We start from the raw sequence: 57,671 nt of genomic DNA on the forward strand, positions 1-57,671 counted from the left end.
TACCTATGTGCGTGAACTGATTTGTAACCCATGTGGGTGAGTCATACCGGCAAGAGCGTTTTGCTTACTTTTGCGCTTTTCAAAAGTGAGCCGCTGTAAAAGCGGAACCCATTGCAGCCGTTACCGCAGAAACGGATATGTACTCGGTCCAATCCAACATCCTGGTCGGCCCTGAGGCCGCCATCGGGGGCAAGCCCCCTCCCACATTTGGACCTCGGAGCGTCAGGTAGATACGCGTTGGCTGTTCGGCCGTCACGAGGGCAAGCCCCCTCACGCCACCATAATAATCTTCGACACCAACTCCACCACCGTCTTGGCCTGCAACTTCCTCATCAACCGCGCCCGATGCACTTCCACCGTGCGGTGGGAAATCCCCAGGCGCAGGGCGATTTCCTTGGATTTGAGCCCGTTCACGATGTGCATGGCAATCTCCCGCTCCCGCGGCGTCAGGTCTCCGGTGCCCTGGTGACAGCGGTCCAGGCGTTCGAAGTGCCAGATCATCAGCTTGAACGGGTCCCTGGGCGTGAGGGTGTAGCCATGGGATTTGGCCCAGAACACCTCGCCGTTGCGATGCTGCATGAAGCGCTCGTCGGAATAAAAACCGTTGTCGCTGTCGAGCAACCAGTCATGGCTGCGCTTGCCGATGGCGTGGTAGTCGGCCTGGGACGGGTAGATCAGCAAGGTCAACTGATTGACCAACGTCTCGCGGGCATAGCCGAACAGTTTCAGGAAGGCGTCGTTGCAGTCGAGTATTACGCGGTTGCTGGTCACCAACTGCGGAGCGGGGGACAGTTTGAACGCCAGGCGTTCGAGGTCTTGCAATGGCTGGGTAAACACGGTCATGGGCATCCTGCCTCGTTGTTCAACTCACTGGCGAATACTTATCCATGTAAAACTACTTATCCATGTAAGTAGTTACACGAATTGGCGTGCGGCCAGAGCTGGGTCATTGTAAGGAAAGTCCGGTTGAAGAACAGAAGAAATTGATTATGCCTGTTGATTGCGTGTCTATCGTTGCCGCTGGTCATTCGCGTTTTGGTCGTCTGGAAGGCACCACGCTGGAGGATCTGATTGTTCAGGTCACGCGTGAGGCCCTCAGCGATGCCGACCTCGAGGCGTCGCAAATCGACGCGCTGTTCCTCGGCCACTTCAATGCCGGGCTGGTGCCCGACGGCTTTGCCGCGTCATTGCTGCTGCAGGCCGACCCCGGGCTGCGCTTCAAGCCGGCCACGCGCTGTGAAAACGCTTGTGCTTCCGGTTCGGCGGCGATTCAGGCCGGGGTCAATGCGATTCTTTCCGGCAGCGCGGAGTTGGTGCTGGTGGTGGGCGCCGAAAAAATGACCCACACCTCCACGGCCGCCGTCACCCAGGCGCTGGCCGGTGCCGGTTACCAGAACGATGCCGCCGAAGCCGGCCTGAGTTTCCCGCAGCTGTTCGGCCGCGCCGCGCGTCAATACGCCGAGCGCTACCACAGCCCGCTGGGCTCGATGGCGGCGATTGCCACCAAGAACCACTCCAATGCCATGGCCAACCCGTTGGCGCAGATGCACCGGGAGATGAATTTCGAGCACTGCAACAACGTGTCCCAGAGCAACCCGTTCGTGGCCGAGTCGCTGCGCCTCACCGACTGCTCGCTGATCAGCGACGGTGCTGCGGCGATCATCCTCGCTTCACCCAAGCGGGCGCGGGCGTTTCGCCGCGATGTGCAGATTCGCGCGATGACCCAGGTCAACGACACCTTGCCCATTGCCCAGCGCGACATCCTTGCGTTTGAAGGCCCGCAGCGGGCGATTCATGCGGCGCTGCGCGGGGCGAATGTGACCCTGGCCGATCTGAGTTTCGCCGAGGTGCATGATTGCTTCACCATCGCCGAACTGCTGATCTACGAAGCCATGGGCCTGGCGCCCAAAGGCGAGGGGCACCGTGTGCTTGACAGCGGTGTGGTGCGTGCGGGCGGGCGCTTGCCGGTGAACCTTTCCGGTGGGCTCAAGGCCAAGGGCCATCCCGTCGGCGCGACCGGTGTCTCGATGCATGCCCTGGCGTTCCGGCAATTGACCGGCGAGCCAATCGGCCTGGCGGTGCCCAATGCGGAGTTCGGGCTGGTGTTCAACATGGGTGGAATGGCGGTGGCCAACTACGCCTCGGTCCTGCACGCGCGCCGGTATTGAGCCATGAACATTGCCAACTGGTTGCACGACACCCAGCGTCGCAACCCGCAACGTCCGGCGTTGTTCGACGGCTCCCGGCAAGTGGCCGACTACGCCACCTTCGCCGCCCATGTGCGCCAGCGCGCCGCGCACCTGGTAGACCAGCACGGTGTGCAGCCAGGGGATGCGGTGGCGGTGCTGATGAAAAACAGCTGCGACTACCTGGAGCTGCTCTATGCCATCTGGTGGATGGGGGCGGTGGCGGTGCCGATCAATGCCAAGCTGCACCCGACCGAGGCGGCGTGGATCGCCGATAACGCCCAGGCCCGCTTGATCTTTACCGATGGCGGCCGGGTGTTTTCGTCGCATGACCTGCCCCTGTGCTGCGCAGAGCTCGATGGCCATGCGCTGGCGCCGGACCGGGGCTGGCCAACCCTGGAGCAACCGGTGCCGCGCCAGGCCGACGACCTCGCCTGGCTGTTCTACACCTCAGGCACCACCGGGCGTTCCAAGGGGGTGATGCTGTCCCATGGCAACCTGATCGCCATGTCGTTGTGTTACGCCACCGATGTCGACCCGGTGAGCGCCGACGATGCGGCGCTGTATGCCGCACCGATGTCGCATGGTGCCGGGCTCTATAACTTTATTCACGTACGCTGCGGCGCGCGGCATGTGGTGCCGGCGTCCAACGGGTTTGACGCCGCCGAGCTGTTTGGCCTGGCGGCCGAGCTGGGCAGTGTTTCGCTGTTTGCCGCGCCGACCATGGTCAAGCGCATGGTCGAGCAGGCGCGGCGCCAGGGTTACAGTGGCGAAGGCATCAAGACCATGGTCTACGGCGGTGGCCCGATGTACCTGGCCGACTTGCGCGACGCCGTCGACACCTTCGGCGCCCGCCTGGTGCAGATCTACGGCCAGGGCGAGAGCCCGATGACCATCAGCGTGCTGCCCCGTGGGCTGATTGCCGACCGCCAGCGCCCCGACTGGGCGACTCTGGCCGCGTCCGTTGGCCATGCGCAAGCCTGCGTGGAAATCCGTATTCTCGATACCGAGCACCAATCGCTGCCCACGGGAACGCGCGGCGAAATTGCCGTACGTGGCGCCACGGTGATGCAGGGCTATTGGCGTAACCCCGAGGCCACGCGCCAGGCCTTGGTCGATGGCTGGTTGCTGACCGGAGATATCGGTTTTCTCGACCCCGCCGGCTACCTGACCCTCACGGATCGCTCCAAGGACGTGATCATCAGCGGCGGCAGCAATGTATACCCGCGCGAAGTCGAGGAAGTGCTGGCCCAGCATCCCGAGGTGTTTGAAGTGTGCGTGGTGGGCGAGCCGGACCCGCAATGGGGCGAGTCGGTGGTGGCATTTGTGGTGACGCGCAGTGGCCAGTCCCTCGACGAAGCCGAACTGACGGCATGGTTCCTGGCGCGCATGGCATCGTTCAAGAAACCAAAAAAATATGTGTGGCGCAGCGAATTGCCCAAAAACAGCTACGGCAAAATCCTCAAGACCGACTTGCGACAATGGCTCAAAGCGGCGAGTATCGCCGCGCTCTAGCACGGATCGATAAACAGACAAGGAGTCCCCTCGATGGGCAATCATGCGCAAGACACTGTCCGCAAACGCCGCCGCGCGTTTCTCGGTGCCACCTCCGGCCACTTGATCGAGTGGTACGACTACGGCGTCTACGGCTTTCTTGCCGTCTATATCGGCCAGGCGTTCTTCGTCTCCGACGACCCTACCACCAGCCTGCTGGCCAGCTTCGCCGCGTTTGCCCTGAGCTTCTTCATCCGGCCCCTGGGCGGGCTGTTCTTCGGCCCGCTGGCGGACAAGATCGGCCGGCGTAAAACCCTGATCATGGCGCTGGTGATGATGACCGGCTCCACGGTGATGCTCGGTTTGCTGCCCACTTACGCGACCCTGGGCATTGTCGCCCCGATTCTGTTGATCCTGGTGCGCTGCGTGCAAGGCTTCTCCGCGGGCGGTGAGATCGGCACGGTTACCAGTTTCATTTCCGAATACGCCGGCCCCGGCCGACGCGGCTTTGCCACCTGCTGGTTGATGGTTACCGCCGTGCTTGGCCTGTTGCTGGGCGGCGCCGTGGCCAACGGCATGACCTGGGTGCTGGGCGCCGACACGATGCAGGAATGGGCCTGGCGCGTGCCGTTCCTGATCGCCGCGCCCCTGGGCTTCATTTCCATGTACATCCGCCTCAAGCTCGAAGACAGCCCCGAGTTCCTTGCCCTGCAACGCGCCGGGCAAACTTCTCGCGCACCCCTGCGCGAAGTCTGGCAATGGAAACGCGCGGTTGCCCTGGTGTTCTTCATCATCACCCTGCACAGCTCGATATTTTATCTGGTGCTGACCTTTGCCTCGACTTACATGGCCAAGATCCTCAAGTTCGACAGCGGCACCACGTTGCTCTATGTGTTCGTCGCCAGTTTTTCTGCGGCGTTCGTCATGCCGTTCGGCGGCGCCTTCACCGACAAATATGGGCGTAAGCCGTTCCTGATGGTGATCGGCACGCTGGCGACCCTCGCGATGTTCTGGCTGTTCAAGATGGCACCGACCGCCACGCCGGCAACCTTCTTCGCGCCGTTGATGGCGGTGGCGATTCTGTTCGGCCTGTATGCCTCGTCCACCTATGCGCTGATGAGCGAACTGCTGCCCACGCGCATCCGCTCCACTGGCATCGCCGTGGCGTACAACGTGCCGGTTGCGGTGTTTGGCGGCAGCGCGCCGTTGATTTCCACCTGGCTGATCAAGGTGACCGGCGACATTACCTCGCCCTGGTACTTTTATGTGGCGACCGGGGTGGTGTCGTTGATTGCGCTGGTGCTGCTGCGCAAAGAAGACTTCGTGGCCAGCGGCAGCCCGGTGACAGCGCCCGCCGGGGCGGCATTGGCCTGATTGGTACGGTGGTCGGGCGTTGCATCGACGCGTTAACTGCGCCAGGCTTGGCAGCCTCATCCCGGCGGAGTGTATTGCGTGCAGGCTACCCGTTTGACCCTGATCTGCCATGCGGCCACGGCGGCGCAGAAACAGGCATGCTTTGCCGATGACGAGTCGCTGCTCATGGACTGGCAAGGCGCGGAACGCTCTTTGGCAGGTCGTTACCCCAAGGATGCGCGCCTGGTGTGCGGGCCGGAGGCGCGTACCCGGCAGACGGCGGCGTTGTTCGGCGCGCAGCCGAACATCGAACAGGCCCTGCGCGACCTGGACCTTGGGCACTGGAAAGGCCAGGCTGTGCGCCACCTGAACAGCGATGAATTCAACGCCTGGCTCACCGACGGCGCCCGTGCACCGCATGGCGGCGAGTCGGTGGATCAGCTGTGCGCGCGGGTCGGGCAATGGATCAAGTCCCTCGAGAGCCAACCCGGTCACGTGCTGGCCATCACCCATCCGTTCGTTATCCGCGCCGCGCTGCTGTACGTCATGCGGTGTCCGTTCTCGATGTTCTATCTGATCGACGTTGAGCCGCTGTCTTGTACCGAGTTGCGCTTCAATGCGCGCTGGCGCCTGCGCCTGGAAACTCACGCCTGAGGCCCAGGTCATGGCAAAATCCACGCCCCGCAATGAGAGCAACCCATGAAACGCATCCTGATCATCGGCATCGGCGCCGGCAACCCCGACTACATCACGATGCAGGCCGTAAAGGCGCTGAACCGCACCGACGTGTTTTTCCTGATGGACAAGGGTCAGAGCAAGGACAAGCTGATCGACCTGCGGCGTGAAATCTGCGAGACCTACATCACCGAGCCCGGCTATCGCTTCGTCGAGGCTCAATGCCCTGAGCGCACGCGCGGTGATATCGATTACACCACCGCCGTGCGGGACCTCAACCGCGACAAGCAGCACACCTTCGAGCGTATGATCAACGAGGAAATGGCCGACGGCGAAGTGGGCGCGTTTCTGGCCTGGGGTGACCCGGCGTTGTACGACAGCACCATTCGCATCCTGCAGGCGATCCTGGCCGACGGCCGCTGTGAGTTTGAGTTCGAGGTGATCCCCGGCATTACCAGCGTGCAGGCCTTGGCGGCACGGCATAAAGTGCCGTTGAACCGGATCGGCAAGTCCGTCGAAATCACCACCGGGCGGCGCCTGGCGGCGGGGCAGGCGAGTGATGCCGACACCCTGGTGGTGATGCTCGATGCCGAAGATTCCTACCGCAGCGTGGCCGATCAGGACCTGGATATCTACTGGGGCGCCTACCTGGGCACGCCGGACGAAATCCTGATCAGCGGCAAAGTGGCTGACGTGGCGCAAGACATCCAACGGGTGCGCAAGGCTGCGCGGCTCGCCAATGGCTGGATCATGGACACCTATTTGTTGCGCAAACCCTGAGGGACCGTTCCTATGCTCAAATTGCTCGCTCTCACCCTGACCTTGCTGGCCGGTGTCGCCCAGGCGGATTCTGAACTGCACACCGACTTGCCGCTGTCGTACCTGGAGCAAACCCAGGGCGATGCACGCAACCAACCGCTGGTGATTTTCCTGCATGGCTTTGGCAGCAACGAGGAAGACCTGTTCGGCATCAAGGATGCGCTGCCTTCCACCTGGACCTACCTGTCGGTGCGTGCGCCGATGCCGGTGGAGCCACGTGGCTATCGCTGGTTCACCAAGACCCCCGGTGACGGGGATTACGATGGAGTGACGGCCGATCTGCACAGCAGCGCCAGGCTGATTGAAGACTTTGTGGTCAAGGCCACCGCCAAGTACCACACCATGAGTGATCGTGTGTTCCTGGTCGGGTTCAGCCAGGGGGCGATCATGTCCTATGAGGTGGGTTTGCGCAGGCCCGAGTTGATGCGTGGCATCGCGGCCCTGAGCGGCAGTGTGTTGCCGGTACTCAAGGCCGAGCTAAAGCCGGATGCGGCGTTGGGCAAGCTGGCCATCTTTATCGGCCATGGCACATTGGACCAGGCACTGCCTTATGCCTCGGGAACGCGGGCGAATGAGGTGCTCGAGGGGTTGGGATTGAAGCCGGAATTTCATGGGTATCCGGGGATGAACCATACGATCAGCGAGGCCGAAGTCCAGGACCTGAAAGCCTGGCTAGAGAAAAGTATGCAGTGAAACGCAGTTGAAAATGTGGGAGGGGGCTTGCCCCCGATGGCGGTATTTCAGTCACGGATGTATCGACTGATTCACCGCTATCGGGGGCAAGCCCCCTCCCACATTGGTGTTGGGTTGCTTGGGAAATTGGCTTACTTGCCGCCGGTAATCTGCTTCACCAGCGCGGCATGCCCCTTCACATCATCCGCCCGCGAAATCGCCTGGATCACCAGCAACTGATTGCCCGAACCGCCGAGAAAGGTGGAGTTCAACGTCTTGCCGCCGCCCTGGGTGGCGGTGCTGTCGACCTGCCGCAGGCCGAGGCCCTTGTAGGTGAGTTTTTTCTCGTTTTGCTTCTTGAAGTCGGGCAGGGCGGCGCTCTGGTTCTTGACGAAGTCGGCCACGGCGCCATCGAGGAACTGCGGGTCGTTATCCTTGATGGCTACCCCATCGTTACGCACGGTTTCGGCGACGATCACCACACTTTTCGTGGTGGCGTTGGCATACAGGGTGCCCTGGGTATCGGCGGTGCCATCATCGGCTTTACCAGCGGGCAGGGCGTCGGCGGTGTAGGCCTTGGGCAGGTTGAAGGTGAACTTGCCGCCCAGGGTGGAGATGGTTTGCGTGGTCGCCTTGGAGGCAGCCCATACGCTGCCAGCGGTAAGCGCGAGGGCCAGCAGCAGTGCGGTCTTGGTGAACGTGGCCATGAAGCGCTCCAGAGATGAACGAAATTGCGGCGTATTCTGTCAGAAAAATCGCAAGATCGTTCACCTGCAGCCTCACACCTTGTCGGACTCTTCTTGCAGCCTGTCCATCTCAAACAGGCGCGCCAGTTCGGTACGCGCTTCCTGGGCGGTCTGCATGACTTTGGCCGCATCGTCGTACACCGCATGCTGTGCGGCGAGGACCTGCTGGTCATGGGCCCTGAAACGGTCGATGCGTGCATCGGCCTGGGCCTGGCTCAAACCGAGGCCCACCAGGGTGCGGCGGCTCATCTCCAGGCTGGAGTAAAAGGTTTCACGCACCGGTGAGGCGTCCAGATCCACCAGGCGGTGTACGTGCTGGCGGTTACGCGCGCGGGCGATGATCTTCATGTGCGGGTAGAGGTTGCGCACCAGTTCGGCGGTCTTGATGTTGATCTCCGGGTCATCCATGGCGATCACGAAGAACTCCGCCTGGTCGACCTTGGCCGCATGCAGGATTTCCGGGCGCTGCGGGTCGCCGTAGAACACCGGCATGCCGCCGAAGCTGCGGGTCAGTTCGATGGTTTCCACCGAGGTGTCCAGGGCGATGAACGAGACGTTCTGCGCACGCAGGATGCGCGCGACGATCTGGCCCATCCGGCCCATGCCGGCAATCACGACGCGCGGTGCATCGCCTTCGATGGCGCGGTATTCCTCGGGTACGTCCACCGGCTTGACCTTGGGCCTGAACAGCTTTGGGCACACCAACAGCAGCAGCGGGGTCACGGCCATGGACAGGGTGATGGTGAGCACCAGCACGTCATACAGGTGCGGCTCGAACAGGCCCTGGTCGCGACCAATCTTGAACACCACGAAGGCAAACTCACCACCGGCCGCCAGCACCACACCCAGGCGCAGGGCGCTTTCACGATTGAGCTCACCCGCCATGCGCCCTACAGCGTACAGCAGCGGCAGTTTCAGCCCGATCAACAGCAAGGTCAGCCCGATCACCACCAGCGGTGTGCTGAGCAGCAGGCTGAGGTTGGCGCCCATGCCCACGCTGATAAAAAACAGACCCAGCAGCAGGCCCTTGAAGGGTTCGATCTGGGATTCCAGTTCGTGACGGTATTCGGAGTCCGCCAGCAGCAGCCCGGCGAGAAAAGCGCCGAGGGCCATCGACACCCCCACCAGCTCCATCAACCAGGCGGTGCCGATCACCACCAGCAGCGCGGTGGCGGTGGACACTTCGCGCAGGCCGGTCTTGGCAACAATGCGAAACACCGGGCGCAACAAGTAGCGCCCGCCGATGATCACCACGGCAATGCTGCCCAGAATCTGCAAGACGTGCTGCACGCCTTGGGCTTCGCTGGCCGGATGATCGCTGCCGGCCAGCAGCGGCACCATGGCGATCAAGGGGATTGCCGCGATGTCCTGGAACAACAGGATCGCAAAGGCCAGGCGCCCATGGGGTTGGTTGAGTTCCTTGCGCTCGGCCAGGCTTTGCAGGCCGAACGCGGTGGAGGACAGTGCCAGGCCCAGACCCAGCACAATCGCGCTGTTCCATGACTGGCCAAACAGCCACAGCGCCACTACGCCCATGACCAGCCCGGTGAGCAGCACCTGGGCCAGGCCGACACCGAATACCGCCTTGCGCATCACCCATAAGCGTTTGGGCGAAAGCTCCAGGCCGATGATGAACAGCAGCAGCACCACGCCCAATTCGGAGAACTGCGCCACGCTTTGCGGGTTGCCGATCAGGCCCAATACCGAGGGGCCGATGATCACGCCGGCGAATAGGTAGCCCAGCACCGCGCCCAGTTGCAGGCGCTTGGCCAATGGCACGGCCAGCACGGCGGCGAACAGGAACACCACGGCTGCTTGTAACAGGTTGCCTTCATGGGGCATTGCGAACTCCATTGTCTACTTGAATCAACTGCTGACGCCTTGATAGGCGAGGGCGCTATTAGAACGCGTTTTTACATTTTGAAACTTGTATTTTTGATGCGAAGGTCAACGTATGCCTGGGCTGCCCGGTTTAACAGGGCGCTGATAACTTCGCGTGCTGAACAAAATCTGCATGGCGATGCACGGTGTTTTCATCTCGGCTTGATGTGCGCTTTGTTACCATGGCCGCCCCTTGCCACCAGGAGTCACCGGCCCATGCAGCACCAGTGGGATGAAATGCACCGCACCCGCAAGCCTACGTTCGTCCTCTGCGGCGAGCCTCAGGGGGATGTGCTCAATCTCTATGTTCACGGTTATTCGGCATTTTTCAGCCAGCAACAGTTGGCTGGCTTCAAGGCGCAACTGGCGGGCATTGAAGGCTCGACCAACCTGATGTTGTTCTGGCCGGCCGGGCACTTTCTGGAAAACCTGTTTGCACCCTTCAGGGAGGTGATCGCCTCGATGCTTGGCGGGGGTGGCCTGGGCGCGGCGACGGTGGGGGTGGGCAAGGCGATTGCTTACTTTCTCGACCATTACAAAAGTGTCGAGGCGCGTGTCGATGAAGTGGCCAGGACCTTGTTGCCCGAGCTGGCGAGGTACCTGCATGCCGAATCGCTGCAGGTGCGGCAAATCAATCTTATCGGTCACTCCCTGGGGGCGCGGATCGTGGTCAAGAGCATGCTGGCCAGCCCTGAAGTCGCGCATGAACTGCCGTTGAACAATCTGTTGCTGATGGGCGGGGCGATCTGTACGTCCAGCCCTTGGGAGGCGGTGACGGCACCGCTCAAGGGGCGGGTGATCAATTGCCATTCCAGTAAGGACTGGGCACTGGCAATGAAGCCGGACACCGAGCGTTGCATCGGCCGCTATGCCATTGCAGTGACGCCGGCCCTGAAAGCCAAGGTCACCAATGTTCACTTGGCCAGCTTCGACCATGCCGCCTACTGGCCGCAATTGAAAACAGTGGTGCAGTACACCGACCTGCTGCAGGAGCGCCGGGGCCTGATCCGCGCCGACCTGCGCAGCCGTGAAGTGCGCTTTGCCGAAGACGACGCGGACTTGTTTCCGATCCTGGCGCAGGCGCGGCCGGATGAGTTGAAGTTTCTCGCGCAGTTGATGGCACAAAAGCACAGCGCCTCGATTGATGCCAGTGTGCGCGAACCGCGCAAGCTCGCCATCGAGTTGCAGCGCATGGGCGGCGACAGTTTTATGAACCTGGGCCGTGGTCACGGCGTGGCCTATCGCCAGATCGCCGAAGCGGTGGCGCAACGCTTGGGCATCAAGTTCGACGATGCCATTGCCAGAGTTGCCCTTGCGGATATCGAAGCGCAGGTTGCGCAAACACTGATCGAGCAGTACCAGGGCAAACTCAACGCCGCCGACCGCCAGGCGTTCGACGCCGAACTCCAGGCCGCGATGCAGAAAGAGAAAGGCCTGTTCACGCGGTTCAACGTTGGCGGTTCGGCCACCGCCGCCTTGAGTGGCACGGCATTGGCCGGGCTTACCGGGTTTATTGTGCGACGCGGTGCCGCCTCGGCAATTCCGGTGGTGGGCCAGGCGGTGGCGGCCGCGATGTTGCTGGTCAGCGGCGTACGGGCATTCTCCGGGCCGGCTTATTCGATCACAACCCTGGCGGTGCTGGTGGTCGGCGTAATTCGCCAGCGTCTGGAACGTGAGGCGTTGAATCAGGAGCTGGACCTGGTGGTGCAAGTGGTTGAAACGTTTGACTTGCCCCGGGAGACGGTGATGCGCACGGTCGCATCGGACTGCTAAGCTGGCGTCCTGACTTGTGTGTTTGCCTGGGATACCGCGTGAAATTCAGCCTGCCGAAAATTGCTACCGCCCCCTTCTGCCCGCCGGAAGTGGCCGGCTCCGTTGCCGTCGACCCCAAGGCGTCGTTTTTCAAGCGCGTGCTGATGTTCGCCGGCCCCGGCCTGTTGATCTCCATCGGCTACATGGACCCCGGCAACTGGGCCACCGCCATCGAAGCCGGGTCGCGCTATGGCTACAGCCTGTTATTTGTAGTGTTGCTGGCGAGCCTGGCGGGGATGGCGGTGCAGTGCCTGTGCTCGCGGCTGGGTATCGCGACCGGCAAGGACCTGGCGCAACTGTGCCGCGAGCGCTACAGCAAGCGCTCGGCGCGCACCCAGTGGGCGTTGGCGGAAATCTCCATCATCGCCACCGACCTCGCCGAAGTGCTCGGCTGCGCCCTGGCGTTTCACCTGCTGCTCGGTGTGTCGCTGACCACCGGTATCGTCATCACCGCCTTTGATACGCTGTTGATCCTGGCCCTGCAGAACCGTGGTTTCCGCCGCCTGGAAGCAATCATGCTGGCGCTGGTTGCAACCATCGGCGTGTGTTTTTTCATCGAACTGGTGTTGATCAAACCCTACTGGCCGGACGTGTTCAGTGGATTCACCCCATCCCTGTCCGCCATCAGCGATGCCGCGCCGCTGTACCTGGCCATCGGCATCCTCGGTGCGACCGTGATGCCGCACAACCTCTACCTGCACACTTCCATTGTGCAGACCCGCCTGATCGGCAAGGACCTGGCCAGCAAACAGGATGCGGTCAAGCTGGCCCGCATCGACACCATTGGCTCGCTGGCCCTGGCCCTGCTGGTCAACGCGGCCATCCTGGTGCTGGCGGCTGCAGCGTTCTACAAGACCGGCCATACCGACGTGGTGGAGATCCAGGACGCCTATCATCTGCTCGACCCGCTGGTGGGCGGCGCGTTTGCCAGCATCCTGTTCGGCATCGCCTTGCTGGCCTCGGGCCAAAGCTCGACCTTTACCGGCACGATCGCCGGGCAGGTGATCATGGAGGGTTACCTGAACCTGCGCATCCCGTGCTGGCAACGTCGCCTGATCACCCGTGGGCTGGCGCTGATCCCGGCATTTCTCGGGGTGTGGCTGATGGGCGACGACGCCATCGGCAAGCTGCTGATTCTGAGCCAGGTGGTCCTCAGCCTGCAGTTGCCCTTCGCGCTATACCCGCTGATCCGCATGACCGGCGACAAGCAACTGATGGGGCCGTTCGTAAACCGCCTGCCCACACGGATGCTGGCGTGGTTTTTATTTGCGGTAATCAGCGGGGCGAATGCGTGGTTGATTGGGCAGTGGGTGTTCTGAGTGACCTGTGTGCTGCTGGGCCATGACCTAGACCAGAATGTCGCCGCGCTCACATAAACATCGGCGGCATTTCATCGCGCCGATTCGCCGCGCTTTGGACTTACCGATGGGAACAAGCTACGCCATTGCGCGCCCGTGCTTTGGCCAAATATAGCCAAAACTACGTGAGCTGTTAAAAACGGCTGAACCACGTGCTGAAGCCGCTCGTTCACTCACCGATCCCAATACGGCACCGTCCCGAAACACTCCACAAAATAATCGATCACCGTCCGCACCTTGAGCGACAGCCTGCGGCTGCCCGGCCATAACGCTGCGATTTGCTGGGGCTCCAGGGTGGTTGCCACCTCGTATTCCGTCAGCACCGCCTGCAAGGTGCCGGCGCGCAGGCCTTCGCCGATCAGCCAGGACGGAAACACCACCAGCCCCAGGCCCTGTTCGGCGGCGTGGGTCAGGGTGTCGGCGTGGTTGCCGGTGATCGGGCCTTTGACGCTGTAGGCGTTCCAGTCGCCCTGGTCGCGACGGAAGAACCAGCGCTCCTGGCCTTTGATGCCCTTGTAGGCCAGGCATTGGTGATTGGCCAGTTCGTCGGGATGACGCGGCGTACCGTGCCGCGCCAGGTAGGCGGGGCTGGCGGCGAGGCGAAAGCGTTGCGGTGCGAAGATCCGCGCCTGCATGCTGGAATCGTTGAGTACGCCGATGCGAAACAGCAGGTCGGTGCCGTCCTGCAGCGGGTCGACGAAGGTGTCGGTTTGCTGGATGTCCAGTTGCAGCTTCGGATAGCGCCGGCACAGTTCTCCCAGCCACGGCGAAAGGTGACGCTGGCCGAACACCATGGGCGCATTGATGCGCACCAGGCCGCTGGGCTCGCTGTCCTGCTCCTGCAGGGCCTGGCTCGCCGTCTCCAGTTGTTCGAGCACCAGCCTGGCGTGGCGCCCGAGCAGGCGTCCGGCTTCGGTGGGGCTGACGGCGCGGGTGTGGCGGTACAGCAACTGCTGGCCGAGGGCATGCTCCATGAGCTGGATCTGCCGGGAGATGGACGAGGGCGCGAGGCCTTCGCGGCGGGCCACCTCAGAAAAGCTGCCATGGTCCAATACCGCGACGAACAGGCGCAGCGCCTTGAAACTCAACTCGTTCAAACCCTGCATCGTGGCTCCATGCTGTGCGTTATTCGCAAAGGTGTTGTCTGCATGCTGCCATTTATCGCACAGCTCGACCACCGGATAATGCGCCCCTGTTTTCTTCTTCAAGCGCGGGTGATGTATGCAGGCAAGTTCCATCGCAGATACGGCACAGTCCAGGCCGAAGCGGAACATTCTTCGGTTGCTATTGCTGCCGTTGGTCATCCTGGCAGGCATGGGCCTGTCGGTGGAGGCCGGTTTGCTCGGGCCGTTGGGGGTGCAGGTCGGGCATTTGTGGGCCACGTTGAGCATCTTTGGCGTCGGTTCGGCGATCCTGTTTCTGCTGTTGCTGTTCAGCGGCCCGCAAAAGGGCCCGGGGTTCACGCAACTGCCGCGCTGGCAGTTGATCGGCGGTTTCCTGGGGCCGATGTACGTGGTGGTGCTGACCCTGGCCACGCCTCATATCGGCGTGGCCATGACGATGATTGCGATCCTGTCCGGACAGGTGGGCAAGAGCGTGCTGATCGACCATTTCGGCTGGTTCGGCACGGCGCGCAAGCGAGTCAATGTGGAACGCTGGATAGCCTTGGCGTTGATTGTGGCGGCACTTGTTCTGATTGCACGAGGGTAAGGCGATGAATCTGATTCTGTTGTTGGTCGTAGTGGTCGCCGCGGGTGCGGTATTGAGTGTGCAGGCTGCCATCAACGGCCGTCTTGGCCAGACCGTCGGGGTGTTGCGCAGCAGCCTGCTGACCTTTGCGGTTGGTGCGCTCACCACTGCGCTGCTGATTTTTTTCTTCGAGCCCGCCCAGGCGGTCAGCCTGCTGGAGGTGCCGAAGTGGCAGTTGACCGGCGCCCTGTTTGGCGTGGTGTACATGATGGTGATGGTCGGTGCGGTGCCTGTGGTCGGTACGGCGGTTGCCACGGTGGCGGTGATCGTGGGGCAATTGGGCATGGGCATGCTGATCGACAATTTCGGCTGGCTGGGCAACCCTGCGATCGAATTGTCCGGCAGCCGGATCGTGGCGATGCTGTGCCTGGCCCTGGCCCTGGTGTTCATGTATCGCAGCAATACACGCCAGGCTGACTGACGGCGCTGAACCTTGGCGCCGCACCTGGAGTCACTGTTTAAGGTGTGGCATTCGCCGCGCCGTGACGACCATGAAGAAGGAGTCTGACCATGCCGGATCAAACCTGTGCCTGCCCACACTGCAAATGCGTACTGGGCGTCGACGCGGTAATGAAGGACGGTAAGGGCTATTGCTGCCAGGGCTGCGCCGAGCATCATGCGCACGGTGAGCCTTGCGCGGCGGCGACGGGTTGCGAATGCGCCAAATCGTCTGCCAACGCCTGAGCTGATTGATCAGCAGGCCCGTGCCCCCCGATAGCGGTGATCAGCCAACCACGTACTGACTGATGCACCGCTATCGGGAGCAAGCCTCCTCCCACATTTTGAGCTGTATCAGGCCTCTGGAACGCCTTTTTCCCAAGCCGACCAGTTGTTCAGGATCGCCTGTACCAGCGGATTCCCCGTGCGGTACAGGTTCTCCAGCGCCGGTACAAACCCACCCTGATCGGCGTACTTGAGCAGGTTGTCCACTTCGCTGTAGCCCGGGTACGGGCGGTCAAAGTCGGAGCCTGCGCGCACCACCGCCAGGCGCTGGATATCCACCAGCCCTTCGCGACTGGCGCGCAACAGCGCTTCGTAGGTGGAGTTGTCTTCCTGCTGCGTGGTGCAGTATTCGCCCTTGTTGTCCGTGAGCAGTTTGGTCCACACCTCGGCGCGTTCGCTCAGGCGGGTGCCGGAGAACCAGGTGTTGCCCGCCAGGGTGTCGCAGCGTGTGACCTGGGGCGGTTGATTGGCCGGGGCGGCGGGGTAGTGCTTGCGCCAGGCGGCGGACTCTTTGCTTTCAGTCAACTCGACCTTGTGCGACAAGGCAAACGCCTTGGCCTGAAGCTTTGGGTTGAGCTCGAAGACTTCGGTCTTGTAGTCCAGCGGCGGTTTTTCATTGGGCCCCTTGGTGTTGATGCCGATATAACCCGTCGGCCAATCCTTGGGCGCATCCCGCGAATCCAGCTCCCATTGTGTCCCGAATTCCACCAGGTAATGCGCCCAGGCGGCCGTGCCGATCGTGCCGTGCCGGGGGCTGATACCGGCAATCCCGGCGATCAGGAAATAACTCTGGCGCAGGTCGAATTTGGGCGACAGGGCCAGGGCCAGGGTGGAGGCGGCGGCGTTGGTCTGGCCCATGCCGGTCACCAGCAGGCACACGTCCTGGGTGTTGCAGCGAATCGCCGGGTACTCGGCGGACAAGCCGGGCACGCGTACCTCCTGTTTGAGTTCCAGGCGATCGATCCAGGTTTGCGCTTCGGGGGCGAACATGGTGATCAGCATCACCTTGGGTTTGATCGGCGCAGCGCTGTCCGCCAGCACCACGTGGGGCAGCAGGGCGAGGCCTGCGGCCATCGAGAGGCGGGTAAAAGTCTTCATCTGCAACTCCTTGATCAGAATTGGTAGCCCACGCCGGCGTAGTAACCCCAGCCGTCGGAACGGGCGCGAAAGTTGCCTTCGCCGAAATTCAACTCGCTGCCGTCCTCCCAGTTGCCGCCGTTGTGAAAGTAACGGCCGACCAGGGTGAAGCGCAGGTGGGTGAATGAGTAGAGCAATACGTTGGTTGCCACCAGGGAATTGGCGGTGCGCGCCGGGTTGTCCTTTTGCAGGTCCGAGCCGAAATCATAGTTGGTGAAGCCGATGTAGGTCAGCGAGGCACCGTTGTCGAACTTGCCGATGGGCACGATGTATTTCATCTGCGCGCGATAGCCGTCCCAGGAATACTCGTTACTGGCGCCGTAGTTTTCCCACTGGTAGCGCCCGTAGAAGTTGGCCGACAGGTTGACCCGCGAGTGGGTGTCGATGTCGGTGCCAAGGCCGCTGTACAGGGTGTTGGCGCGATTCTCTTTGTTGCTGCCGTGGTCGTAGATCCAGTCGAACGCCACATACCATTCCTTGAACGGCCCGATCGCCAGGCTGCGACCGGCCAGGTAGTCGATGGAGATACGTGGCTCGTGTTCCATGAACACGGGCGAGCCATGGTCCCACGCGCCTTTGTCGTTACTGTTACCGATGCCGAGGATCTTTGGCACGTCGATGTAGCCGTACAGCTCGAACGGCCCCTTGCGACCGAAATACTCGTATTCCAGGTAGACGTCGTCCTGGGGCTTGGGGCCGAAGCTGATGTCCTTGCTGCCGATCAGCGTCAGGTCCTGGTTGAACCATTCGGACAGGTAAGCGCCTTTTTTCGCCGGCGGGCTGGCCTCGGGGCTGAGGGTTTCGCCCTGTGCCGAGTCATCCGAAGGTTGGTCGTGCGCCAAAATGGGTGCACTGAGTAGTCCCGTAACGGCGGCCAGTAGCAAGGAAACACCGAAGCAAGCGCGAGGCGTTGAGGTGGGGTGCATTGAAAATCCCTATTCGTACGCGGTTTGAACCCGATTGCTCGGGCGAGGTGAACCTGGTGGCCAAGTTCGTTCCGCAAACGTTTGCACAGGCTGTACCAACTTTAGTCAATCGCCTGAATCGGCTGGAAAAAGGCCGAAATAACCGTCCTTATGATCAGATAATGCCTGGGTGTCATTTATTTGAGGTGGCTGACCAAGTGGCGCCGGTGTCGCGCCGATATTCACTCGGCGTCTGGTTCATCTCGATCCGAAAATGCCGGTTGAAATTGGACAGGTTGGCGTAACCCACTTCAAAACAGATGTCCGCCACCGACCTGTCGCTTTGCAGCAATAACCGGCAGGCGCGCTGTACGCGAAATTTGCGCATCAGCTCGATAAAACCATGGCCGGTATTGCGTTTGAAAAAGCGCGAGAAGCCCGGTTCGCTCATTTCCAGTTGCCGGGCGATGTCCGACAGGCGCACATCGCCGCTCAGTTCACGCATGAGGTAGTCGAAGGCCTGATTGATGCGGTCGGCGCTGCGCGGGTCCAGGGTCGGGGCGTAGCGCGGGCTGGCCAGGACCTTGATCTGTCGGGGCGGGGCGTTCTTGAGGGTGTCGAGCAGTTGCAGGAACAGCACCAGGCGTTGCAGGCCCTGGGCGTTGCCGATGGCTTCCATCAGCCGCGCCGCCTGCGCCGCTGTTTCGTGCTTGAACTCAAGGCCGCGTCGCGCCTGTTCAAACAGCGGCTGCAGGTCGCCGAGTTCCGGCAGGGCCTCGCGCAGGGCAAGAAGGGCGGCGCCGTCAAATTGCAGCACCACGTCACGACCGCGCTGGCACTCGCCGGGTGCCAGGTCGCCAATCCAGTCGTGGGGCAGGTCGGGACCGATCAACGCGACATGCCCGGCACCGAATGCACCAATATAGTCGCCGGCCACCAGCTTGCCGCTGCCGTGGCGGATCAGGTGGATTTCGAATTCGGGGTGGTGATTCCAGCGCGCCAACTCCATCGGATAGTCATGCTCGAACCAGCGAAAGCAGTGCTGCGGCTCTGGCAGGATCACTTCACGTTCGGCGCGGCGTTGCTCGAACAGGGGAGCGCGGAGGGGCATGTGGCTGCGTCTTGTATGTTGGATAACCGCCAAAATACGCGCCTTGGCAGGCTCGGCGCTACCCACGGTGCTATCTGGCACTGATACTTTTTTGCACGCTTGAGGTCGGTTAAAAAAGTACCGGTCGGGCGTGTGCGGTGCGTTTGTGAGAGGTCGGCTCCAACTGCTGTAATCGTCCCGGCAGGAATCCGACATGATTGCAGAGGACATCGCCATGAAACGACTTGAAGGTAAAAGCGCACTGATCACTGGATCGGCGCGCGGCATTGGTCGCGCGTTTGCCCAGGCCTATATCCGGGAAGGCGCGACCGTCGCCATTGCCGATATCAACCTGCAGCGCGCCGAGCAGACGGCTGGCGAACTGGGCCCCCAGGCTTACGCGGTGGCAATGGACGTCACCGACCAGGCCTCCATCGAGGCGGCGATCGGCGCCGTGGTCGCCCGTGCCGGCAAGCTGGATATTCTGATCAATAACGCAGCACTCTTCGACCTGGCACCCATCGTCGACATCACTCGCGACAGCTATGAACGGCTGTTTTCGATCAACGTCGCCGGTACGCTGTTTACCTTGCAGGCCGCCGCGCGGCAGATGATCCGCCAGGGCCACGGCGGCAAGATCATCAACATGGCCAGCCAGGCCGGACGACGCGGCGAGGCGTTGGTGGCGGTGTATTGCGCGACCAAGGCGGCGGTGATCAGCCTGACGCAATCGGCGGGGTTGAACCTGATCAGGCAGGGCATCAATGTCAATGCCATCGCCCCGGGGGTGGTGGACGGTGAGCACTGGGATGGGGTGGATGCACTGTTCGCCAGGCATGAAGGCCTGGCGCCGGGCGAGAAGAAGAAACGGGTAGGGGACGAGGTGCCTTACGGGCGCATGGGCACGGCGGAAGACCTGACCGGCATGGCGATCTTTTTGGCGTCGAAAGAAGCTGACTATGTCGTCGCACAGACCTACAACGTCGATGGCGGCAATTGGATGAACTAGCGGCGTGCACCCATCAACACGGTGGGCGCGGACAAGCAGCCCCACCGTAGATATGCGTTGTTCAGGTCATTCGGCAAAGCTGCGATCAAAGAAGTAGATCTCTCCTGGCTTCAACATGTCCACCGTCGCCTGGGGCCGGCCGCCTTCACCCTGCTTTTTGCGCCCGGTTTCACGCAGATACCCGGCCTCGGTCAGTTTCAGCAAGCGCTGGCGGATACTGGTCTTGAGCACCGGCCGGGCGAGCACCAAAGAAAAAATCGTAGTCGCCTCCGGTGCGCTGAATTCACGCCCCAGGAACATCAACGGCAGGCTGCTGTACAGCGATTTGGAAAACAATCGCTCCTGCACGGCCGCCACAAGGCTGTTGTGATCAAACGGTAACTTGATACTGCCATCGGCTACCGCATTCAACGAATACCAGGCCTGATGGCCGCCCAGCGCGACTTCTTCGGCCACGATCCCCAAGTAGTAAGTGGACGATGACCAGCAGCGCGGGTCGCGAAATGCATCGCCCACGGTGCCCACCTGTTCGTTCCAGACCAGATCGAGGCCGACCTTGTCACTGGAGCGAAGCCGCTCCACCGCATCCTGCAGGCTCAGGTCCTGCACATCGCCATTGACCACCACACCCGGCAATGCCCAGTGTCCGGCAAAGGGCTCGGCATCGCGCTTGTTGAGCAACAGCTTCAATTCCCCGCAGGCTCGGGAGTAACACACGACGCACAAGTCGACGGTGTGCAGGTAGGGGCTCAATGGCATGTGACGTCCTTCTTACAACGTAGGCACCTAGTCTAACGCTTCGGACAGATATGTCATGTACTCGAACTGAGGCAGTCGTGAAAATACTTGTTGTCATGAAAGTACATGACGTGTACTTTTGTTTCCAGGCCACCGGAGAATCACCATGACCCTCGCGAAAACCGCCATTGCTTCATTCGATGTGGATGCCCAGAAGAGTTTCACGCCGTTGTGCCCCGACGAATTGCCCGTCGCCGGCGGCCATCTGATCGGCACCGAACTCAACTACATGGCCAGCCTCGCCGAGCGACGCATCGGCAGCAAGGACGCCCACACGCCGCAGGCGCCCTGGGTGGTCGCGCAGCACAGCCAGATGCTGCAACCCACCGGCCTGGCTCACGCCGATGTCACCTGGGTCAGCCACTGCGTGCCGGGAACCGAGGGCTTCACCTTGCTGGCTGAACTGCCCAGCCCCTATGACTACGACTACTTCGTCTGGAAGGGCGTCGAGCCCGACCTGCACCCCTACGGCGCCTGCTACCACGATCTGCACGACAAACTGTCGACCGGCGTCATTGAATACCTCAAGGCCCAGGGTATCGTCCGCGTGCTTGTCGGTGGCCTGGCCCTGGACTATTGCGTCAAGACCACCGCCTTGCAACTGCTCAAGGCCGGGCTGCAGGTGGTGCTGCACCTGCCGGCGTGTCGAGGCATCACTGAGGAGGGCGGTGCACAGGCCGTCAATGAGTTGCTCAAGGCCGGTGCTGCCATCAGCCGCACCCGCGAAGAACTGGCCGCGATGGCCACGCGTTAAGGAGATCCACCATGGAAAGCGCCTATGACAACGAGTCCCCGGTGATCCAGGGCTTGCTCGACACCGATTACTACACCTTCACCATGATGCAGGCGGTGCTGCACCAGCACCCGAATGTGGATGTGGAATACAACTTCATCGTCCGCTCCAGGGAAAAACTCGGCCATCTGATCCCGTCGTTGCGAGCCGAGCTGGAAAAGCTTGCCGGCCTGCAGATGCGTGAAGGCGAGCTGCGCTTCCTGTTCAACCCGCGTTTTCGCGAATACCTCACGCCGGATTACGAGCGCTTCCTCGGGCTGTTTCGCTTCAACCTGCGTTATATCCACGTCAGTGAAGTGGACGGGCAATTGAACATCCGGGTGATCGGCCCGATGCTGCACTGCATCATGTTCGAGCAACCGGTACTGGCGCTGGTCAGCGAGCTGCGCAACCGCGACAAGTACCCCGACGTCACCCTCGAAGACGTCACCCGCAAGCTCTACCAGAAGTTCGACTGGCTGGAGAAAAACCTCAGCCGTGATGAGCTCGCCGACCTGCGCGTCTCCGACTTTTCCACGCGCCGGCGCCTGTCATTCAAGGCCCAGCGCGAAGTGGTGGACATCATGCGCCGCGACTTCCCCGGCCAGTTCCTCGGTACCAGCAACGCACACCTGGCCTATGAATTCGACTTGCCGCTGATCGGCACCATGGCCCACCAATGGCTGATGGTGCACCAGCAACTGGGGCGTTTGCGCGAAAGCCAGAACGCCGCACTGGAAAACTGGGTGCGTGAGTACCGTGGCCGGCTCGGTATGGCCCTGACCGATTGCATCAGCACCGATTTCTTCCTCAAGGATTTCGACCTGTACTTCGCCAAGCTCTACGACGGTCTGCGCCAGGACTCCGGCGACCCCATCGTGTGGGCCGACAAGGTCCTGGCCAGATATAAGGAACTCGGTATCGACCCCATGACCAAAGACCTTATGTTCTCCGATGGTCTGAATTTCGAAAAATGCCTGCCGATCCTGCGGCATATCCGCGGCAAGGCCCGGTTCGGCTTTGGCATGGGCACCAGCCTTGCCTGTGATGTGGACGGTGTGGAGCCACTGAGCATCGTGATGAAGCTGGTGCGGGTACACGGTGAGCCGGTCGTGAAATTTTCCGATGACCCGGTCAAGAACGTCTGCGAAGACCCGTCGTTTTTGCATTACGCGGCACAGGTATTCAACGTTGGTAGCGTGGAGGTATGACATGCACACTCAAGAACGGATCGCCCGTGAGCTGAACGTCGACCGCTCGCTGGTCACAGGTGGCGAGCCTCGGGAAATTCAACGGCGCATCGATTTTATCAAGCGTTCGTTGCGCGCTTCTGGCTGCAAGGCGCTGGTGCTGGGTATCAGCGGCGGTGTCGACTCCTTGCTCGCAGGCCGCCTGTGCCAGCTGGCGGTGCAGCAACTGCGCGACGAAGGCTACGCCGCACGCTTTATCGCCATGCGCCTGCCCTATAAAACCCAGGGCGACGAACAGGATGCCCAGGCCTCCCTGGATTTTATCCTGCCGGACCATATCGACACATTGGACATTGCCGCCAGTGTCGACGGCCTGATGGCCAGCCTGGCCGCGCCACGAGCCAGTGCCGCACAACGCGATTTCATCAAGGGCAATGTCAAGGCCCGCGCGCGCATGGTCGCGCAGTATGCGCTTGCCAACCTGCACAATGGCCTGGTGGTCGGCACCGACCAGGCGGCCGAAGCGCTGATGGGTTTCTTCACTAAATTCGGCGACGGCGCCTGCGACCTGGCACCGTTGTCCGGCCTGACCAAATCCCAGGTGCGCTTGCTTGCCAGTGCCCTCGGCGCGCCGGCGAACCTGGTGCAAAAACCGCCGACTGCGGATCTTGAAGAACTGGCACCGGGGAAACTCGATGAAGATGCCTATGGATGCTCGTACGCAGAGATCGACGCGTACCTGATGGGCGAGCCGGTGAGCGAGCGGGTGAGGGCGATTATCGAGGCGGCGTACGGCCAGACAGCGCATAAACGCGCGCTGCCGATTGCCCCGCAGTAGGCGCGGGCTGGAAGCCATATCAGGAAGTGTCCCGCCGTGAAATGGAATTTTCCCTACATTCCTTAAGGATAGGGATTCTTTACGCTCTGAACTTTCATTGAGTTCAGGATCAAGGGAATGGCTTCCAGCGTACTGAAAGCGCGTGATTCAATCGCCAGCGTGTTGCGCCGCTACCTGGCAGTGGTTGTCGGCACAACGGCCATGGCGATTGTGTCAGGCATCCTGGTGACGGTATTGGATGATTCGACCTGTCTGCGCAGGCTCGACCCGTCGCTCAAAGCGCAGATGTCAGGGTGGAGTCTGGCCGCGTTGGCGACTGTTGCAGTGTTTTCCAATGTCATGATGGTATGCGGGCGGCATTGGGCGGGCATTGTCCTGGCAGGCTATTTTGTGATGTGTCTGATGCTGGTGGTACCGACCCTTCAGTACCATCCCCATACCTTGGCCTATTCGCTGGGTATCGTATGTCCGCTGTGCGGATTGCTTCTGCTCAATACCGAACGCCACCGCGAGATGCGCCAGACGCTGTTAGAGCTGCGTGTTCAGCGCAACGGCGGTGGCGATCGGGCCGCAGATCAATCCGTTTGATCCTGCACGTCGCCGGCCCTAGCAGGGGGGGATGAGTAGTCCAATTCTGATGCGAGAAAACCCTATGTCTGTTTGGAACTGCACTGTTTTCAGTTGCCACCAAAAGGCAGCTGAACCGAGCGCTTGTTGGTTTGGTCAGGCCGTTGTCACGTCCAAGACATGAGGTGTTGCCATGATGAATACTTACTTGAACCAACCGTTCTATTCGCCTCCGCCCGCGCAGAACTACGATTTCTCGTCAGCGGGGAATGGGCGCAATGCGATGGAGAACATGCCCGGCGCAATGACCAGCAATTTTTCCCATTCGGCCGTTGCAGATTTGCTGCGTCAAAACTTCGAGTATTTCACATCGCCTGGAACTTCTTTCGCGTCGCGAGACTCGCTGGCTGATGTGGCCAATCGTCCATTGGGAAACGGCGGTTATGATGACCAGATGACGTTGCTTGCCAGGGATATATTGGGTCGGCCCGGTCTCGCAAGCCTGTTTGATGGTGTTCAAAATGGCGCTCAGGAAGATGGCCTGATTAACCGCGAGGATATGCAGCTCGCTATCGGTCAGTTGTCTCAGCAAGAGGCAAGTGGGTATTCCCCAATGTCAGGCAATCGGTTCGCTGTGGGGAATAACGGCGCGATGCAACAGCCGGGCAACGGGTTTTCAGGGAATTACAACGGCGCGATGCAACAGCCCGGCAATGGGTTTTCAGGGCGTTACAACGGCGCAATGCAACAGCAAAGAATAAATCAGCAATTTTCTCCCCAGTTTAACGCGCAACCTGCATCCGGTGGGCCGCGAGGCATGGAAGGCTGGCAGTCGCAGCAGCCCCAGATGCGCGCGTATGCATCGCAACCGCCGTCTTATATGGGCGCGCAAGGTAACCAGCAATGGAGCCCGTTGATGGCCGGTGGTCGACCCTATGCCAATGACAGTGACGAATCGTTCTCGGCCAAGGTGCTTTCTCATTTCGGCGCCCTGCAAGACCCCGTGTCGGGGGGAATCACTGACGCGTCACTGAGCGCTGCGGCTTCGGGGTATACCCAGGGCGGGCGGCCTGTCAGTCAGGCGGATATGTTGGTTGCTCAGGAGTTGATGGAACGAGGTGATTTGTTCAAGACCCTGGACCAGGGGCGCAGTGGCAAGCTCGACGGCGCTATCTCTCGGCAGGATCTGGGTGATGCATCGAGTCAGTACCGCACTGTCAGCGACGAAGGACTTCTTCAGGCGGTGAAGGACAATTTCAGACAGTTTACCGCCGGTGGGGATGACAATTACAGTAACGTCAACGAGCTCAAAGAGGCGGCAGGTCTCGTCCCGTCCGACCGAACATTCAGCCCGCAAGCACGTGAAGTGGCGTTTGAGTTGCTCAACCGCCCGGGACTGCTGCGAGAGCTGGATATCGGCACCAACAGTAAAGGGGGCGTCGGTTACGAAGACCAGCGTTTTGATATGGCTAATATCGACTATATGCTCCAGAAAAAGTCGTTCGTGTGATTCAATTCTTGCGCTGACGCGTTTGCTGGTAATCTTTGCGCCTCTGCGGGCGAGTAGCGTCGACTGATCGCTGAAGGCTGTTTCCTGTCAGTCAGGAGGCAGCCATCGGCGCCGGCGCCAATACACTCAAGCAGTTGACGAAAACTACCGGCATTCAAGGCCCCGGATCATCATGCAAGTCACCCAGCAACGACCGTTGTGGCAGGTTTATTTATTCTTTCTGGCACCGATGGTGCTCTCCAACTTCCTGCAAAGCTTCTCCGGTACGCTCAACGGCATCTACGTTGGGCAGATGCTCGGTACCCACGCGCTGGCGGCGGTGTCGGGCATGTTCCCCGTCGTGTTTTTCTTCATTGCCCTGGTGATTGGCTTGGGTGCCGGCGCCTCGGTGTTGATCGGCCAGGCCTGGGGCGCCCGGGAGACGGGACTGGTCAAGGTGATCACCGGCGCCACGCTGACCCTTGGCGCACTGATAGGCGTGCTCGCGGCCGTACTGGGGGGGCTGTTTGCGCGCCCTGCGTTGCAGGCCTTGGGAACCCCCGTCGATGTGCTGGACGATGCGGTGGATTATGCCCAGGTGATGATGCTGATCATGCCGCTGCTGCTGGTGTTTATCCTTTATACCCAGCTGCTGCGCGGCGTCAGCGACACGGTTTCGCCGTTGTTGGCGCTGATGGTGTCGACGCTGGTGGGCTTGTTGCTGACGCCGGCGCTGATCCGCGGTTGGATCGGCCTGCCGCCCATGGGCATCCAGAGTGCGGCGTACGCCGGGCTGGCGGGGAATGCCCTGGCGATGCTGTTCCTGATGCTGCGCCTGCGCCACAAGCACCACGTGATGGCGCCGGATCGCGACATGCTCGCGGCCCTGCGCCTGGACCGGGCGATCCTTGGCAAGGTCCTGCGCATCGGTTTGCCTACCGGCTTGCAGATGGTGGTGCTGTCGTTGTCCGAATTGGTCATCCTGGCGCTGGTCAACGGCCATGGTTCCCAGGCAACGGCGGCGTACGGCGCGGTGACGCAGATCGTCAATTACGTGCAGTTTCCGGCGCTGTCGATTGCCATCACCGCCTCGATCCTGGGGGCGCAGGCCATTGGTGCCGGGCGCCTGGAGCGCATCGGGCCGATCCTGCGCACCGGGCTGTTGATCAACACCGTTCTCACCGGTGGCCTGATCGTGCTCGGCTATGGGTTGTCGCATTGGCTGCTGGGTCTGTTCATCACCGACGCCGCCGCGCGCGTCAACGCCGAGCACCTGTTGCACATCATGCTGTGGAGCATCCTGGTGTTTGGCTTCCAGGCCGTGATCGGCGGCATCATGCGCGCCAGCGGCGTGGTGTTGATGCCGGTCGCCATCTCGATTTTCTGTGTGCTGTGCGTGGAATTGCCGGTGGCGTACCTGTTCAATGCGCACTTTGGCCTGGAAGGGGTGTGGATGGCGTTTCCGGTGACTTACCTGGCGATGCTGGTGTTGCAGACGGCCTATTACCGGTTGGTATGGCGGCATAAGCAGATCAAGCGGCTGGTGTGATACAAGGTTGCCCCACCCAAGGAGAGAAGGCGCTTCATCAATGGCAAATCCCTACGCCGCATTGTTCCAGGTGCCTGGCGCTCGCGCGTTTGTGCTGGCGGGCATGCTGGCACGCATGCCGATCTCCATGACGGGTATCGGCCTGATCACCATGCTCTCGCAGGTGCATGGCGGTTATGGCCTGGCGGGCGCGGTGGCGGCGGTATTCGCGTTGGCCACGGCACTTTGTGCACCGCAGGTATCACGTCTGGTGGATCGATACGGTCAGGGCAGGGTGCTGCCCATCGCCGCGCTGATCGGTGGTGGCGCGTTGTTGATGGTACTGCTGTGCACGCGTTTGCAGGCGCCGAACTGGACGTTGTTCCTGTTCGCCGCGCTGGCCGGCTGCATGCCCAACATGTCGGCCATGGTGCGGGCGCGCTGGACCGAGTTGTACCGCGGTCAGCCCAGGCTGCAAACCGCTTTCGCCCTGGAGTCGGTGCTCGATGAGGTGTGCTTTATCATCGGCCCGCCCATTTCGGTCGGTCTGAGCGTGGTGCTGTTTGCCGAGGCCGGGCCTTTGGTGGCGGCGCTGTTGCTGGCGGTGGGCGTGACCACTTTCGTGCTGCAGCGCGAGACCGAACCGCCGGTGCATCCACACCACGACCACCATGGGCGCTGGCTGATTGCCTCGCCTTCGGTGCTGATCCTGATGACCCTGTTGCTGGCCATGGGGGTGATTGTCGGTGTGGTGGATGTGGTCAGCGTTGCCTTTGCCCAGCATCAGGGCCAACCCGCAGCGGCGAGTATCGTGCTATCGGTGTACGCCATCGGCTCCTGTCTGGCCGGCCTGGCTTTCGGCACGCTCAAGCTCAAGGCCTCGTTGCCCCGACAGTTTCTGTTCTGCGGCGTGGCCACGGCGTTGACGACATTGCCGTTGCTGTGGGTGACCGATATTCCGGGTCTGGCCGTAGCGATCTTTATCTCCGGTCTGTTCTTCGCCCCAACCCTGATCGTGTCCATGGCGCTGGTGGAGCAGGTGGTCCCACCGAGCCGCCTCACCGAAGGCATGACCTGGCTGATCACCGGTCTGAGCATTGGCGTGGCCATTGGCGCCGCAAGCTCGGGCTGGATGATTGACCACGCTGGCGCCGCCAGCGGGTTCTGGGTGGCGCTGGCGGCGGGGCTGGTGGTGTTGGCTTCGGCTGTGCTGGGGTATCGGCGGTTGGGTAGTCAGCCAATCGCCGGGCAATGATGTTGTAGAAACTCATTCAGCGCTTGGCGTGTCAGGTCGTTCAACGTCACTTTCTTACGGTTCGCCGCCAAGGCTGCAGCCAAGTGCAGGTCATGGCCGACGCGTACGTTGAAGGAGCCCTTGCAAGGCTTTTCCGGTGTTTGCCCCAGGGCCTGGCAGGTTGCGAGGTAATCGTCCACCGCCTCTCTGAAGGCTGCGTCCAATTCGGCGACGGTTTTGCCTTCGTAGCTCACCAATGCCTTGATGAACAGGATTTTGCCGAACAGGCAGTTGTCTTCGAGGCTGGCTTCGATGGAGCCGATGTAGCCTTTGTGTTTCAGCTGGTTGTTCACTGAATCAGTTCTCCTGATTTCAATTGTTCGATGATTTGGCGCCGAATGTAGTGTTTCAGTTCGTTGCCGGGGTGAGGCTTGTGCAGGGTGATCAGTGCACTGGGGTCGCCGATATCGAATTTGACCCGGCTTCCAGCCCCTTCAATCTGTGTGTAGCCCAGTCGGCGTAACAGCGTTACGAGTTCAGACCAGGTGAATGCCATGTGCTCGTTGAGCAGTTTGGCCAGCAGCTTTTCATTTTTGGACACGGCGTTCCCTGCGTGTAACTAAATGTAGTTGCAAAAAGTGGTGTGCGTCAATGCTAGCTCGGTCTGGTGGGTCTTTCTTGAGATTGATGTAACCCTTGATGACACCTCGCCTTCAGCCCCTCACTCCTCGCTAATTTTTCCCTTTGCGGTTCGTTTTATAGGGACGACGTGCCTTTGTGCTTCCTGCCTATTGCTCCGGACTCCAACAAATGAATGCTGAAGACTCCTTGAAACTTGCTCGCCGGTTTATCGGGTTGCCCCTGGAAAAACGCCAAGTGTTCCTGCAGGCCCTGCAGAAAGAAGGCGTGGATTTTTCCCGGTTTCCGATTCCGGCGGGGGTGGAGGCAGAGGATCGCCAGGCGCTGTCCTATGCGCAGCAACGCATGTGGTTTCTCTGGCAGTTGGACCCGCAAAGCGGCGCCTATAACTTGCCCGGCGCCGTACGCTTGAAGGGGGCGCTGAGCCTGGACGCCCTGGATCAGGCGTTCGCCAGCCTGGTGGCGCGCCACGAAACCTTGCGCACGGTGTTTCAGCGGCAGGCGGATGAGCGTCTGGTCCAGGTCTCCATCGAACCGTCACGGGTAGTGGAGCACCTGGACCTCAGCACCTTGGCACCTGGTGACCGTGAGCAGGCAGTCAACGCGGCAGCAACGCGTCAGTCGCTGTTGCCGTTCGACCTGGAACACGGCCCGCTGCTGCGCGTGCAGCTACTCAGGCTCGATGCACACGAGCACGTGTTGCTGCTGACCTTGCACCACATCGTCTCCGACGGCTGGTCGATGAATGTGTTGATTGACGAGTTCATCCGTTTTTACGATGCCCATGAACGCAACGAGGCGCCGCAACTGCCTGCACTGGCGATCCAGTACAGCGACTACGCCCTCTGGCAGCGCCGCTGGCTGGAAGCCGGCGAGCAGGCGCGCCAGCTGCAATACTGGCAGGCGCGCCTGGGCGATGAACACCCGGTGCTGGAGCTGCCGACTGACCGTCCACGACCGGCCATGCCCAGTTATCAGGGCGCGCGACACACTTTCGAGGTCGACCCGGCGCTGGCCACGCAACTGCGCACGTGCGCGCAAAAGCACAACGTCACCTTGTTCATGCTGCTGCTCGGCGCGTTCAATGTGCTGCTGCATCGCTACACGGGGCAGGGCGATATTCGCGTCGGCGTGCCCATCGCCAACCGCAATCGCACTGAAGTCGAAGGGCTGATCGGTTTCTTCGTCAATACCCAGGTGCTGCGCACCGAGCTGACCGGGCAAACCCGTGTCGCCGAACTGCTGGAAGGCATCAAGGAACACGCCCTAGGTGCCCAGGCTCATCAGGAGTTGCCCTTCGAGCGCTTGGTGGAAGCCTTGAAAGTCGAGCGTAGCCTGAGCCATACGCCGCTGTTCCAGGTGATGTACAACCATCAGCCGCTGGTGGCGGATATCGCCTCCGTCAGCACCGCCTCCGGCCTGGAACTGGCCCTGGTGGAATGGCAAGGTCGCACCACGCAGTTCGACCTTACCCTCGACACCTATGAAAAATCAGGCACCTTGCATGCCGCGCTGACGTACGCCAACGACCTGTTCGACGCGCCTTCCATCCAGCGCATGGCCCGCCACTGGATCAGCTTGTTGCAGGCGATGGTGGCGGACGGTGAACAGCGCATCGGCGAGCTGCCGATGCTGGGCGCTCAAGAGCAGCAGGGGCTGGTCAAGGCCTGGAACCAGACATCCCGGCCGTACACAACCGAACGCGCGATCCATCACCTGATTGAAGACCAGGCCCAACGCACGCCGGATGCGCCAGCGCTGGTATTCGGTGAGGTCGCCCTGACCTATGCCCAGCTTGACGCGCGCGCCAACCAATTGGCCCATGCATTACGCGAGCGAGGCGTCGGCCCGGACGGGCTGGTGGGTATCTGTGCCGAGCGTTCCATCGACATGGTCGTGGGCCTGTTGGCCATCCTCAAGGCAGGCGGCGCCTACGTCCCGCTGGACCCGGAATACCCTGGGGAACGCCTGGCCTACATGATCGACGACAGCGGCATCACGCTGCTGCTCAGCCAGCAAAACCTGTTGGCGCGACTGCCGACCGCAGGGATCCAGATGATTGCCCTGGATCAGCCGGCCGACTGGCTCGACGCCTACAGCACCGCGTCCCCGAACGTCACCCTCCATGGGTTGAACCTGGCCTATGTGATCTACACCTCCGGCTCCACCGGCAAGCCCAAGGGCGCCGGTAACAGCCATCGTGCGCTGGTCAACCGTCTGTGCTGGATGCAGCAGGCCTATGCACTCGATGGCAGCGACGCGGTGCTGCAGAAAACGCCGTTCAGCTTCGACGTTTCGGTGTGGGAGTTTTTCTGGCCGCTGATGACCGGCGCGCGCCTGGTGGTCGCCGCGCCGGGGGAGCACCGTGAGCCGGCACGTCTGATCGAGACCATCGAGCGGCACGCCATCACCACCGTGCACTTCGTGCCGTCCATGTTGCAGGCGTTCATCCATGAGCCAGGCGTAGACGCTTGCGCCAGCCTCAAGCGCATTGTCTGCAGCGGCGAAGCGTTGCCGTTGGACGCGCAGCGCCAGGTGTTCGCCAAGCTGGCGAATGCGGCCTTGTACAACCTCTACGGCCCGACCGAAGCCGCCATCGATGTGACCCACTGGACCTGCATCGACGAGGGCGCCGACAGCGTGCCCATTGGCCGGCCGATTGCCAACCTCGGCACCTACGTGCTCGATGCCCAGCTCAATCCGGTACCGGCCGGTGTCTCGGGCGAGCTGTACCTGGGCGGCACCGGGCTGGCGCGCAGTTACCATCGCCGCCCGGCGCTGACCGCCGAGCGCTTCGTGCCGAGCCCATTCGTGGCCGGCGAGCGCCTGTACCGGACCGGTGACCGTGTGCGTCAGCGCGCCGACGGGGTGATCGAATACCTCGGCCGCCTCGACCACCAGGTCAAGCTGCGCGGTTTGCGCATCGAACTGGGCGAGATCGAAACGCGCCTGATGCAGCACCCGCAGGTGCGCGAAGCCGTCGTCCTGGTACACGGCGGCAAGCAGTTGGTGGCTTATCTGGTCCTTGAAGGCGATGCCCCTGGCGACCTCAAGGCATGGCTGCTCGGCAGCCTGCCGGAATACATGGTGCCGACCCATTTCATCACGCTGGCCAAGCTGCCGGTGACCGCCAACGGCAAGCTCGACCGCAAGGCGCTGCCGCTGCCGGACGCTGCGCCGCAGCAGGCGTTCGCCGCTCCGCAAAACGCCCTGCAACAAGCCTTGGCCGCGATCTGGAGCAGCGTGTTAGGCACCGAGGCCGTCGGCCTGGATGACAACTTTTTCGAACTGGGCGGCGATTCGATCATTTCCATCCAGGTGGTCAGCCGTGCCCGCCAGGCCGGTATCCGCCTCAGCCCGCGCGACCTGTTCCAGTACCAGAGCATCCGCAGCCTGGCGATGGTGGCGAGCTTCGATCAACTGAGCGCTATCGATCAAGGCCCGGTCAGCGGTGAGGTCATCCTGACGCCGGTGCAGCAGGGCTTTTTCGCTCAGGCGATCCCGGCGCGCCAGCATTGGAACCAGTCATTGCTATTGACCCCGCGTGACACCCTGGAGTCCGCCCGGCTCGACGCGGCGGTGATGCAATTGATCCAGCATCACGATGCCCTGCGCCTGCGCTTCGTGGCGCAGGCCGAGGGTTGGCAGCAGCATCACGCCGCGCAGGTCGGCGCATCAGTGTTGTGGCAGGCGCATGCCGGCAGCGACGCCGACTTGGCCGCGCTGTGCGATGAGGCCCAGCGCAGCCTCGATCTGGAGCAGGGCCCGCTGCTGCGCGCGGTTCTGGTCGACATGGCCGACGGTACCCAGCGTTTGCTGTTGGTGGTGCACCATCTGGTGGTGGACGGGGTGTCCTGGCGCATCCTGCTGGAAGACCTGCAACAGGCTTATCGCGAACAGACGTTGCCGGCAAAGACCAGTGCCTACCAGCACTGGGCGCAGCGGCTGCAAGCCCATGCGCAGGCCCTCGATCACCAACTGTCGTACTGGCAGGCGCAATCGATCGATGCCGAGTTGCCGTGCGATCACCCGGAGGGCGGCCTGCAAAATCGCCTGGGGGCCAAGCTGGAAACGCGCCTCGATGCCGAGCACACGCGCCAGTTGCTGCAAGAGGCGCCGGCGGCCTATCGCACCCAGGTCAACGACCTGTTGCTCACCGCCCTGGCGCGGGTGGTCAGTCGTTGGAGCGGTCAACCCGCCGCGCTGATCGAATTGGAGGGGCATGGTCGCGAAGACCTGTTCGATGGCATCGACCTGACCCGCACCGTCGGCTGGTTCACCAGCCTGTTTCCGCTGCGCCTGCAAGCCGATGGCGAGCTGTCCGGCGCAATCAAGGCGGTCAAGGAGCAACTGCGCGCCGTCCCCGACAAGGGCCTGGGCTATGGCCTGCTGCGCTACCTCGGCGCGCCGCAAGTCCGCGAATCCCTGGCCGGGCTGGCCGCACCACGCATTACCTTCAATTACCTGGGCCAGTTCGACCGCCAGTTCGATGAGTCGGCGCTGTTCGTGCCGGCCGGCGAGGGCAGTGGCCAGGCTCAGGACCCTGATGCGCCGCTGGCCAACTGGCTGACGGTGGAAGGGCAGGTGTATGGCGGTGAGTTGGCCTTGCAGTGGGGCTTCAGTCGCGAAATGTTCGACACCTCGACCATCCAGCGCCTGGCGGATGAATACACCGCTGAACTCAAGGCCCTGATCGAACATTGCTGTGCCACGCCGGCCGGGCAGGTCACGCCAGCGGATTTCCCCCTGGCACGCGTCACCCAAGCGCAACTGGATGCATTGCCGGTGGCCGGGCCGGCCATCGCGGATGTTTACCCGCTGTCGCCGATGCAGCAGGGCATGCTGTTCCACACGCTCTTGGAGCCCGAGGCCCAGGCCTATATCAACCAGCTGCGGCTGGACATCGACGGTCTCGATCTGCTCGCGTTCGGGCGCGCCTGGCAGGCCGCGCTGGACCGCCACGACATCCTGCGCAGCAGCTTCCATTGGCTGGGCCTGGACAGCGCGCATCAGGTGATCCAGCGCCAGGTCGACCTGCAACTGCAAGTGATTGAAGACCCCCATGCCGATTTCGATGCCCTGGCCAACGCCGAGCGTGAGCGCGGCTTCGAACTCAACGCCGCGCCGCTGTTTCGCTTGAGGCTGGTGCGTGGTGCGGGAACGACCTGGCACCTGATTTTCACCAGCCACCACATCCTCATGGATGGCTGGAGCAACGCTCAATTGCTCGGCGAAGTGCTTGCTCATTATGCGGGCCAGACCGTGCCTGCACCGCTCGGGCAATTTCGCGATTACCTGGGCTGGCTGCAACAGCAAGGCAACGGCGAAGCATTCTGGAAAGCCGAGCTGGCGCCATTGCAGGCGCCGACGCGATTGGCCCAAGCGCTGCGCGCGCCGGTTGAAGGTTCGGGTACTGCGGAGCATCACGTCGTGTTGGGCAGTCACTTCACCCATAACCTCGGTGAGTTCGCCCGCCAGCACAAGGTGACCCTCAATACCCTGTTGCAGGGTGCCTGGAGCCTGCTGCTGCAACGCTACACCGGGCAGGCTTGCGTGGCCTTCGGCGCCACCGTGGCCGGGCGTTCCGCGCCGTTGCCGGGGATCGAGCAGCAGTTGGGCCTGTTCATCAATACCTTGCCGATCATCAGCGCCGCCTCGCCGGCGCAGTCGGCCGCCAGTTGGCTCAGCCAGTTGCAGGCGCAGAACCTCAGCCTGCGTGATCACGAGCATGTGCCGCTCTACGACATCCAAGGCTGGGCCGGCCAGCAAGGCGCCGCGCTGTTCGATACCCTGCTGGTGTTTGAAAACTTCCCGGTGGCCGAAGCCCTGAAACAAGGCGCGCCGGCCGGCCTGACCTTCGGGCCGCTGCATAACCATGAGCGCACCCATTACCCATTGACCCTTGGTATCGAACTGGGCACCGGCCTGCGCCTGGAGTTCAGCTACGACCGTGCGCAGTTCAGCGCGTCTCAGGTCACGCGGCTGGGGGACAACCTGCAGCATCTGCTGGCGCAACTGCTGGCCGACGCTCACATCCCCCTGGGCAATCTGCGCCTGCTTGATGCCACCGCACAGCGCGATGTGCTTGCCCTCAGCCAGTTGCCCGCCACCGCCCGACGTGATCAACACGCCCATGAGCGCATTGCTGCCCAGGCCCAGGCCACGCCGGACGCCCTGGCAGTGCAGGCCGGCAGCGAACGCTTGAGCTACGGCCAACTCAACGCACGAGCCAACCGCCTGGCCCACCGCCTGCTGGAACTGGGCGTCGGCCCCGGCCAGCGCGTGGGCCTGGCGTCGCGGCGCGGTCCGCAACTGATCGTCAGCCTGCTGGCGGTGCTCAAGAGCGGCGCGGCCTATGTGCCGCTGGACCCGAAATACCCGACCGAGCGCCTGGCCTACATGCTCGCGGACAGTCGCCTGGACCTGCTGCTCAGCGAAACCGGCTTGCTGACCGATGTGCCGTTGCCGGCCGGGCTGACCCGTGTCGACTTCAGCGCCACAGGTGTTGAGTTGGCCGACTGCCCGGCAACCAATCCGCCCAATCACGCGGCGGCTGCGGACCTGGCGTACGTGATCTACACCTCCGGCTCCACTGGCCAGCCCAAAGGCGTGGCCATCGACCATGCCGCCCTCGGCCAGTTCTGCGACAGCGCCGTGGTGTACAGCCAGTTGAGCGCACAGGACCGCGTGCTGCAGTTCGCGACCTTCAGCTTCGACGGCTTTGTCGAACAGTGCTACCCGCCGCTGTGCGTGGGCGCGGCGCTGATCATGCGTGGCGATGACCTGTGGGACGCCGGGCAACTGGCGCGGGAGATCGTCGAACAGGGCGTGACCCTGGCCGACTTGCCCGCCGCTTACTGGTACCTGCTGGCCAAGGAATGCGCCATGGACCGTCGCGCCCTGGGCCAGTTGCGCCAGGTGCATGTGGGCGGTGAAGCGATGTCCGTCGAAGGCCTGCGCGCCTGGCATGCCGCCGGATTGGGCGCTGTGCGGCTGGTCAACACGTATGGGCCGACCGAGGCAACAGTGGTGTCCAGCGTGCACGCGTGCCAACTGGATGATGCCAGCGACGCGTTCGGTGTGCCGATCGGGCAGGCGATTGAAGGGCGTTCGCTCTACGTGCTCGACAGCAGTTTCCAATTGCTGGCGACCGATGGCGTGGGCGAATTGTGCATCGGCGCCGAAGCCGGCCTGGCCCAGCGCTATTTCGACCGCCCGGCGCTGACCGCCGAGCGCTTCCTGCCCGACCCGTTTTCCGCCGTCCCCGGTGCGCGGCTCTACCGCAGTGGCGACCTGGCCCGTTACAACGAGGCGGGGGCGCTGGAGTACGTCGGGCGTATCGACCATCAGGTGAAGATTCGCGGCTTGCGTATCGAAATCGGCGAAATCGAGGCCGGCCTGCAAGCCTTGCCGCAGGTGCGTGAAGCGGCAGTATTGGCGCTGCCGAGCGCAACGGGTACGCAGTTGGTGGCGTACGTGGTGCCCGCTGAGGGCATCGCCTTGGACACACAGGCCCTGGCGGCCCGTTTGCGTCAGTCGCTGCCGGAGTACATGGTGCCCGGGCAGTGGGTGGTGCTCGATGCCTTGCCGTTGAACAACAACGGCAAGCTTGACCGCCGCGCACTGCCGGCGCCGGACCTGAACCCGTACACCCAGGCCTACGTGGCGCCACAAACCGCGCTGCAGAGCCAGTTGGCGGCGATCTGGCAGGCGGTGTTGCAGGTTGAGCAGGTCGGCCTGGAGGATCACTTCTTCGAGCGCGGCGGCCACTCGTTGCTGGCCACCCAGGTGATCTCCCGGGTACGGCATGCGCTCAACCTGGAAGTGCCATTGCGTACGCTGTTCGAACAGCCGACCCTGCACGCGTTTGCCGACGCCTGTGCGGCGTTGCAGATGAGCACGGCGCAGCCGTTGGTGGCTATTGAACGCGGCGGGCCGCTGGCGTTGTCCTTCGCCCAGGAACGCCAATGGTTCCTCTGGCAACTGGACCCCGCCAGCGCGGCCTATCACGTTCCCACCGCCCTGCACCTGCGCGGTCAGCTGGACATCGCCGCGCTGGAGCACGCGTTCCAGGCCCTGGTACACCGCCATGAGCCGCTGCGCACCACCTTTGTGGAACAGGGCGAGCAGACCTTGCAAGTCATCCATCCCGCCCTGGCAGTGACCATCGAGCGCCAGCGCGTCGAGGTGGCGGCGATTGAACAGGCGGTGGCCGAGGAAATCCAGCGCCCCTTCGATCTGCGCAGTGGCCCGCTGATGCGCGTCAAATTGCTGGAAGTTGCGGCGCAGCATCATGTGCTGGTGGTCACTCAGCATCACATCATCTCCGACGGTTGGTCGATGCAGGTGATGGTCGATGAGCTGGTGGCGCTCTACCAGGGCGACAGTCCATTGCCGGCGTTGCCGATCCAGTACGCCGACTATGCCCAATGGCAGCGTGACTGGATGGCGGCCGGGGAAAAACAGCGCCAGCTCGATTACTGGTGCGCGCGCCTGGGCAGCGCACACCCGGTGCTGGAGTTGCCACTGGACCATCCGCGCCCGGCAGTGCAAAGCCATCGGGGCGCGCGTCGGCAGATCCATCTGGACAGCCCGCTGGTGGCCGAACTCAAGGCGTTGGCCCAGCGTCAGGACGTGACCTTGTTCATGCTGTTGCTGGCCTCGTTCCAGACCTTGCTGCATCGCTACAGCGGTCAGTCCGAGATCCGTGTCGGCGTGCCGATCGCCAACCGCACGCGCCTGGAAACCGAACGGCTGGTGGGTTTCTTCGTCAATACCCAGGTCATGCAGGCCGAGCTGCACGGGCAAATGCCCTTTGCGCAGTTGCTGGCCCAGGTCAAGCAGCGCGCCCTCGAGGCCCAGGCGCATCAGGACTTGCCATTCGAGCAACTGGTGGAAGCCTTGCAGCCCGAGCGCAGCCTGAGCCATAACCCGCTGTTCCAGGTGATGTTCAACCATCAGGACAGCCTGCGCGCTGGCCCCGTGCACGTGCAGGGCCTGGCATTGCAGGCGCTGGATTGGGCCGCCCACACCACTCAGTTCGACCTGAACCTGGAAACCGAAGAGTCCGAAGATGGCCTGTGGGCGTCGCTGACGTACGCCACCGACCTGTTCGAGCCGGCGACCGTGGAACGCCTGGCCGGGCATTGGCATAACCTGCTGCGCGCCGTGGTGCGCGATGAGTCACAGGCGCTCGACGAGCTGGCGATGCTCAGTGCGCCGCAGTGGCAGCAGATGGTGGAGGCGTGGAACCACACGCCAGCCGATTACCCGCGCGAACAGTGCGTGCACCAGGTGTTCGAGGCGCAAGCGCTCGCCCGCCCGGATGCCATCGCACTGCGCTTCAATGACGTCAGCCTGAGCTACGCCGAACTCAACCGCCGGGCCAATCGCCTGGCGCACCGGTTGATCGCGGCGGGCGTCGGCCCCGATGTGCTGGTGGCGGTGCATGTGGAGCGCTCCCTGGACATGGTGGTCGGCCTGCTGGCGACCCTCAAGGCCGGCGGCGCCTATGTGCCGCTTGATCCGCAGTTCCCGGCGGACCGCCTGGCGTTCATGCTCGAAGACAGCGATGCCCGGGTGCTGCTGACCCAGGCGCATCTGCGCGATCGTCTCCTGCAGCCCCAAGACCTGCAGGTGTTGCTGACCGACGACTGCGACGGTGACGCACACAATCCGCAGGTAGACATTACGCCGCAGCACCTGGCCTACGTCATCTACACCTCCGGCTCCACCGGCACGCCCAAAGGCGTGATGGTGCGGCACCAGGCGTTGTGCAGCTTTACCTGCGGCATGGCCGATACCTTGTCCATTGGCGGCGATGCGCGCCTGTTGTCGTTGACCACGTTCTCATTCGACATCTTCGCCCTGGAGCTTTATGTGCCGCTGAGTGTCGGCGCGACGGTGCTGTTGAGCGAGCAGGCCATGGCCTCCGACCCGGAAGCCATCCTCGACCTCGCCCACGGCCAGGCGGCCAGCGTGCTGCAGGCCACGCCGTCGACCTGGCGCATGCTGCTCGACAGCCCGCGTGCGCACCTGCTGCGCGGTATCCAGTGCCTGTGCGGCGGCGAAGCGCTGCCGGCTGACCTGGCCCAGCGCCTGCTCGATCTGCAAGGCCCGGTGTGGAACCTCTACGGGCCGACGGAAACCACCATCTGGTCGGCGGCCCATCGCTTGCACGAGGCGCAGCCTTTTGTCGGACGGCCCATCGCCAATACCTCGCTGTTCATCCTCAATGCCGGGCTTACCCCCTGCCCGCAGGGCGCGGCCGGCGAGCTGCTGATCGGCGGGGTCGGCCTGGCGCGTGGTTATCACGCGCGGCCGGCGCTCACCGCCGAGCGTTTTGTACCGGACCCGTTTGGCGCGCCTGGCGCACGCCTGTACCGCACCGGCGACCTGGCGCGTTACCGCGCAGACGGCGTGGTCGAGTACATCGGCCGCGTCGACCATCAGGTCAAGGTGCGCGGCTTCCGTATCGAGCTGGGTGAAATCGAAGCCTGCCTGCGTGAGTACGCAGGTGTGCGTGAAGCCGTGGTGCTGGCGGACAACGACCGCTTGATCGCCTACCTGGTGACCACCACGACGGTGGATTCACAGGCCTGCAAAGCCGCGCTGCGCGAGCGGCTGCCGGATTACATGGTGCCGTCGCACTTGCTGGTCCTCGAGCGCCTGCCGCTGACTCCCAACGGCAAGCTTGACCGCAAGGCCTTGCCCAAGGTCGATGCCGGGCAGTTGCACGAGGGGCATCTGGCGCCCGTGACCGCGCGCGAACAACAGGTCGCGGCGATCTGGGCCGAGGTGCTGGAGGTGCCGCAGGTCGGCCTCGACGATCATTTCTTCGAGCTGGGTGGGCACTCCCTGCTGGCCACGCGGGTGGTGTCGCGGGTGCGTCAGGCGCTGGCGCTGGAAGTCGCGCTCAAGACCCTGTTCGAGCAGCCCTTGCTCGGCGATTTTGTGCGCGCTCTGGGCGAGGAGGGCAGCACCGCACCGGCGCTGCTCAAGGCTGACCGTACGCACCCCTTGCCGTTGTCCTATGCCCAGGAGCGTCAATGGTTCCTCTGGCAACTGGACCCGCACAGCGCCGCTTACCACATCCCCAGTGCCTTGCGTTTACACGGCCCACTGGACCAGGTCGCACTGCAGCGCAGTTTCGACACCTTGTTGGCCCGCCATGAAAGCCTGCGCACTCACCTGCGCCAGGAGGCCACGGGCGCGGTGCAGGTCATCGAAGCGGTCGGCCGGATCGAGATCGACCGGGGCGCCTGCGAGTATGCCGACCTCAAGGCCACCGTCGCCGCCGAGGTCGCACGCCCCTTCGATTTACTGCGCGGGCCGCTGTTGCGGGTCACGTTGTTGCGCCTGGCCGAGGACGACCACGTGCTGGTGCTGGTGCAGCACCACATCGTCTCCGATGGCTGGTCGATGCAATTGATGGTCGAAGAACTGGTGCAGCTGTACGCCGCGTTCAGCCAGGGTCACACCCCCGATCTGCCGGCGTTGCCGATCCAGTACGCCGACTATGCCGTATGGCAGCGCAACTGGATGGAGGCCGGCGAGCAAACGCGTCAACTGGCCTATTGGCGTGAACAGTTGGGCGGCGAGCAGCCGGTGCTGGAGCTGCCGTTCGACTTCCCGCGCCCGGCGTTGCCAAGCCATCGCGGTGCGCGCCTGGGCATCGACTTGGCGCCAGGTCTGCTGGAAGGCCTGCGCACCCTGGCCCGCAACGCCGGCGTCACCTTGCCGATGGTGTTGTTGGCGTCCTACCAGGCGCTGTTGCATCGCTACAGTGGCCAGGAAGACGTGCGCGTCGGCGTGCCGGTTGCCAACCGCAACCGCCTGGAAACCGAGGGTCTGATTGGTTTCTTCGTCAACACCCAAGTGCTCAAGGCCGACCTTCACGGGCAGATGAGCGTCGAGCAACTGCTGCGCCAGGTGCGCCAGCGCTCCCTGGACGCCCAGGCCCATCAGGACCTGCCGTTCGAACAGTTGGTGCAAGCGCTGCATCCGGAACGCAGCCTCAGCCTGAGCCCGTTGTTCCAGGTGCTGTTCAACCACCGCGTAACGTCCGCCGAGCGTCAGTTGCAGCAACTGACCGACCTGCACATCGAGGTCCTGGGCTGGGATGACGGCGTGGCCCAGTTCGACCTGGCGCTGGACGTGGAGGAAAGCCCGACGGCGCTGCATGCCTCCCTGAGCTATGCCACCGACCTGTTTGCGCCCGCCACCATCGCGCGCATGGCCGGGCATTGGCAGAACCTGTTGCAGGCGATGGTGGCCGATCAGACTCAAGCCATCGGCCAGTTGCGCGTGTTGGATCAGGACGAGCAGCAGCACATCCTGCAACTGTGGAACTGTACCGATGCCGGCTACCCGTCCCAACGGCTGGTGCATGAGTTGGTCGCCGACCGTGCCCGGGAGACTCCGGATGCGGTGGCGGTGAAGTTCGATGCGCAAACCCTCAGTTACGCTGAGCTCGACACCCAGGCCAACCGCCTGGCCCACGCACTGATTGCCCGTGGCGTCGGCCCGGAAGTGCGCGTGGCGATTGCCATGCCGCGCAGTGCCGAGATCATGGTGGCGTTCCTCGCGGTGCTGAAGGCCGGTGGCGTGTACGTGCCGCTGGACATTGAATACCCGCGTGATCGCCTGCTGTACATGATGCAGGACAGCCGAGCGCAACTGCTGCTCAGCCATACCCGCGCCCTGGCGCAACTGCCGGTTCCCGATGGGCTGGAGACCCTGGCCATTGATCGTACCGAGCAATGGGCGCACTTGAGCAACAGCGCGCCGAACGTCGCGCTGGACGGTGACAACCTCGCCTACGTGATCTACACCTCCGGTTCCACCGGCATGCCCAAGGGCGTGGCGGTGTCCCACGGGCCACTGGTGGCGCACATCATCGCCACCGGCGAGCGCTATGAAACNGCTCACGAAGGCTGGATGCACCCGTTGATAAACGGCGCCAGCGTACTGATCCGTGACGACAGCCTGTGGCTGCCCGAATACACCTATGAGCAAATGCACCGCCACAACGTGACCATGGCGGTGTTCCCGCCGGTGTACCTGCAACAACTGGCCGAACACGCCGAGCGCGACGGCAACCCTCCGGCGGTGCGCGTGTACTGCTTCGGCGGTGATGCGGTGGCCCAGGCCAGCTATGACCTGGCCTGGCGTGCGCTGAAACCGACCTACCTGTTCAACGGCTACGGCCCGACGGAAACCGTGGTCACACCGTTGCTGTGGAAGGCGCGCAAAGGCGACCCGTGCGGCGCCGTCTACGCGCCCATCGGCACCTTGCTCGGCAACCGCAGCGGCTATGTGCTGGACGCGCAGCTCAACCTGCAACCCATCGGCGTGGCCGGCGAGTTGTACCTGGGCGGCGAGGGCGTGGCGCGGGGTTACCTGGAGCGTCCGGCGTTGACCGCCGAACGCTTTGTGCCGGACCCGTTCGGCAAACCCGGCAGCCGCCTGTATCGCAGCGGCGACCTGACCCGTGGGCGTCCGGATGGTGTGGTGGATTACCTGGGGCGCGTCGACCATCAAGTGAAAATCCGTGGCTTCCGTATCGAGCTGGGCGAAATCGAAGCGCGCCTGCGTGAACAGGACAGCGTCGGCGAAACCGTGGTGGTGGCCCAGGAAGGCCCGACCGGCAAGCAGTTGGTGGCCTACGTGGTGCCGGCCGATGCGACCCTGGCCGACCAGGCCGAATTCCGTGACACCCTGCGTCGCGCCCTGAAAAGCGGCCTGCCGGACTACATGGTGCCGGCGCATTTCGTGTTCCTCGCGCACATGCCGCTGACCCCCAACGGCAAGCTCGACCGCAAGGGCCTGCCGTTGCCGGATGCCAGCCAGATGCAGCAGCAGTACGTGGCGCCGCAAACCGAACTGGAGCAGCAGATCGCCGCGATCTGGGCCGACGTGCTGCACCTGGCGCAAGTGGGCCTGAACGACAACTTCTTCGAAGTGGGCGGGCATTCCCTGCTGGCCATCCAGATCACCTCGCGGGTGCAGGCCGAGCTGGGCCTGGACGTACCGCTGATGGAACTGTTCCAGACCGAATCACTGCGTGCCTACGTGCAGGCCGCAGCCACTTTCCGCGCCGGCAGCGTGGAAGATTTTGATGATCTTCGTGACTTTTTGAGCGAACTAGAGGCGATTTGAACCATGCTTTCCAACCCTAACATCGACCTGGTGTCGCGCTTTCTTCGCTTGCCTCTGGAACAGCGCCAGCAGTTTTATCAGCGTCTGCAAAGCCGGGGCATGAGTTTCGCTCAACTGCCGATTGCTTCAATCCGTGAGGACGGCCAACGCCTGCCGCTGTCCTACGCCCAGGAGCGCCAGTGGTTTCTCTGGCAACTGGACCCCGGCAGCGCCACTTACCACATCCCCGGCGCCTTGCGTTTGCACGGGCGCTTGGACCTGGCGGCATTGCAGCGCAGCTTCGACAGCCTGCTGGCCCGTCACGAGAGTTTGCGCACCCATCTGGTCGAGGAGGGCGAGCACTTGTGGCAGGCTGTGCTGCCCCAGGCACGGGTCGAGATTCAGCGGGCGCAGATCGATGAAGCGCAGTTGATGGCGCGAGTGGAAGCGGAGGTGGCGCAGCCGTTCGATTTGCACCAGGCGCCGCTGCTGCGCGTGACCTTGCTGCAACTGGCTGAAGATGACCATGTGCTGGTGATGGTGCAGCACCACATCGTCTCCGACGGCTGGTCAATGCAGGTGATGGTTCAGGAACTGGTGCAGCTGTATGCCGCCGGCAGCCAGGGCCAGGACCTGCAACTGCCGCAGTTGCCGATCCAGTACGCCGACTACGCCCTGTGGCAGCGCGGCTGGATGGAAGCGGGGGAGCGGGCGCGGCAACTGGCCTATTGGCAGGCGCTGCTGGGCGGTGAACAGCCGGTGCTGGAACTGCCGCTGGACCGTCCGCGCCCGGCGCAGCAAAGTCATCGCGGCGCGAGCTTGCAGGTGCACCTGCAGCCCGAACTGGTCGCCGGCCTCAAGCGCCTGGCGCAACAAGAGGGCGTCACCGCGTTCATGCTGCTGCTCGCGTCCTTCCAGACCTTGTTGTACCGCTACAGCGGGCAATCGGATATCCGCATCGGCGTGCCGATTGCCAACCGCAACCGCGTCGAAACCGAGGGGCTGATCGGGTTTTTCGTCAACACCCAAGTGCTCAAGGCTGACCTGGACGGGCAGATGAGCTTTGTCGAGTTGCTGCAACAGACCAAGCGCCGCGCCCTGGAAGCCCAGGCCCACCAGGACCTGCCGTTCGAGCAACTGGTGATGGCGCTTTCGCCTGAACGCAGCCTGAGCCACAACCCGTTGTTCCAAGTGATGTTCAACCATCAGACCGATGCCCAGGGCGGGCGCGACGGCCAGCAATTGCCGGGCCTGCGCGTGGTGGAGCTGGATTGGGACAGCCAGACCACGCATTTCGACCTGAGCCTGGATACCCACGAGTCGGCCGAAGGGCTTTGGGCGGCGTTGAACTACGCCACCGATTTGTTCGACGCAGCGACCATCGAACGCCTGGCGCAGCACTGGCAGCAGTTGCTGCAGGCGGTCGTCAGCGCCCCGCGCAGCCGTCTGGCCGAGCTTTCGCTGCTGGATGCCGCCGAGCAGCAACGCATGCTCCAGGACTGGAACGCCCCGGCCTGCGCCCGTCAATTGCACGGCGTGCACCGACTGTTCGAAGACCAGGCCGCCGCGCAGCCCGAACGCCAGGCGCTGGCCCTGGACGATCAGGCCCTCAGCTACGGTGAACTGAACCGCCAGGCCAACCGCCTGGCGCACTACCTGATCGCCCGAGGCATCGGCCCGCAAGCCTTGGTCGGGATCGCCGTGGAGCGCTCCTTTGCCATGGTGGTCAGCTTGCTGGCGGTGCTCAAGACCGGCGCGGCCTATGTGCCGTTGGACCCGGAGTACCCTCGCGAGCGTCTGGTGCACATGCTCGAGGACAGCGATGTGCGCCTGGTGCTGACCCAGTCGCACCTGCGCGATCGCCTGCCATTGCCGGCGCACGTGGCAGCCGTGGAAATCGACCTCGCCCAGGCGCAGTTGGCGGTGTGTGATGAACACAATCCACCAGCGGTTTTCGAACCGCACAGCCTGGCCTATGTGATCTACACCTCGGGCTCCACCGGCAAACCCAAGGGCGTTGCCATCAGCCATGGTGCGCTGAGTGAGTTCGCCGGGATTGCCGCCGACTATTCGCAACTGGTCGCGCAAGACCGGGTACTGCAGTTCGCCACCCTGAATTTTGACGGCTTCGTCGAGCAGTTGTACCCGGCCCTGACCCTCGGTGCCACGGTGGTGCTGCGTGGCCCGCAACTGTGGGACGGTGCCGAGCTGTATCGGCAGATCATCGAGCAGGGCATCACCCTGGCCGACTTGCCGACCGCCTACTGGAAGCTGTTTTTGCAGGATTGCCTGGCGGCGGGCGCACGGCCTTACGGGGCTTTGCGCCAGATGCATATTGGCGGCGAAGCCATGCCCCTCGACGGTCCGTTGTCGTGGCAACGGGCCGGCCTGGGCCATGTGCGGCTGCTCAATACCTACGGGCCGACCGAGGCCACCGTGGTCTCCAGCGTGCTGGACTGCACGGACCCCGACGTGATCAGCGGCGTCACCGCCAGCCCCATCGGCCGCGCGCTGCCCGGACGTGGGTTGTATGTGCTGGATCGCGACCTGAACCTGCTACCCGCCGGTGCCGTGGGCGAACTCTACATCGCCAGCGCCAGCGGCCTGGCCAGCGCTTATCTGCGGCGCCCGAGCCTGACCGCCGAGCGCTTTGTCGCCAACCCGTTCAGTGCCTGCGGCGAGCGGCTTTATCGCAGCGGCGACCTGGCGCGTTATCGCGCCGATGGGGTGGTGGAGTATGTCGGCCGGGTCGACCATCAAGTGAAGGTGCGCGGTTTCCGCATCGAACTGGGCGAGATCGAAACCGTGCTGCTGGCCCAGGATGGCGTGCGTGAAGCGCTGGTGCTGGCTGTCGACAACCAGCTGCTGGCCTACCTGGTGCCCGCGCAACCGTCGAGTGAAGCCGAACGGTTGATGAGCACCCTGCGCGAACAGCTGCCGGACTACATGGTGCCGGCGCACCTGATCTTCCTCGAGCGCATGCCGCTCAACCCCAACGGCAAGCTGGACCGCCAGGCACTGCCCAAACCGGACGCCAGCACGGTACATCAGGACTGGCAGGCACCGGTGACTGCGTTGCAACAGCAGATCGCCGCGATCTGGGCCGATATTCTCGGCGCCGACAACGTCGGTTTGAACCAGCACTTCTTTGAACTGGGCGGGCATTCGCTGCTGGCGATGCAAGTGGTGTCGCGCATTCGCCAGACGCTGCAGCGCGAGGTGCCGCTCAAGGCGTTGTTCGAACACCCGCGGCTGGATGCATTTGTCGCGGCGATGCAGGCCCAGGACAGCCTGGCGCCCAGCGCACCGCCGTTGCTGCCGGTCGGGCGCGAGCAGGCCTTGGCGCTGTCCTATGCCCAGGAGCGCCAGTGGTTTCTCTGGCAATTGGAGCCGCACAGCGCCGCCTACCACATCCCCAGTGCGTTGCGCTTGAAAGGGCAACTGGACCTGGACGCGTTGCAGCGCAGTTTCGATGCGTTGCTGGCCCGGCATGAAAGCCTGCGCACCTGCCTGCGCCAGGAGCATGCACGTGCAGTGCAAGTGATCGCGCCGTCGGTATCGCTGCAGATCGCCCACGCCGATGTCGACGAAGCTGAACTCCAGGCGCAGGTCGAGGCGCAGATCGCGCAGCCGTTCAACCTGGAACACGGCCCGTTGCTGCGTGTGTCGCTGCTGCGCCTGGCTGAGGACGAGCATGTGCTGGTGCTGGTGCAGCACCACATCGTCTCCGATGGCTGGTCGATGCAGGTGATGGTCGAAGAACTGGTGCAGCTCTATGCGGGCTACAGCCAGGGCGAGGAAGTGCAACTGCCGGCGTTGCCGATCCAGTACGCCGACTATGCCGTGTGGCAGCGCAATTGGATGGAAGCGGGTGAGAAGGCCCGTCAGCTGGCGTACTGGCGCGAAATGCTCGGTGGCGAGCAAAGTGTGCTGGAGTTGCCGTTCGACCACCCGCGTCCTGCCGTGCAAAGCCATCGCGGCGCACGCCTGGCCTTCGAGCTCGACCCCGAACTGAGCCAACAGCTCAAGGCCCTGGCCCGGCAACAGGGCGTGACCCTGTTCATGTTGCTGCTGGCGTCGTTCCAGACCCTGCTGCATCGCTACAGCGGCCAGGAAGAAATCCGCGTCGGCGTGCCCATTGCCAACCGCAACCGCAGCGAAACCGAGCGGTTGATCGGCTTCTTCGTCAATACCCAGGTGCTCAAGGCGGACCTGCATGGCCAGATGAGCGTCGAGCAGTTGCTGCAACAAACGAGGCAACGCGCGCTCGAGGCTCAGGCCCATCAGGACCTGCCGTTCGAACAGTTGGTGGAAGCCCTGCAACCGCAACGCAGCCTGAGCCACAACCCGTTGTTCCAGGTGATGTTCAACCACCAGACCGACGTCGGCCAGGCCCAGGTCCAGCAGCACCTGCCGCACCTTCTGGTCCAAGGGCTGGAATGGCAAAGCAAGACCGCGCATTTCGACCTGGACCTGGACATCCAGGAGTCCACCGAAGGTATCTGGGCCACCCTGGGTTATGCCCAGGACCTGTTCGAAGCCGACACCGTGCAACGCATGGCGCGCCACTGGCAGAACCTGTTGCAGGGCATGGTCGCCAACCCTCGGCAACCGCTCGGCCAGTTGAACCTGCTGGACGCTGCCGAGCAGCAGCACATCCTGCAGCTGTGGAACTGCGCCGATGCCGGCTACCCGTCCCAGCGGCTGGTGCATGAGTTGGTCGCCGACCGCGCCCGGGAAACCCCGGATGCGGTGGCGGTAAAGTTCGCCGACGAGCAACTCACTTACGGCCAGCTGGATCGCCAGGCCAACCGCCTGGCCCACGCGCTGATCGCCCGTGGCGTCGGCCCGGAAGTGCGCGTGGCGATTGCCATGCCGCGCAGTGCCGAGATCATGGTGGCGTTCCTCGCGGTGCTGAAGGCCGGTGGCGTGTACGTGCCGCTGGACATCGAATACCCGCGTGATCGCCTGCTGTACATGATGCAGGACAGCCGCTCGCGGTTGCTGCTGACCCACTCGACGGTGCAACAGCGCCTGCCGATTCCGCAAGGCCTGCAAGCCCTGGCAGTGGATCAGCTACAGGACTGGTCCGATGACAACTACACGGCGCCGAACGTCGCCCTCGACGGCAACAACCTCGCCTACGTGATCTACACCTCCGGTTCCACCGGCATGCCCAAGGGCGTGGCGGTGTCCCACGGGCCACTGGTGGCGCACATCATCGCCACCGGCGAGCGCTATGAAACCCGCCCGGCCGATTGCGAACTGCACTTCATGTCGTTCGCCTTCGACGGTTCCCACGAAGGCTGGATGCACCCGTTGATCAATGGCGCCAGCGTACTGATCCGTGACGACAGCCTGTGGCTGCCCGAATACACCTATGAACAGATGCACCGGCACAACGTGACCATGGCGGTGTTCCCGCCGGTGTACCTGCAGCAACTGGCCGAACACGCCGAACGCGACGGCAACCCTCCAGCGGTGCGCGTGTATTGCTTTGGCGGGGATGCCGTGGCGCAGGCCAGCTATGACCTGGCCTGGCGCGCGCTGAAACCGACCTACCTGTTCAACGGTTACGGCCCGACGGAAACCGTGGTCACGCCGCTGCTGTGGAAGGCGCGCAAAGGCGACCCGTGCGGCGCCGTCTACGCGCCCATCGGCACCTTGCTCGGCAACCGTAGCGGCTACGTGCTGGACGCGCAACTCAACCTGCAACCCATCGGCGTGGCCGGCGAGTTGTACCTGGGTGGCGAGGGCGTGGCGCGGGGTTACCTGGAGCGTCCGGCGTTGACTGCCGAACGCTTTGTGCCGGACCCGTTCGGCAAACCCGGCAGCCGCGTGTATCGCAGCGGCGACCTGACCCGTGGGCGTCCGGACGGCGTGGTGGATTACCTGGGGCGCGTTGACCATCAGGTCAAGATCCGTGGCTTCCGTATCGAGCTGGGCGAAATCGAAGCGCGCCTGCGTGAACAGGACAGCGTCGGCGAAACCGTGGTGGTGGCCCAGGAAGGCCCGACCGGCAAGCAGTTGGTGGCCTACGTGGTGCCGCTTGACCCGGCCCTGCTCGACGATGGCGTCGCCCAGGCCAACGGCCGCGAAACCCTGCGCCGCGCCCTGAAAACCCGTTTGCCGGACTACATGGTGCCCACGCACCTGATGTTCCTCGAACGCATGCCGCTGACCCCCAACGGCAAGCTCGACCGCAAGGGCCTGCCGTTGCCGGATGTGAGCCTGATGCAGCAGGTGTATGTGGCGCCGCACAGCGAACTGGAGCGCAAGATCGCCGCGATCTGGTCCGACGTGCTGCGCCTGCCGCAAGTGGGCTTGCATGACAACTTCTTTGAGCTGGGCGGCGACTCGATCATGTCGATCCAGGTGGTCAGCCGCGCGCGTCAGGTCGGCGTGCGGTTTTCGCCCAAGGACTTGTTCCAGCACCAGACTGTGCAGAGCCTGGCGGCCGTCGCCCGGGAAGGCGAGGGCGCGGTGCTGCTGGATCAGTCGGCACTGAGCGGCGAGCTGCTGCTGTTGCCGGTGCAACAGGCGTTCTTTGCCGATGACATCCCCCAGCGCCACCACTGGAACCAATCGGTGGTGTTGCAACCGCACGAGCCATTACTGGTGCCGTTGCTGGTGGCCGCACTTGAAGCGCTGATCGTGCACCACGATGCCTTGCGCAGCACATTTGTGCAGGGGGCGGCGGGTTGGAGCGCGGCCTACCGTGGGCCGCACCTGCACCAGGCCGACCAGGTGCTGTGGCAGACCACCTTGAATACGGTCGAGGAACTTGAAGCCCTGGGCGAAGAAGCCCAGCGCAGCCTCGACCTGAATGCGGGGCCCTTGTTGCGCGCAGTGCTGGCGCAACTGGCCGACGGGTCGCAGCGTTTGTTGCTGGTCATCCATCACCTGGTGGTCGACGGCGTGTCCTGGCGCATCCTGCTCGAAGACCTGCAGAGCACCTACCAGCAACTGGCCCAGGGCGCCGCCGTGCAACTGCCGGCCAAGACCAGCGCCACCCGCGCCTGGGCTGAACGCCTGCAGACGTATGCACGCAGTGAGGCCCTGCAACACGAACTGGCCTGGTGGCAGGCGCAACTGCACGACAGTCCATCCGGCTTGCCCGGCGCTGACCCGCAGGCCAGCCTGAGCAACCACCTGGCGCTGAGTGTGAGTACGCATCTGGACCCGGTCTACACCCGTCGCTTGCTGCAGGACGCGCCGAGTGCCTATCGCACCCAGATCAATGACCTGTTGCTGACCGCCCTGGCCCGTGTGATCACGCGCTGGACCGGTGACGAGGCGATGTTGATCAGGCTCGAAGGCCACGGCCGCGAAGACCTGTTCGACGAGATCGACCTGACCCGCACCGTCGGTTGGTTCACCAGCCTTTACCCGTTGAAATTGCTGCCGGCCGTCACCCTGGCCGGCTCCCTCAAACAGATCAAGGAACAACTGCGCGCCGTCCCCGACAAAGGCCTGGGCTTTGGCGCATTGCGTTACCTGGGCGATGCCGAGGCCCAACAGGCATTGGCCGCGTTGCCACGCCCGCGCATCACGTTCAACTACCTGGGGCAGTTCGACGCCAGCTTCGACAGCGCCGAGCAGCCAGGGCTGTTTGCGCCTTCCGGCGACGCCAGCGGTGCCGAGCAAAGCCCGGAGGCGCCCTTGGGTAACTGGCTGGAAATCAACGGCCAGGTGTATGGCGGCGAGCTGAAGCTCAATTGGAGTTTCAGCCAGGCGATGTTCGCGCAAGCGACTGTCCAGCAACTGGCCGATGAGTACGCCGAGGAACTCAAGGCGCTGATCGACCATTGCTGTGAACCCGCCAACCGGGGCGTGACGCCCTCCGACTTCCCCCTGGCGAACCTGACCCAGCAGCAGCTTGATGACCTGGCGCTGGACGCCGCCGAGGTCGAAGACCTGTATCCGCTGTCGCCCATGCAGCAGGGCATGCTGTTCCAGTCGCTGTATGGCGAAGGCTCGGGTGACTACATCAACCAGATGCGCATTGACGTGCACGGCCTGGATGTACCGCGCTTCCACCAGGCGTGGCAGGCGGCGGTCGAGCGTCACGAGATCCTGCGCAGCGGTTTTGTCTGGCAGGCCGAGCTGGAGCAGCCCTTGCAGGTGGTCTACAAGCAGGTGCGCCTGCCGTTTGTCGAGCTGGATTGGCAGGCCCGCAGCGATGCCATCCAACGCCTCGACAGCCTGGCCGAATCGACACGAGCCCAGGGCTTTGTGCTGGAACAGGCGCCGCTGTTGAGCCTGACGGTGGTGCGCACCGGTGCGTCGAGCCATCACGTGATCTACACCAATCACCATATCCTGATGGACGGCTGGAGTGGTTCGCAGTTGTTTGGCGAAGTCCTGCAACACTATGCAGGCGAACCGTTGCCGGCGCCGACCGGGCGTTATCGCGATTACATCGCGTGGCTGCACGCCCAGGACAAGGCACTCAGCCAGGCGTTCTGGAAAGACCAGCTGATCAACTTGCAGGAACCCACGCGCCTGGCGCGTGGCGCACAGGTCCAGGACGACACGGCCCTGGCGGTTAACGGTGAGCATCGCCTGAGTCTTGACGCGCCGCAGACCGAGCGCCTCAAAGCGTTCGCCCAGCGCAACAAAGTCACCCTCAACACCTTGGTGCAAAGCGCCTGGCTGTTGCTGCTGCAGCACCATACCGGGCACGCCACCGTGGCGTTCGGTGCCACGGTGGCAGGGCGCCCGGCGCAATTGCGCGGGATTGAACAGCAGGTCGGCCTGTTCATCAACACCTTGCCGGTGGTGGCGACCCCGGATGCACAGATGTCGGTCAGTCAGTGGCTGCAGCAGGTCCAGCAGCAGAACCTGAGCTTGCGTGAGCAGGAACACACGCCGTTGTTCGAGATCCAGCGCTGGGCCGGGCTGGGCGGCGAAGCACTGTTCGACAGTATCCTGGTCTTCGAAAACTACCCGGTGTCCGAGGCCCTGGAGCAAGGCGCGCCGTCGGGGCTGCGCTTTGGCGCGGTGCAAAGCCTGGAGCAGACCCACTACCCATTGACGGTCCTGCTGGCGATAGGCGACAGCCTGGGCGTGGAGTTCAACTACGACCGCGAGGCCTTCAGCGCAGCGCACATCCAGCGCCTGGCCGAGCACTTCCAGCACTTACTCATGGCATTGGCAGACGATGCTGCCCAATGCCTCGGCGCATTGCCAAGCCTGGCCGCCGCCGAGCGCGCGACGCTGGTGCAGACATGGAACGCCACTGCCGTGGAATATCCGCTGGATCAAGCGGTGCATCAGTTGATCGAGGCGCAGGTGCAGCGCACGCCGCAGGCCCCGGCGCTGATGTTTGCCGGGCACACCTTGAGCTACGCCGAATTGAACGCCCGGGCCAACCGCCTGGCCCATCGCCTGATCGCTGCCGGCGTCGGCCCGGACGTACTGGTGGGGCTGGCGCTGGAGCGCTCGATCGAAATGGTCGTGGGCTTGTTGGCGGTGCTCAAGGCGGGCGGTGCCTATGTGCCGCTGGACCCGGAATACCCGCGTGAGCGACTGGCCTACATGCTGCAGGACAGCGCTGTGCAATTGTTGTTGACCCAGGCCCACCTGCAGGCGCAACTGCCGGTGCCAGCCGGCGTGCAATGCCTGGTGCTGCAAAGCGGCGACGCCTCGCCGGACGCCTTCAGCGCCCACAACCCGAACGTCGCCGTGCAGGGCGAAAACCTCGCCTATGTGATCTACACCTCCGGCTCCACCGGCCAGCCCAAGGGCGCCGGCAACCGCCATCGTGCGCTGACCAACCGGCTGTGCTGGATGCAGCAGGCGTATGGCCTCGAGGCCCGTGACAGCGTGCTGCAGAAAACGCCGTTCAGCTTTGACGTGTCGGTGTGGGAGTTCTTCTGGCCATTGATGACCGGCGCACGCTTGGTGGTGGCCGCTCCGGGCGACCATCGTGACCCGGCGCGGCTGGTCAGCCTGATCAACGCGCAACGCATCACCACGCTGCATTTTGTGCCGTCCATGCTGCAAGCCTTCCTGCAAGACGCAGATGTGGCCTCGTGCCAGAGCCTGCAACGCATTGTCTGCAGCGGCGAAGCGCTGCCCGCCGACGCCCAGCAGCAGGTCTTCGCCAAGCTGCCCGGCGCCGGGTTGTACAACTTGTATGGCCCGACCGAAGCGGCTATCGACGTGACCCACTGGACCTGCGTCGAAGAAGGCCGCGACGCCGTGCCGATTGGCCGGCCGATCGCCAACCTTACGTGCTATGTGCTGGACGCCAACCTGGAACCGGCGCCGGTCGGCGTGTTGGGTGAGTTGTATCTGGGCGGGATCGGGCTGGCGCGGGGTTATCACCGTCGCCCCGCGCTGACCGCCGAGCGCTTTGTCACCGATCCGTTCGGCAGCGGCGCGCGCTTGTATCGCACCGGCGACCTGGCACGTTATCGCGACGATGGCGTGATTGAATACGCCGGGCGCATCGACCACCAGGTCAAACTGCGCGGGCTGCGCATCGAACTGGGTGAGATCGAAGCGCGCCTGCTGGAACACAGCAGCATCCGTGAAGCGGCAGTGCTCGCGGTTGACGGCACCCACCTGGTGGGCTACCTGGTGCTGCAACAGCCGCAGGACGATTGGAAAGCCGCGCTGGTTGCGCACCTGGCCGCACAGTTGCCGGACTATATGGTGCCGGCGCAGTGGGTGGTAGTGGAGCAGATGCCGCTGAGTCCGAACGGCAAGCTGGATCGCAAGGCATTGCCCAAGCCGCACGCCCACGGCACCGGGCAGTACCAGGCACCCCGCAGCGAAATCGAGCAGCAGGTCGCGGCGATCTGGAGCGAGGTGCTCGACGTGGAACGCGTGGGGCTGCACGACAATTTCTTCGAACTGGGTGGCCATTCGTTGCGGGTACTGATGCTCAAGGAGCGCATCCGCAAGGTCAGCGGCGTGAACTTGTCGGTCAGCCAGCTGATGCTCAACCCGACCGTGGCGGGGCAGGTCCGCTGCTTGCAGGGCGATAACCGAGCGTCGTTGATCGTCAGGCTCAACCAGCAGACCGAAGGCACGCCGTTGTTCCTGTTCCACCCAAGCTTTGGCTCGGTGCATTGCTACACCGCGATTGCCCTGGCCCTGCGCGAGCAGCGCCCGGTATTGGGGGTGATGTGCCGAGCATTGGCCGAGGAGGGCGCGGCAGTGCCGCAGTGGCAAGTGATGGTCGAGGATTACACCGCACAATTGCTCATGGCCCAGCCCCAGGGGGCGTTCCGCCTGGCAGGTTGGTCGTTGGGCGGCAACCTGGCGATGGAAGTGGCGCACGGCCTGGAGCAGGCGGGGCGTGAGGTGGAGTGTGTGGGATGGATCGACGCCGCGCCGCCGCAGTGGGTCACGCCCTACTGGGATGCGGTGGACGTGGGGGAAGATCGTGAGGTTTCGGCCAACGAGCGCCGCGCCGCGTTATTGGGCGTGATGTTCCCTGAGTTCGCCGAGGCGATACAGCGTGCCTGGGAGCAATGCCAGCGCGATGCCGAGGATGAAATGGGTCAATGGCAAGGGTTCGTGAGCTGGGCTGAGCAGGCATTGGGCGAAACCTTTACGGCCATCAAGGAGCAACTGCTGCACGGCAACGAAGCGCAGATTGCCTGGGACGTCGACCGCGCGTTGAGCGAACGGATGGTCGCGGCCGACTTCAAGCCGATCAAGGCGCCAGTCAGTTGCTGGTGGGCGTCCATGAGCCGGGCAGGGCGCTTCAAGGCACTGATCGAGCAGCAGATGGCGAGCGTGATCGGCCAGGGGCGCATCGAGCGTTCGGTGATGATCGAGACTGACCACGACGGCATTATCGACAGTGCCGTGTTCATCAGCAGCCTGGAGGAGGCGATGCGCTGACGGGCAAGCCGACAGGCCTGCGGGAGAGGCGAGCCCCTCCCGCATTGCCGGTCAGCTCAGTCGGGCCTGGATGGAATCCGCCAGTCGCGTGAGTATCAGGCAGCACGACACGGCCCCCGCATCCAGGACCCCCAGCGAACGCTCACCCAGACGACTGGCCCGGCCGATCTTCGCTACCAGGTCCCTGGTCGAGTCGCGCCCCTGCGAAGCAGCGCTTTTCATTGCTTGCAGTGCATGGCTGAACGAAGCTCCATCAGCATGCGCCCGCTCGAAGGCCTCCACCGCCGGAATCAGCGTGTCCATCAGACACTTGTCACCCACTCCTGCCTCAGTGATGTCCTGCAACGAGGTCAGGCCACCGCGCAGCAGGCGGGCGAAGGTGGCGGCGTCGATGTCTTCACTGGCGCGTACCTCATCGGCCATGCCGATAAACAGGCTGCCATACAACGGCCCCATCGAACCGCCAATGCCTTCCATCAGGCTCAGGGTCAATTCATCCAGGGCTTCGGCCAGGGTCAGTTGGCGACCTTCGAGCGCCCGCCCGCAGTGGGCGAAGCCTTTGGCCATGTTGATGCCGTGATCGCCGTCGCCAATCGCGCCGTCGATTTCGCTGAGGTATTCACGGTTGGCCACGATCACGCTGACCAGGTCGGCGACGAGGGCGCCGCCGTCGTGGGTGGAAAAATGCTCGCTCATGGTTCACTCCGCCTGGGTCATGCCGATGGAACGGCAGGGTTGGTCGATCAGTGTTGTCAACTCGGCATCCAGGCCGAGCAGGGTCAGGGTCACACCCATCATTTCCAGGGAGGTGAAGTAGTTGCCGACATAGCAACGGTGAATCTTCAAGCCCTTGGCTTCGAGCTGGCGTTGCACCTCGGCGTAGAACACGTACAGCTCCATCACCGGCGTGGCGCCGAGGCCTGAGACCAGCACCACCACGCTGTCATCCTGGCTGAAATCGCGATCTTCGAGGATGGGGGCGAGCATGCGTTCGGCCATGGCTTGAGCGGACTCGATGGGAATCACTTCGATGCCCGGTTCGCCATGGTGGCCGATACCCAGCTCCATCTGGCCGTCGGGGATCTGAAAGTTCGGCTTGCCCACGGCGGCGATGGTGCACGGCGTGAGGCCGATGCCAATCGAGCGGCAGTTGTCGACGGCTTTCTGCGCGACGCGAATCACCCCGTCCAGGTCGTAATGCCGGGCCGCTGCGGCGCCGCCGATCTTCCACATGAAGATTTCCCCGGCCACGCCGCGCCGCTTGGCGATGTCTGCCCGGGGGGCGGAGGCGACGTCGTCATTGGCGACCACGGTGCGGACACGCATGTCTTTGCTGGCGGCCATTTTCATCGCCAGCTTCACATTCATGTTGTCGCCCGCATAGTTGCCGTACAGGCAGGCCACGCCCGCGCCATGGTCGGCGGCGCGCAAGGCGTCGAAAAAACTCTTGGCGGTGGGCGAGGAAAAAATCTCGCCGACCGCCACCGCATCCACCAGCCCCGGGCCGACGTAACCGAGGAAGGCCGGTTCATGGCCTGAGCCGCCGCCGGTGACGATCCCGACCCGGCCCTGCGCCGAGGGCTTGGCCTTGACGATGACCCGTGGGTTGGTTTCGTACTGACGCAGCTCGGGGTGCGCGACCAGGATGCCGCGCAGCATGTCTTCGACCACTTGGTCCGGATCGTTGATGACTCGATTCATAACGCGGGTTCCTGTTTTTTTATTGGTTCACCACACATCTAATGTGGGAGGGGGCAAGCCCCAATGGCCACTCATTCAAGGCTTTTTGGTAGGAGCGAGCTTGCTCGCGAAAAACGTCAACGATAACGCGTGCTTCCTGAATGAACGCGGTGCCTGTGAGTTTTTCGCGAGCAAGCTCGCTCCTACAATCAGGGCAAGCCCCTCGCGAATTTAAGGTTGCAGTACCACTTTGAGCGATTTATCACCGCGCTCCATCACCGCAAACGCTTCCTTGAAGTCAGCCAGGGCAAATGTATGGGTCACCACATCGCGCATGTCGATCTTGCGGTTGCCGATAAAGTCGATGGCGCGCGGGTACATGTACGGCCCCAGGTGCGAGCCGAGAATGTCGAGTTCCTTGCGGTCGCCGATGATCGACCAGTCCACCGTGGCTTCATCATTGAACACACTGAACTCAACGAAACGCCCCAATTTGCGCAGCATCGCCAGGCCCTGGTTCACCGCCTTGTGGTGCCCGGTGGCTTCGATATAGATGTCGCAGCCGTAGCCATCGGTGATCTCGCGGATGTTCGCCAGCACGTCGACCTCGCCCGGGTTCCACACTTCGTCGGCGCCCATGCGCAAGGCCAGGGCGGCGCGCTCGGGCTTCATGTCCAGCACGATGAGCTTTTTCGGGTTGCGCAACCGAACCGCGCCGATGATGCCCAGGCCCAGGGTGCCGGCGCCGGCGACTACCACAATGTCGTCGTGGTCGACATCGGCGCGTTCTGCCGCGTGCAGCGAGCACGCCAGGGGTTCGATCAGGATCGCTTCATCCGGTGCGATGGATTCCGGCACTTTATGGATGATGCCTTCCTTGGTGAAGATCATGTACTGGGCCATGGCACCCTGCACATTGTTCTGGAAACCATAGAGGTCGTGCTTCTGGCACATCCAGTATTGTCCGTGGTTACAGAACCGGCAGCCCCAGCACGGCACGATCTGCTCGGAAATCACCCGGTCACCGACCGCCACGCCGCGTTTTTCCGCGCCGGGGCCCAGGGCAACTACGCGGCACACGAACTCATGCCCGGGAATCATCGGCGGTTTCACGTAGCGCGGTTGCTCGGCATCGCCCCAGAACGACGGCGCGCCGCGATAGGTCTTGATGTCGCCCATGCAGATGCCGCACAGCTCGACCTTGGTGAGAATTTCATCCGGCCCCGGTGTGGGAACGTCGACGGTTTCCAGGCGATAGTCTTCCGGGCCATGGCACACCACGGCCTGCATGGTTTTCGGAATGACCGGGGCATGGTGTTCGGGGCT

The 57,671-nt window shown here is 63.2% G+C and carries 34 protein-coding genes and 1 pseudogene (1 of these 35 running past the window's edge); 22 read left to right on the forward strand and 13 right to left on the reverse strand.

Annotated features, from left to right (window positions below; all coding sequences use genetic code 11):
• Nucleotides 1-270: 270 nt before the first annotated feature.
• A complete protein-coding gene (locus PspCFBP13528_RS19845; protein ID WP_065950977.1) occupies nucleotides 271-843 on the reverse strand; it encodes a LuxR C-terminal-related transcriptional regulator in 573 nt (190 codons plus the stop codon).
• Nucleotides 844-989: 146 nt separating this feature from the next.
• Between PspCFBP13528_RS19845 and PspCFBP13528_RS19850 the strand changes: the two genes are divergently transcribed.
• The 6 genes from PspCFBP13528_RS19850 (at nucleotide 990) to PspCFBP13528_RS19875 (ending at nucleotide 7,220) form a co-directional block, all read left to right on the forward strand.
• A complete protein-coding gene (locus tag PspCFBP13528_RS19850; protein WP_065950976.1) occupies nucleotides 990-2,168 on the forward strand; it encodes an acetyl-CoA acetyltransferase in 1,179 nt (392 codons plus the stop codon).
• 3 nt (nucleotides 2,169-2,171) lie between these two features.
• On the forward strand, nucleotides 2,172-3,701 hold the full coding sequence (locus tag PspCFBP13528_RS19855) for an AMP-binding protein (RefSeq protein ID WP_137201296.1): 1,530 nt from the start codon (nucleotides 2,172-2,174) through the stop codon (nucleotides 3,699-3,701).
• Between the two features lie 33 nt (nucleotides 3,702-3,734).
• On the forward strand, nucleotides 3,735-5,054 hold the full coding sequence (locus PspCFBP13528_RS19860; protein WP_065950974.1) for an MFS transporter: 1,320 nt from the start codon (nucleotides 3,735-3,737) through the stop codon (nucleotides 5,052-5,054).
• A gap of 78 nt (nucleotides 5,055-5,132) precedes the next feature.
• A complete protein-coding gene (locus PspCFBP13528_RS19865) occupies nucleotides 5,133-5,687 on the forward strand; it encodes a histidine phosphatase family protein (RefSeq protein WP_137201297.1) in 555 nt (184 codons plus the stop codon).
• 45 nt (nucleotides 5,688-5,732) lie between these two features.
• Nucleotides 5,733-6,488: a precorrin-6A synthase (deacetylating) gene (gene cobF, locus PspCFBP13528_RS19870; protein ID WP_101221272.1), complete on the forward strand. Its 756-nt coding sequence runs from the start codon at nucleotides 5,733-5,735 to the stop codon at nucleotides 6,486-6,488.
• 12 nt (nucleotides 6,489-6,500) lie between these two features.
• On the forward strand, nucleotides 6,501-7,220 hold the full coding sequence (locus PspCFBP13528_RS19875) for a dienelactone hydrolase family protein (protein ID WP_137201299.1): 720 nt from the start codon (nucleotides 6,501-6,503) through the stop codon (nucleotides 7,218-7,220).
• Nucleotides 7,221-7,351: 131 nt separating this feature from the next.
• Here PspCFBP13528_RS19875 and PspCFBP13528_RS19880 read toward each other — a convergent pair whose 3' ends face one another.
• A complete protein-coding gene (locus tag PspCFBP13528_RS19880; RefSeq protein WP_065950970.1) occupies nucleotides 7,352-7,906 on the reverse strand; it encodes a hypothetical protein in 555 nt (184 codons plus the stop codon).
• 72 nt (nucleotides 7,907-7,978) lie between these two features.
• Nucleotides 7,979-9,787 carry a monovalent cation:proton antiporter-2 (CPA2) family protein gene (locus PspCFBP13528_RS19885; protein WP_065950969.1) on the reverse strand — a complete coding sequence of 603 codons (1,809 nt, stop codon included), beginning with the start codon at nucleotides 9,785-9,787 and terminating at the stop codon, nucleotides 7,979-7,981.
• A gap of 255 nt (nucleotides 9,788-10,042) precedes the next feature.
• Here PspCFBP13528_RS19885 and PspCFBP13528_RS19890 point away from each other — a divergent pair, with 255 nt between their 5' ends.
• Nucleotides 10,043-11,599 (forward strand): DUF726 domain-containing protein, encoded by a 1,557-nt coding sequence (locus PspCFBP13528_RS19890; protein ID WP_137201301.1) that lies wholly within the window; start codon nucleotides 10,043-10,045, stop codon nucleotides 11,597-11,599.
• Between the two features lie 38 nt (nucleotides 11,600-11,637).
• Complete coding sequence (locus PspCFBP13528_RS19895) at nucleotides 11,638-12,957, forward strand: Nramp family divalent metal transporter (protein WP_101221268.1); 1,320 nt, start codon at nucleotides 11,638-11,640, stop codon at nucleotides 12,955-12,957.
• 212 nt (nucleotides 12,958-13,169) lie between these two features.
• Here PspCFBP13528_RS19895 and PspCFBP13528_RS19900 read toward each other — a convergent pair whose 3' ends face one another.
• Nucleotides 13,170-14,102, reverse strand: coding sequence for a LysR family transcriptional regulator (locus PspCFBP13528_RS19900; protein WP_065950966.1), 933 nt, complete (start codon nucleotides 14,100-14,102; stop codon nucleotides 13,170-13,172).
• Between the two features lie 115 nt (nucleotides 14,103-14,217).
• Between PspCFBP13528_RS19900 and PspCFBP13528_RS19905 the strand changes: the two genes are divergently transcribed.
• From PspCFBP13528_RS19905 to PspCFBP13528_RS19915, 3 genes are all read left to right on the forward strand, one after another.
• Complete coding sequence (locus tag PspCFBP13528_RS19905) at nucleotides 14,218-14,706, forward strand: DMT family transporter (protein ID WP_065950965.1); 489 nt, start codon at nucleotides 14,218-14,220, stop codon at nucleotides 14,704-14,706.
• 4 nt (nucleotides 14,707-14,710) lie between these two features.
• The gene (locus tag PspCFBP13528_RS19910) at nucleotides 14,711-15,166 is read left to right on the forward strand and encodes a DMT family transporter (protein ID WP_065950964.1); all 456 of its coding nucleotides are present in this window, start codon (nucleotides 14,711-14,713) and stop codon (nucleotides 15,164-15,166) included.
• 89 nt (nucleotides 15,167-15,255) lie between these two features.
• The gene (locus PspCFBP13528_RS19915) at nucleotides 15,256-15,429 is read left to right on the forward strand and encodes a metallothionein (RefSeq protein WP_083217968.1); all 174 of its coding nucleotides are present in this window, start codon (nucleotides 15,256-15,258) and stop codon (nucleotides 15,427-15,429) included.
• Nucleotides 15,430-15,537: 108 nt separating this feature from the next.
• Here PspCFBP13528_RS19915 and PspCFBP13528_RS19920 read toward each other — a convergent pair whose 3' ends face one another.
• The 3 genes from PspCFBP13528_RS19920 to PspCFBP13528_RS19930 all read right to left on the reverse strand — a co-directional run bounded on the left by PspCFBP13528_RS19920 (nucleotide 15,538) and on the right by PspCFBP13528_RS19930 (nucleotide 18,621).
• On the reverse strand, nucleotides 15,538-16,566 hold the full coding sequence (locus tag PspCFBP13528_RS19920; RefSeq protein WP_065950963.1) for a purine nucleoside permease: 1,029 nt from the start codon (nucleotides 16,564-16,566) through the stop codon (nucleotides 15,538-15,540).
• 14 nt (nucleotides 16,567-16,580) lie between these two features.
• Nucleotides 16,581-17,531 carry a nucleoside-specific channel-forming protein Tsx gene (locus PspCFBP13528_RS19925; RefSeq protein WP_137201302.1) on the reverse strand — a complete coding sequence of 317 codons (951 nt, stop codon included), beginning with the start codon at nucleotides 17,529-17,531 and terminating at the stop codon, nucleotides 16,581-16,583.
• Between the two features lie 172 nt (nucleotides 17,532-17,703).
• Complete coding sequence (locus tag PspCFBP13528_RS19930) at nucleotides 17,704-18,621, reverse strand: AraC family transcriptional regulator (RefSeq protein WP_137201303.1); 918 nt, start codon at nucleotides 18,619-18,621, stop codon at nucleotides 17,704-17,706.
• A gap of 214 nt (nucleotides 18,622-18,835) precedes the next feature.
• Here PspCFBP13528_RS19930 and PspCFBP13528_RS19935 point away from each other — a divergent pair, with 214 nt between their 5' ends.
• Nucleotides 18,836-19,609, forward strand: a complete 774-nt coding sequence (locus tag PspCFBP13528_RS19935; RefSeq protein WP_065951029.1) for an L-iditol 2-dehydrogenase — start codon at nucleotides 18,836-18,838, stop codon at nucleotides 19,607-19,609.
• Between the two features lie 66 nt (nucleotides 19,610-19,675).
• Here PspCFBP13528_RS19935 and PspCFBP13528_RS19940 read toward each other — a convergent pair whose 3' ends face one another.
• Nucleotides 19,676-20,368, reverse strand: coding sequence for an NUDIX hydrolase (locus PspCFBP13528_RS19940; RefSeq protein ID WP_065950960.1), 693 nt, complete (start codon nucleotides 20,366-20,368; stop codon nucleotides 19,676-19,678).
• Nucleotides 20,369-20,513: 145 nt separating this feature from the next.
• On the opposite strand from PspCFBP13528_RS19940, the gene PspCFBP13528_RS19945 reads away from it, so the two are divergent.
• The 7 genes from PspCFBP13528_RS19945 to PspCFBP13528_RS19975 all read left to right on the forward strand — a co-directional run bounded on the left by PspCFBP13528_RS19945 (nucleotide 20,514) and on the right by PspCFBP13528_RS19975 (nucleotide 28,046).
• The gene (locus PspCFBP13528_RS19945) at nucleotides 20,514-21,161 is read left to right on the forward strand and encodes an isochorismatase family protein (protein WP_137201305.1); all 648 of its coding nucleotides are present in this window, start codon (nucleotides 20,514-20,516) and stop codon (nucleotides 21,159-21,161) included.
• A gap of 11 nt (nucleotides 21,162-21,172) precedes the next feature.
• Nucleotides 21,173-22,390 (forward strand): nicotinate phosphoribosyltransferase, encoded by a 1,218-nt coding sequence (gene pncB / locus PspCFBP13528_RS19950; RefSeq protein WP_137201307.1) that lies wholly within the window; start codon nucleotides 21,173-21,175, stop codon nucleotides 22,388-22,390.
• Nucleotide 22,391: 1 nt separating this feature from the next.
• Nucleotides 22,392-23,207, forward strand: coding sequence for an ammonia-dependent NAD(+) synthetase (nadE, locus tag PspCFBP13528_RS19955; RefSeq protein ID WP_137201309.1), 816 nt, complete (start codon nucleotides 22,392-22,394; stop codon nucleotides 23,205-23,207).
• A 117-nt stretch (nucleotides 23,208-23,324) separates the two neighbouring features.
• Nucleotides 23,325-23,795: a hypothetical protein gene (locus PspCFBP13528_RS19960; protein WP_137201310.1), complete on the forward strand. Its 471-nt coding sequence runs from the start codon at nucleotides 23,325-23,327 to the stop codon at nucleotides 23,793-23,795.
• Nucleotides 23,796-23,967: 172 nt separating this feature from the next.
• On the forward strand, nucleotides 23,968-25,284 hold the full coding sequence (locus PspCFBP13528_RS27650; protein ID WP_178084446.1) for a hypothetical protein: 1,317 nt from the start codon (nucleotides 23,968-23,970) through the stop codon (nucleotides 25,282-25,284).
• Nucleotides 25,285-25,456: 172 nt separating this feature from the next.
• On the forward strand, nucleotides 25,457-26,812 hold the full coding sequence (locus PspCFBP13528_RS19970) for an MATE family efflux transporter (protein WP_065950955.1): 1,356 nt from the start codon (nucleotides 25,457-25,459) through the stop codon (nucleotides 26,810-26,812).
• A 40-nt stretch (nucleotides 26,813-26,852) separates the two neighbouring features.
• A complete protein-coding gene (locus tag PspCFBP13528_RS19975; RefSeq protein ID WP_065950954.1) occupies nucleotides 26,853-28,046 on the forward strand; it encodes an MFS transporter in 1,194 nt (397 codons plus the stop codon).
• Here PspCFBP13528_RS19975 and PspCFBP13528_RS19980 read toward each other — a convergent pair.
• Together PspCFBP13528_RS19980 and PspCFBP13528_RS19985 are read right to left on the reverse strand one after the other, a co-directional pair.
• Nucleotides 28,025-28,378, reverse strand: a complete 354-nt coding sequence (locus tag PspCFBP13528_RS19980) for a type II toxin-antitoxin system HicB family antitoxin (protein ID WP_065950953.1) — start codon at nucleotides 28,376-28,378, stop codon at nucleotides 28,025-28,027. The genes PspCFBP13528_RS19975 and PspCFBP13528_RS19980 overlap by 22 nt on opposite strands.
• Nucleotides 28,375-28,626 (reverse strand): type II toxin-antitoxin system HicA family toxin, encoded by a 252-nt coding sequence (locus PspCFBP13528_RS19985; protein ID WP_057722035.1) that lies wholly within the window; start codon nucleotides 28,624-28,626, stop codon nucleotides 28,375-28,377. The genes PspCFBP13528_RS19980 and PspCFBP13528_RS19985 overlap by 4 nt, the downstream gene beginning before the upstream one ends.
• Before the next feature lie 209 nt (nucleotides 28,627-28,835).
• Between PspCFBP13528_RS19985 and PspCFBP13528_RS19990 the strand changes: the two genes are divergently transcribed.
• The 3 genes and pseudogenes from PspCFBP13528_RS19990 to PspCFBP13528_RS19995 form a co-directional block, all read left to right on the forward strand.
• On the forward strand, nucleotides 28,836-41,587 hold a 12,752-nt coding region (locus tag PspCFBP13528_RS19990), incomplete at its 3' end, for a non-ribosomal peptide synthase/polyketide synthase (protein WP_241669123.1).
• Nucleotide 41,588: 1 nt separating this feature from the next.
• A pseudogene (locus PspCFBP13528_RS27940) lies at nucleotides 41,589-42,824 on the forward strand (AMP-binding protein); the annotation flags it as partial.
• Nucleotides 42,825-42,827: 3 nt separating this feature from the next.
• Nucleotides 42,828-54,665 (forward strand): non-ribosomal peptide synthase/polyketide synthase, encoded by an 11,838-nt coding sequence (locus tag PspCFBP13528_RS19995; protein WP_137201313.1) that lies wholly within the window; start codon nucleotides 42,828-42,830, stop codon nucleotides 54,663-54,665.
• A 51-nt stretch (nucleotides 54,666-54,716) separates the two neighbouring features.
• Here PspCFBP13528_RS19995 and dhaL read toward each other — a convergent pair whose 3' ends face one another.
• From dhaL to PspCFBP13528_RS20010, 3 genes are all read right to left on the reverse strand, one after another.
• On the reverse strand, nucleotides 54,717-55,361 hold the full coding sequence (gene dhaL, locus PspCFBP13528_RS20000; protein WP_137201315.1) for a dihydroxyacetone kinase subunit DhaL: 645 nt from the start codon (nucleotides 55,359-55,361) through the stop codon (nucleotides 54,717-54,719).
• Between the two features lie 3 nt (nucleotides 55,362-55,364).
• Complete coding sequence (locus tag PspCFBP13528_RS20005; RefSeq protein WP_065952438.1) at nucleotides 55,365-56,366, reverse strand: dihydroxyacetone kinase subunit DhaK; 1,002 nt, start codon at nucleotides 56,364-56,366, stop codon at nucleotides 55,365-55,367.
• Between the two features lie 210 nt (nucleotides 56,367-56,576).
• Nucleotides 56,577-57,671, reverse strand: the 3' portion of a protein-coding gene (locus PspCFBP13528_RS20010) for an alcohol dehydrogenase catalytic domain-containing protein (protein WP_065952439.1). 21 nt of this gene lie beyond the right edge of the window; the window shows 1,095 of its 1,116 coding nt (coding positions 22-1,116); its start codon lies beyond the right edge, outside the window; the stop codon is at nucleotides 56,577-56,579.

The sequence above is a fragment of the Pseudomonas sp. CFBP13528 genome, assembly GCF_005233615.1.
Taxonomy (GTDB): Bacteria; Pseudomonadota; Gammaproteobacteria; order Pseudomonadales; family Pseudomonadaceae; genus Aquipseudomonas; species Aquipseudomonas fluorescens_AM.

Excerpts from the sequence above, each read along its gene's own strand:
- PspCFBP13528_RS19940 (WP_065950960.1), bottom strand. The coding sequence starts at position 20,368 with ATGCCATTGAGCCCCTACCTGCACACCGTCGACTTGTGCGTCGTGTGT.
- pncB (WP_137201307.1), top strand. The coding sequence starts at position 21,173 with ATGGAAAGCGCCTATGACAACGAGTCCCCGGTGATCCAGGGCTTGCTC.
- PspCFBP13528_RS19945 (WP_137201305.1), top strand. The coding sequence starts at position 20,514 with ATGACCCTCGCGAAAACCGCCATTGCTTCATTCGATGTGGATGCCCAG.
- PspCFBP13528_RS19855 (WP_137201296.1), top strand. The coding sequence starts at position 2,172 with ATGAACATTGCCAACTGGTTGCACGACACCCAGCGTCGCAACCCGCAA.
- PspCFBP13528_RS19920 (WP_065950963.1), bottom strand. The coding sequence starts at position 16,566 with ATGAAGACTTTTACCCGCCTCTCGATGGCCGCAGGCCTCGCCCTGCTG.
- PspCFBP13528_RS19995 (WP_137201313.1), top strand. The coding sequence starts at position 42,828 with ATGCTTTCCAACCCTAACATCGACCTGGTGTCGCGCTTTCTTCGCTTG.
- PspCFBP13528_RS27650 (WP_178084446.1), top strand. The coding sequence starts at position 23,968 with ATGATGAATACTTACTTGAACCAACCGTTCTATTCGCCTCCGCCCGCG.
- PspCFBP13528_RS19880 (WP_065950970.1), bottom strand. The coding sequence starts at position 7,906 with ATGGCCACGTTCACCAAGACCGCACTGCTGCTGGCCCTCGCGCTTACC.
- PspCFBP13528_RS19915 (WP_083217968.1), top strand. The coding sequence starts at position 15,256 with ATGCCGGATCAAACCTGTGCCTGCCCACACTGCAAATGCGTACTGGGC.
- PspCFBP13528_RS19935 (WP_065951029.1), top strand. The coding sequence starts at position 18,836 with ATGAAACGACTTGAAGGTAAAAGCGCACTGATCACTGGATCGGCGCGC.
- PspCFBP13528_RS19930 (WP_137201303.1), bottom strand. The coding sequence starts at position 18,621 with ATGCCCCTCCGCGCTCCCCTGTTCGAGCAACGCCGCGCCGAACGTGAA.
- PspCFBP13528_RS19850 (WP_065950976.1), top strand. The coding sequence starts at position 990 with ATGCCTGTTGATTGCGTGTCTATCGTTGCCGCTGGTCATTCGCGTTTT.
- cobF (WP_101221272.1), top strand. The coding sequence starts at position 5,733 with ATGAAACGCATCCTGATCATCGGCATCGGCGCCGGCAACCCCGACTAC.
- PspCFBP13528_RS19875 (WP_137201299.1), top strand. The coding sequence starts at position 6,501 with ATGCTCAAATTGCTCGCTCTCACCCTGACCTTGCTGGCCGGTGTCGCC.
- PspCFBP13528_RS19845 (WP_065950977.1), bottom strand. The coding sequence starts at position 843 with ATGACCGTGTTTACCCAGCCATTGCAAGACCTCGAACGCCTGGCGTTC.
- PspCFBP13528_RS19970 (WP_065950955.1), top strand. The coding sequence starts at position 25,457 with ATGCAAGTCACCCAGCAACGACCGTTGTGGCAGGTTTATTTATTCTTT.
- dhaL (WP_137201315.1), bottom strand. The coding sequence starts at position 55,361 with ATGAGCGAGCATTTTTCCACCCACGACGGCGGCGCCCTCGTCGCCGAC.
- PspCFBP13528_RS19890 (WP_137201301.1), top strand. The coding sequence starts at position 10,043 with ATGCAGCACCAGTGGGATGAAATGCACCGCACCCGCAAGCCTACGTTC.
- PspCFBP13528_RS19960 (WP_137201310.1), top strand. The coding sequence starts at position 23,325 with ATGGCTTCCAGCGTACTGAAAGCGCGTGATTCAATCGCCAGCGTGTTG.
- PspCFBP13528_RS19910 (WP_065950964.1), top strand. The coding sequence starts at position 14,711 with ATGAATCTGATTCTGTTGTTGGTCGTAGTGGTCGCCGCGGGTGCGGTA.
- PspCFBP13528_RS19860 (WP_065950974.1), top strand. The coding sequence starts at position 3,735 with ATGGGCAATCATGCGCAAGACACTGTCCGCAAACGCCGCCGCGCGTTT.
- PspCFBP13528_RS19885 (WP_065950969.1), bottom strand. The coding sequence starts at position 9,787 with ATGCCCCATGAAGGCAACCTGTTACAAGCAGCCGTGGTGTTCCTGTTC.
- PspCFBP13528_RS19925 (WP_137201302.1), bottom strand. The coding sequence starts at position 17,531 with ATGCACCCCACCTCAACGCCTCGCGCTTGCTTCGGTGTTTCCTTGCTA.
- nadE (WP_137201309.1), top strand. The coding sequence starts at position 22,392 with ATGCACACTCAAGAACGGATCGCCCGTGAGCTGAACGTCGACCGCTCG.
- PspCFBP13528_RS19975 (WP_065950954.1), top strand. The coding sequence starts at position 26,853 with ATGGCAAATCCCTACGCCGCATTGTTCCAGGTGCCTGGCGCTCGCGCG.
- PspCFBP13528_RS19900 (WP_065950966.1), bottom strand. The coding sequence starts at position 14,102 with ATGCAGGGTTTGAACGAGTTGAGTTTCAAGGCGCTGCGCCTGTTCGTC.
- PspCFBP13528_RS19905 (WP_065950965.1), top strand. The coding sequence starts at position 14,218 with ATGCAGGCAAGTTCCATCGCAGATACGGCACAGTCCAGGCCGAAGCGG.
- PspCFBP13528_RS20005 (WP_065952438.1), bottom strand. The coding sequence starts at position 56,366 with ATGAATCGAGTCATCAACGATCCGGACCAAGTGGTCGAAGACATGCTG.